This is a genomic window from Acaryochloris sp. CCMEE 5410 (genome assembly GCF_000238775.2).
Classification (GTDB): Bacteria; Cyanobacteriota; Cyanobacteriia; order Thermosynechococcales; family Thermosynechococcaceae; genus Acaryochloris.
Map to the genome: position 1 here is coordinate 57,672 of NZ_AFEJ02000002.1, position 57,671 is coordinate 115,342.

The 57,671-nt window shown below is 45.9% G+C and carries 42 protein-coding genes and 2 pseudogenes (2 of these 44 cut by a window edge); 25 read left to right on the forward strand and 19 right to left on the reverse strand.

Annotation, left to right across the window (positions count from 1 at the left end; translation table 11 throughout):
• On the forward strand, window positions 1–403 hold the 3' portion of the coding sequence (locus ON05_RS21040) for a DUF2062 domain-containing protein (RefSeq protein ID WP_236619089.1). Its footprint begins 158 nt before the window's first position; only the last 403 of its 561 coding nucleotides appear in the window; its start codon lies off the left edge, out of view; its stop codon occupies window positions 401–403.
• Between the two features lie 290 nt (window positions 404–693).
• Complete coding sequence (locus ON05_RS21045) at window positions 694–3,126, forward strand: GAF domain-containing protein (RefSeq protein WP_010477935.1); 2,433 nt, start codon at window positions 694–696, stop codon at window positions 3,124–3,126.
• Window positions 3,127–3,218: 92 nt separating this feature from the next.
• Here the strand turns inward: ON05_RS21045 and ON05_RS21050 are convergent, their stop codons facing one another.
• From ON05_RS21050 to ON05_RS21065, 4 genes are all read right to left on the reverse strand, one after another.
• Complete coding sequence (locus ON05_RS21050) at window positions 3,219–3,983, reverse strand: SDR family oxidoreductase (RefSeq protein WP_010477937.1); 765 nt, start codon at window positions 3,981–3,983, stop codon at window positions 3,219–3,221.
• Between the two features lie 131 nt (window positions 3,984–4,114).
• On the reverse strand, window positions 4,115–4,360 hold the full coding sequence (locus ON05_RS21055; RefSeq protein WP_236619090.1) for an SH3 domain-containing protein: 246 nt from the start codon (window positions 4,358–4,360) through the stop codon (window positions 4,115–4,117).
• A gap of 247 nt (window positions 4,361–4,607) precedes the next feature.
• Entirely contained in the window at window positions 4,608–5,219 is a 612-nt protein-coding gene (locus ON05_RS21060; RefSeq protein WP_236619091.1) for a hypothetical protein, read from the reverse strand.
• Window positions 5,220–5,790: 571 nt separating this feature from the next.
• Window positions 5,791–6,099 carry an SH3 domain-containing protein gene (locus ON05_RS21065; RefSeq protein WP_010477942.1) on the reverse strand — a complete coding sequence of 103 codons (309 nt, stop codon included), beginning with the start codon at window positions 6,097–6,099 and terminating at the stop codon, window positions 5,791–5,793.
• 237 nt (window positions 6,100–6,336) lie between these two features.
• On the opposite strand from ON05_RS21065, the gene ON05_RS21070 reads away from it, so the two are divergent.
• Window positions 6,337–6,846, forward strand: coding sequence for a PH domain-containing protein (locus ON05_RS21070; RefSeq protein WP_010477944.1), 510 nt, complete (start codon window positions 6,337–6,339; stop codon window positions 6,844–6,846).
• Window positions 6,847–6,858: 12 nt separating this feature from the next.
• Here the strand turns inward: ON05_RS21070 and ON05_RS21075 are convergent, their stop codons facing one another.
• The 3 genes from ON05_RS21075 to ON05_RS21085 all read right to left on the reverse strand — a co-directional run bounded on the left by ON05_RS21075 (window position 6,859) and on the right by ON05_RS21085 (window position 9,908).
• Window positions 6,859–8,076, reverse strand: a complete 1,218-nt coding sequence (locus ON05_RS21075; protein WP_010477946.1) for a DUF790 family protein — start codon at window positions 8,074–8,076, stop codon at window positions 6,859–6,861.
• A 3-nt stretch (window positions 8,077–8,079) separates the two neighbouring features.
• On the reverse strand, window positions 8,080–9,303 hold the full coding sequence (locus ON05_RS21080; RefSeq protein ID WP_010477948.1) for a leucine-rich repeat domain-containing protein: 1,224 nt from the start codon (window positions 9,301–9,303) through the stop codon (window positions 8,080–8,082).
• A 62-nt stretch (window positions 9,304–9,365) separates the two neighbouring features.
• Window positions 9,366–9,908, reverse strand: a complete 543-nt coding sequence (locus tag ON05_RS21085) for an SRPBCC family protein (RefSeq protein WP_010477950.1) — start codon at window positions 9,906–9,908, stop codon at window positions 9,366–9,368.
• A gap of 389 nt (window positions 9,909–10,297) precedes the next feature.
• Between ON05_RS21085 and ON05_RS21090 the strand changes: the two genes are divergently transcribed.
• Both ON05_RS21090 and ON05_RS21095 read left to right on the forward strand, forming a co-directional pair.
• On the forward strand, window positions 10,298–10,645 hold the full coding sequence (locus tag ON05_RS21090; RefSeq protein WP_010477952.1) for a hypothetical protein: 348 nt from the start codon (window positions 10,298–10,300) through the stop codon (window positions 10,643–10,645).
• A gap of 89 nt (window positions 10,646–10,734) precedes the next feature.
• Window positions 10,735–11,526, forward strand: a complete 792-nt coding sequence (locus tag ON05_RS21095) for a PD-(D/E)XK nuclease family protein (protein ID WP_010477954.1) — start codon at window positions 10,735–10,737, stop codon at window positions 11,524–11,526.
• 179 nt (window positions 11,527–11,705) lie between these two features.
• Here the strand turns inward: ON05_RS21095 and ON05_RS21100 are convergent, their stop codons facing one another.
• Window positions 11,706–12,647, reverse strand: coding sequence for a glycosyltransferase family 2 protein (locus ON05_RS21100; RefSeq protein ID WP_010477957.1), 942 nt, complete (start codon window positions 12,645–12,647; stop codon window positions 11,706–11,708).
• A 115-nt stretch (window positions 12,648–12,762) separates the two neighbouring features.
• Window positions 12,763–14,556: a translational GTPase TypA gene (typA, locus tag ON05_RS21105; protein ID WP_010477959.1), complete on the reverse strand. Its 1,794-nt coding sequence runs from the start codon at window positions 14,554–14,556 to the stop codon at window positions 12,763–12,765.
• 212 nt (window positions 14,557–14,768) lie between these two features.
• Here typA and ON05_RS21110 point away from each other — a divergent pair, with 212 nt between their 5' ends.
• Window positions 14,769–19,499, forward strand: a complete 4,731-nt coding sequence (locus ON05_RS21110; protein ID WP_010477960.1) for a GAF domain-containing protein — start codon at window positions 14,769–14,771, stop codon at window positions 19,497–19,499.
• Window positions 19,500–19,844: 345 nt separating this feature from the next.
• Entirely contained in the window at window positions 19,845–20,876 is a 1,032-nt protein-coding gene (locus ON05_RS21115; protein WP_010477962.1) for a diguanylate cyclase domain-containing protein, read from the forward strand.
• A 275-nt stretch (window positions 20,877–21,151) separates the two neighbouring features.
• Here the strand turns inward: ON05_RS21115 and ON05_RS21125 are convergent.
• Window positions 21,152–22,391: pseudogene (locus ON05_RS21125) on the reverse strand (ISAs1 family transposase).
• Window positions 22,392–22,411: 20 nt separating this feature from the next.
• On the opposite strand from ON05_RS21125, the gene ON05_RS21130 reads away from it, so the two are divergent.
• Entirely contained in the window at window positions 22,412–22,765 is a 354-nt protein-coding gene (locus tag ON05_RS21130) for a secondary thiamine-phosphate synthase enzyme YjbQ (protein WP_010479161.1), read from the forward strand.
• Between the two features lie 17 nt (window positions 22,766–22,782).
• Here the strand turns inward: ON05_RS21130 and ON05_RS21135 are convergent, their stop codons facing one another.
• The 3 genes from ON05_RS21135 to ON05_RS21145 all read right to left on the reverse strand — a co-directional run bounded on the left by ON05_RS21135 (window position 22,783) and on the right by ON05_RS21145 (window position 31,656).
• Window positions 22,783–23,835: a Fe(3+) ABC transporter substrate-binding protein gene (locus tag ON05_RS21135; RefSeq protein WP_010479163.1), complete on the reverse strand. Its 1,053-nt coding sequence runs from the start codon at window positions 23,833–23,835 to the stop codon at window positions 22,783–22,785.
• A gap of 846 nt (window positions 23,836–24,681) precedes the next feature.
• Entirely contained in the window at window positions 24,682–26,406 is a 1,725-nt protein-coding gene (locus ON05_RS21140) for a mechanosensitive ion channel family protein (protein WP_010479168.1), read from the reverse strand.
• Window positions 26,407–26,445: 39 nt separating this feature from the next.
• Window positions 26,446–31,656, reverse strand: a complete 5,211-nt coding sequence (locus ON05_RS21145) for a translocation/assembly module TamB domain-containing protein (protein ID WP_010479170.1) — start codon at window positions 31,654–31,656, stop codon at window positions 26,446–26,448.
• 560 nt (window positions 31,657–32,216) lie between these two features.
• On the opposite strand from ON05_RS21145, the gene ON05_RS21150 reads away from it, so the two are divergent.
• The 7 genes from ON05_RS21150 (at window position 32,217) to ON05_RS21180 (ending at window position 39,576) form a co-directional block, all read left to right on the forward strand.
• Window positions 32,217–32,789 (forward strand): hypothetical protein, encoded by a 573-nt coding sequence (locus tag ON05_RS21150; RefSeq protein ID WP_029315571.1) that lies wholly within the window; start codon window positions 32,217–32,219, stop codon window positions 32,787–32,789.
• A 210-nt stretch (window positions 32,790–32,999) separates the two neighbouring features.
• Entirely contained in the window at window positions 33,000–33,485 is a 486-nt protein-coding gene (locus tag ON05_RS21155) for a hypothetical protein (RefSeq protein WP_139026084.1), read from the forward strand.
• 241 nt (window positions 33,486–33,726) lie between these two features.
• Window positions 33,727–34,848: a magnesium/cobalt transporter CorA gene (corA, locus tag ON05_RS21160; protein ID WP_010479175.1), complete on the forward strand. Its 1,122-nt coding sequence runs from the start codon at window positions 33,727–33,729 to the stop codon at window positions 34,846–34,848.
• Between the two features lie 102 nt (window positions 34,849–34,950).
• Window positions 34,951–35,790 (forward strand): lipopolysaccharide assembly protein LapA domain-containing protein, encoded by an 840-nt coding sequence (locus ON05_RS21165; protein ID WP_010479177.1) that lies wholly within the window; start codon window positions 34,951–34,953, stop codon window positions 35,788–35,790.
• 327 nt (window positions 35,791–36,117) lie between these two features.
• Window positions 36,118–36,633 (forward strand): tetratricopeptide repeat protein, encoded by a 516-nt coding sequence (locus ON05_RS21170; protein ID WP_139026086.1) that lies wholly within the window; start codon window positions 36,118–36,120, stop codon window positions 36,631–36,633.
• A 23-nt stretch (window positions 36,634–36,656) separates the two neighbouring features.
• The gene (locus ON05_RS21175) at window positions 36,657–37,586 is read left to right on the forward strand and encodes a rhomboid family intramembrane serine protease (protein ID WP_262562234.1); all 930 of its coding nucleotides are present in this window, start codon (window positions 36,657–36,659) and stop codon (window positions 37,584–37,586) included.
• A 433-nt stretch (window positions 37,587–38,019) separates the two neighbouring features.
• Complete coding sequence (locus ON05_RS21180) at window positions 38,020–39,576, forward strand: phosphoglucomutase (RefSeq protein ID WP_010479183.1); 1,557 nt, start codon at window positions 38,020–38,022, stop codon at window positions 39,574–39,576.
• Here ON05_RS21180 and secD read toward each other — a convergent pair.
• Window positions 39,573–40,463: a preprotein translocase subunit SecD gene (secD, locus tag ON05_RS21185; protein ID WP_236619121.1), complete on the reverse strand. Its 891-nt coding sequence runs from the start codon at window positions 40,461–40,463 to the stop codon at window positions 39,573–39,575. The genes ON05_RS21180 and secD overlap by 4 nt on opposite strands.
• 118 nt (window positions 40,464–40,581) lie before the next feature.
• Between secD and ON05_RS21190 the strand changes: the two genes are divergently transcribed.
• Both ON05_RS21190 and ON05_RS21195 read left to right on the forward strand, forming a co-directional pair.
• Window positions 40,582–41,757 (forward strand): alpha/beta hydrolase, encoded by a 1,176-nt coding sequence (locus tag ON05_RS21190; RefSeq protein ID WP_029315573.1) that lies wholly within the window; start codon window positions 40,582–40,584, stop codon window positions 41,755–41,757.
• Between the two features lie 126 nt (window positions 41,758–41,883).
• The gene (locus tag ON05_RS21195; RefSeq protein ID WP_010479189.1) at window positions 41,884–42,351 is read left to right on the forward strand and encodes a HugZ family protein; all 468 of its coding nucleotides are present in this window, start codon (window positions 41,884–41,886) and stop codon (window positions 42,349–42,351) included.
• A gap of 2 nt (window positions 42,352–42,353) precedes the next feature.
• Here ON05_RS21195 and ON05_RS21200 read toward each other — a convergent pair whose 3' ends face one another.
• From ON05_RS21200 to ON05_RS38665, 4 genes are all read right to left on the reverse strand, one after another.
• Entirely contained in the window at window positions 42,354–44,351 is a 1,998-nt protein-coding gene (locus ON05_RS21200) for an amylo-alpha-1,6-glucosidase (protein ID WP_010479191.1), read from the reverse strand.
• Between the two features lie 101 nt (window positions 44,352–44,452).
• Window positions 44,453–45,157 (reverse strand): carbonic anhydrase, encoded by a 705-nt coding sequence (locus ON05_RS21205; RefSeq protein ID WP_139026088.1) that lies wholly within the window; start codon window positions 45,155–45,157, stop codon window positions 44,453–44,455.
• Window positions 45,158–45,536: 379 nt separating this feature from the next.
• Window positions 45,537–46,844 carry an IS4 family transposase gene (locus ON05_RS21210; RefSeq protein ID WP_201767999.1) on the reverse strand — a complete coding sequence of 436 codons (1,308 nt, stop codon included), beginning with the start codon at window positions 46,842–46,844 and terminating at the stop codon, window positions 45,537–45,539.
• Entirely contained in the window at window positions 46,813–46,923 is a 111-nt protein-coding gene (locus ON05_RS38665; protein WP_085945245.1) for a transposase DNA-binding-containing protein, read from the reverse strand. The genes ON05_RS21210 and ON05_RS38665 overlap by 32 nt, the downstream gene beginning before the upstream one ends.
• A gap of 199 nt (window positions 46,924–47,122) precedes the next feature.
• Between ON05_RS38665 and ON05_RS21215 the strand changes: the two genes are divergently transcribed.
• From ON05_RS21215 to ON05_RS21250, 7 genes and pseudogenes are all read left to right on the forward strand, one after another.
• Window positions 47,123–49,330 carry a GAF domain-containing protein gene (locus tag ON05_RS21215; RefSeq protein ID WP_010479197.1) on the forward strand — a complete coding sequence of 736 codons (2,208 nt, stop codon included), beginning with the start codon at window positions 47,123–47,125 and terminating at the stop codon, window positions 49,328–49,330.
• Window positions 49,331–49,333: 3 nt separating this feature from the next.
• A complete protein-coding gene (locus tag ON05_RS21220) occupies window positions 49,334–49,726 on the forward strand; it encodes a response regulator (protein WP_010479198.1) in 393 nt (130 codons plus the stop codon).
• Window positions 49,727–49,729: 3 nt separating this feature from the next.
• A complete protein-coding gene (locus tag ON05_RS21225) occupies window positions 49,730–49,972 on the forward strand; it encodes a hypothetical protein (protein WP_262562236.1) in 243 nt (80 codons plus the stop codon).
• Window positions 49,969–51,359, forward strand: a pseudogene (locus ON05_RS21235) (ISKra4 family transposase). The gene ON05_RS21225 and the pseudogene ON05_RS21235 overlap by 4 nt, the downstream one beginning before the upstream one ends.
• 31 nt (window positions 51,360–51,390) lie before the next feature.
• Window positions 51,391–52,557: a diguanylate cyclase domain-containing protein gene (locus ON05_RS21240; protein ID WP_139025597.1), complete on the forward strand. Its 1,167-nt coding sequence runs from the start codon at window positions 51,391–51,393 to the stop codon at window positions 52,555–52,557.
• 399 nt (window positions 52,558–52,956) lie between these two features.
• On the forward strand, window positions 52,957–55,689 hold the full coding sequence (locus tag ON05_RS21245; RefSeq protein WP_262562238.1) for a CHAT domain-containing protein: 2,733 nt from the start codon (window positions 52,957–52,959) through the stop codon (window positions 55,687–55,689).
• A 295-nt stretch (window positions 55,690–55,984) separates the two neighbouring features.
• On the forward strand, window positions 55,985–56,575 hold the full coding sequence (locus ON05_RS21250; protein ID WP_010469038.1) for a DUF4329 domain-containing protein: 591 nt from the start codon (window positions 55,985–55,987) through the stop codon (window positions 56,573–56,575).
• Between the two features lie 101 nt (window positions 56,576–56,676).
• Here ON05_RS21250 and ON05_RS21255 read toward each other — a convergent pair whose 3' ends face one another.
• Window positions 56,677–57,192: a DUF4330 domain-containing protein gene (locus ON05_RS21255; RefSeq protein WP_010469037.1), complete on the reverse strand. Its 516-nt coding sequence runs from the start codon at window positions 57,190–57,192 to the stop codon at window positions 56,677–56,679.
• A gap of 394 nt (window positions 57,193–57,586) precedes the next feature.
• On the opposite strand from ON05_RS21255, the gene ON05_RS21260 reads away from it, so the two are divergent.
• Window positions 57,587–57,671 carry the 5' end (the start) of a DUF2555 domain-containing protein gene (locus ON05_RS21260; protein WP_010469035.1) on the forward strand. It continues 128 nt past the right edge of the window, so 85 of the gene's 213 nt are visible here — the first part of the coding sequence; its start codon is at window positions 57,587–57,589; the stop codon falls past the right edge of the window.

Below are 57,671 nucleotides of genomic sequence, written 5' to 3' on the forward strand. Positions count from 1 at the left end.
AAGCCCAGATGCGATCGCACGGGGACTATCCGTTGGCGCTTTTGCGGGCATGTTTCCCATTTTTGGATTTCAAATTATTTTTGGCGTATTCCTCGCAGCCTGCGTCCGTGGCAACAAATTAACGGCAGCAGCAGCAACTTGGATTAGTAACCCTTTCACCTATTTACCGCTATTTGCCTTTAACTTCCATCTGGGCCAATGGCTTCTGCAAGCTAACGAATTTGACTTTAATCAGCTCCAAAAGCTGGACTGGCAAGAACTCTTAGTTCTAGGACCTGGATTTATCGTAACTTGGTTTACAGGGTGTTTCGTTATGGGATGTCTGGCCGCAGTCATTGGCTATCTTCTGGGTCTATGGTTGGTTCTACATCTAAGGAAAAAACATCGTTCCCAGCGTAGCTAATCCCTTCTTTCGATAAAATCTTTGAGCTATAAGCAAATAGTAATAATCACAATCTTTTGAGCATGAATGACTAGATTATAGATTCCAGCTATCGTAGAAAAACACCTTATCTGATTGCATTTATTTTCTTTCATCATCATAAAATCTCACGATTACACCACTAGCAACCTACCTAGTGGTGCAGAGGCCTGAGTGGGTTAGAGGGGCACATCATTCAGGTTTGAGAACGAACTGAATCCATAAAATTTTGAAGATAAAAATCTACACCTTTCAACCATGAGGTTTGCACAGTGACGCCGTCATCTCTTCCACCATCCAAACCTGAACAATCCGACCCCGAACAGATAGAATTTTCGTCTTTATCCTCTTCAGAACTCCCTGTCGATCAACCCAATACCAAACATACTACTGCGAAAAAAGAGTATCTAACCTCCATCAAGGCCAGATTAATCGCTTGGGGCATTGCCTTGAGTACATTACCTGTCTTAGCTGTAGGCACAGCAACCTACCTGACAAGTGAAACACTGAACCAGCAGCTCAGCGCCAATCCCGAAATCACCACCAGCTGGGATGAAGCCCAATCCACGCTTCAAAATCGAATTCCCCCTCTATTGGTAGGGACTGGAATCGTGGCAATCCTATCGGGGGGCCTTGCCGTTTGGTTGATCAATCGTGAATTACGTCCCCTTCGTCAAGCAGGTCGGCATTCAAATCAACTCGTTAACCGGTTGTATCGCTTAGAAACAGGTCCTGAAATCGAGAGCGAACCCAAAGATGAGCTTTTGGCGCTGGCCAACAATATCAGCCTTATCGATGCCCAAATCCCCAACCTGATCCATTCTCAAGAACATGAAGCGGCTCGCGCAGAGCTATTGATGCAGTTCATTGGTGAACTCCATGTCGCTTTATCAGAAGAAGATTTATTAAAAACGACCGTCGCCGAAGTGCGCCAAATTTTACAAACCGATCGAGTCACCATCTTTGCCCTCAACCATAACGGTGAGGGTACCTTTGTCGCCGAATCTGTTGCCCCAGGTTATCCCAAGTTACAGTGGTCTACCCTACATGATCCTTGCTTTAACGAAGGCTATCAGGAGCAATATCGTCAGGGACGAGTGAGTGCAATTGACAACATTTACAATTCAGGATTGAACGACTGTCATATCGGTTTGCTAGAGCGATTTGCCGTCAAAGCAAACCTTGTCGCGCCCATTCTCCAAAACGAGAATTTGTATGGTCTGTTAATAGCCCATCAATGTGCAAGACCCAGGGAGTGGAATCAATCTGAAATCGGCCTGTTTAAGCAATTAGCATTGCAAGTAGGCTATGCTTTGGACCGGGCTAGAGTCATGAGCCATCTCGATAGCCAAGTCAATCAATTGCAGCAGTTATTACACTTTACGCAATTAATCCGAGAATCATTACACACAGAAGAAATCCTAACCAATGCGGTTCAAGAGAGTCGCAAGGTTCTTAGAGCGGATCGGGTGATTGTTTATAGTTTCGATGAAAATTGGCAAGGCACTGTTGCAGCAGAAGCAGTCCAACCAGGTATCTCCAAAATGGTGTGGGCCGAAATCTTAGACCCATGCTTTGCAAACAAATATGTTGAGCAATATCGACGGGGACGAGTGCAGGCGATCAGTAATGTTAATGATGCTGGACTGACTGAGTGTCATGTTCAACAGTTGGAAAAATACGGCGTACAAGCTAACTTAGTTGTTCCTATCCTGATGGGAGAAGATTTGTTTGGTTTACTCATTGCCCATCAATGCTCTGGCCCCAGAATATGGCAGTCCTCTGAAATCGATCTCTTTACTCAAATTGGTGTCCAATTGGGCCATGCGTTGGGACAAGCCAACGTTCTCACCCAAACGGAGCAAGAATGGATAGCCAATACCTCTCAAATTGATATAGATAATCAGCAACTCACGAACTTACAGCAGCAACTTTCAGACTATCTACAGGCAAATCGCCCTAGCATTCAATTTTTAGTGGATGGGGTCCATCAACATACTGAAACGGCTCAGTCCGCCTATTCCCATTTACAAGCCATCATGGATTTTGCCCAAGAGGTTAACACCCTTACTCGGCAGATTCAGTCTCAAAATCACCAGATTGTGACTCAAGTCGAAATAGCTCAAAATCATCCCCTCCACCTTCCACCCGCCGCTCAATCCGCCATCACTCAACTTCAAGAACTGGAGAAACCCTTACAGCAGCTTTCTCAAATTCGCATATTAGTCAATCAACTGTCCTCCCAGATGCAGCTACAGGTGATGAATATCACAGCAAAAGCACCTCAGGACTCAGAGGCCTATCCTGAATTATCTGGTTCAGCCCAAAAGATCAGCATTGTCGCTCAAAAGATAGAAGACAATTTGGCCCAAATGAAGCCAATACTAGAGTCTTTGCAACGAGATCTGCAACAAAATACGGCTATTCTAAAGCCCCTAGCCCAACAAACTAGTACCGTTTCTACAGAACGATTTAGATCTGAGCAGCTATCCTCTAATCTAAATACTGAGTTGGCTCAGCTTAATGATCAGATGATGAAACTGACTCAGCTCGTGAGTAGCCATCTGCAAACATCTTCCACCGCAAGTCATCAGATCTTTGAATTGAACCAGTTTCTGCAGCGTCTTGCACCACAAGCCCAATCGATGCAGGCCTCTATACAAAAGATGGAAACAGCGGTAACTCCTGAACAATCTCCAAGTTGATTCAGGAGTGTGTTCAAAGAATCAACTGATTTTGCAGCCTATTGAATGAACTGCCTCTATCAATGGCTCATGCCAAAATATGTCTGCTTCCATCACAATCCAGGGGTGGTTTGGGCAAAAAGGGCGGCAAAATCCGAGGTGGGAGGAGCTTCTTCCTCCTCACGGGTCACCACATCAAACGCTTTATTCTGAGCATTCGATTCGAGTAGAGCCTGCACCACCACTTCAGCCACATCCGCCCGAGGGAGCTTGTGGGGCATATTGCGATCAGGGATAAAGAATGAATCATCTTTCCCCACAATAATTTCACGGCGTCCCCCTGGCTCATCGATTAATCCACCTGCCCGCACAATGGTGTAGGTGATACCAGAATCAATGAGATATTGTTCAGTTCGACGTTTCCAAATTAGGACTTTGCCGTTACCAAGGGTATTGAGGTAGTGGTTTTCATCGGTTCCTCCCATGGAACCCACAATAACGATATGCTTTACGCCTGCCGCCGCTGCCGCATCAATCACATTTCTATGACCGTTATAGTCGACATCTTCGGGGTAGCCTCCTTGAGGAAATTCAAATTCGGGTCTTTGGCCGGGCTGAGGTGGACCTTTCATCACTAGCACTGAACTGGATAGAATCACCAGGGCATCACACCCTGCGATCGCAGAATCAATACTGGCACGATCTGTGACATCTCCAATCACCACACCATCCAAAGAGCCCAGCTTTTCCTGTGCCTTCGCTTCAGAACGGGCAAAGCCAACCACTTCAAATTCATCTGCACGTTCGCGGAGTTTGTGCACCACAATGGATCCGGTCTGTCCCGTTGCCCCTGTGACCAAAACTTTTTTCGTCGCCATAGCTTCTGACTCTATCTATCAAAGAGTGTCCAACTTGTTTCTCCTTGACTTTATCAGAAGCTGATCAACAGATTCGTCTCATTTCTTCACCAAAGGCGAATCTGTATGATCAACACGAAGAAGTTATTCCATTAGTGACCTAGTGGAGAGATAAAGTCTCCTCGAATCCAGCCTTCGGCACCTGAAGCAAATCTGACGTAAAACCAAGCGTATCCATCATCCCCTACGACTTGATTAATAATCCAGACCTGATCACCGACCAATCCATAGTGTGGAGAATAGGTAGCAGTACTAGGTCCAGAACGAACATTCACACGGCTACCTGGTTGAGAACCTGCAAGAACTGCTGGTTCAGCAACGACTGGAGTCGCAGCCATAATGGTCAAGCAAGAAACTGAAATAGTAGAAAGAAGATATCGGGTTAGTTTCATTAATTTAAGTAATAATTTGCATGTGTCTACATACCACTAGGCTAAAGACAAACAGCACTTTTATCGTCAGTATTTATTCTGATTTTCAAGTCAATTATTTAAGTATTAATAGACTAAATTATTTAATCCTAAAAGTATTTCAGCCAATAACAAACACAAGCTGAAATACTTTTAGGATATTTATTTTTCTGATCTATCTCAACTCAGTCGGCATCACTGTAGATATAGCCGCTTCACTGAGCACTAGTGAGGTAACCTCTAGCACACTATTTATATTCTCTTGGGCTTCTACCTGACTCGTCCTTTTAAAAAAGTCGTTGGTATGAGGCCATAGGAATACATTAAACTTTCGATTCCCTAATTTTTGCCGATATTTTAAGGTGCGTTTTGTGGCCAAGCTCGTCACGGCATTTAGCCTATCTGCCAGTCCCATACAACGACGAAGGGTTGTGGGAGTATAGCATTGAACATCAACCTGATAGCAGCCTTGGGCTGGAACTTGCCTAGCTTGAAACGGCTGAATACTACAGTAAATCGGTTTGTCATAAGCTGAGCGCAGTTCAGCAAAATCCTGAGATGAGTAATGCTTAAAGTAATGATCATCTACTTGAAGACCATCCGTATGCTTTGCCTCATTAATGAGCTGTGATACCGATAGCGATCGCAACTGTGGCGACTGAATCCACACCACAGGCTTCAGCTGATTTTCCCGAGCCGCCTGACTGACTTTTTGTTGGACATCATCTGGGACATTTCGATAGTCCAGAAAAACAACTTTATAATTTTGCTTTTTGATCTTGGCCATCGCCTCAGTCAAAGTATTTGAAGAAACGTGGTACCGAATTTGAGGCTGCGAGAGCCATGTACCTGTTGGTGCAGCTTGGGAGACCTTAGGTACTGCTAATAAAAAAGAAGCAAATAGCAAGCTTTTCAAGATTAATTTAAAACTGGACATTAGCTTATAGATATTATATACTTGGTTATTATTATCAGACTTATAAAAAGTTAATTATTTCCTAATTAACTCAATACTTTTTTATTCAAAAATCGATTAGATTTCTGAGTAAACAGCAATCACTAGATCATAGAGATATGCATGTAAAGAGTCACCTAATCTCTTTCCGTAGAGTGGCAAGGCAATTAGGTTTAATCAATTATTTGGAAAAATCTAGAATAGACATTACTGGATATGCCTAGGAATGATTAATCATTCCTATTTTGATTATTATCCCTTTAACCCAATGAGACTTATATGTCTTAACTGAGAATTAAATCATCCAACCATATCCTTTATCTTTGGTCTTCTTGACCTGAACAAGAAAGCAGTAATGATTCAATATAGTATTACCTAAATCGAATCATTGCTGGAAATAAATTTAAAATCTACGGGGTTGTTGTACTTGAACAAAATCACCCCGAATCCAACCTCGGGCACCCGAGGGGAATTCAACGTAGTACCAGTAATAGCCGTCATTACCTGTCGTTGAATTAATAACCTGTACACGATCGCCCACCAATCCATAATGAGGGGAATAGGAAGAGGTGCTAGGAGCAGAACGCACATTAACTCGACTGCCTGGCTGTGCACCCACCAAATAAGCAGGTGCAGCTAATGCTGGAACTGCAGCTAGGATAGACAAGACAGTTATTGAAGCAAAAGAAAGGAGAGATCGGGTAAGTTTCATCTACTTAAGAAAAAGTCTTCATGTGTTCACGTTCTTCTAATTTAATCCTGAGAAAAAAAGACGTCGTCAGTGAGAATGCGTAATTTAGCTATAATCGGAGCAGCTAGTATCTAAGTAGCGAACTTTTATTATTTTCTGGTAGATAAATATTTTTGCGATGTAATTCGTTTAAATATCTAAGTTTTAGGTACTCAATCCTTTCAGGTGGACAAGTTTTTCTAAGTAGAGGTGATAAAGATGGATCTTGCCAGTACAAACTACCCAGCACCCTGGGGCGTTTCCTTAAAAGCCATCTCTGGGGGCATAACGCTATTGCTCATTGGCATCGCAGTTATTGGTCTACTCACAGGACCCAAAAGCAACTGGATTTGGATCCTTAGTATGGTCGTTATCCCTCTCGGTATCGTGTTCATCACTGCCCTATTTACGGTCCGAGGCTATGCCCTGACCCCAGATACCCTATTTGTGAAACACCTCGTTTGGAATACTGAAATACCCTTACAAGGTTTACAATCCATTGAAGCGGATTCTAATGCCATGGAAGGATCGATCAAAACGATGGGCAATGGGGGATTGTTTAGTTTTTCCGGCTCCTTTCGAAACAAACGATTGGGGGCCTACCGCGCCTTGGCAACGGATATGCGACGATGCGTCGTTCTTAAGTTCGATCAAAAGGTGGTTGTCATTACTCCAGACAAACCAATGGATTTCGTCAATCAGGTCAAAGCCTTAAAAGATATGGCATAAGCATGGCTTGGCCTAATCCTCTAAAACTTGCAGTACCGCTTTAGGTGCAAGCTTATCTTTGAACCAGATTAATCGAGCAGGCGTATTATTAAAATTTACGCCCGCTTTATCCAGATTGAGCCGTTCTGAAATCGCTAAAATTAGGTCTGTTCGATCCGCCTGTCGAACCTGAGAAAACTTCTTTTTCAAATACTCTGGTCGCCAATATCCAACTATTTCTAATAAGAACGTCCGACCATCCGGGTGAACAAGACGAAAGTCTGGAATCATCACGCTTCCAGGTATAGGAATCAGATCAATTTCACGCTCCAATTTCCAGTCCGTTTTGGTTTTCTGCCAGCGTTCAGCAAAGCTAGCTTCCAACATACTGTCATAGGGTTTACCCGGTGGATAGTGACTGACTAGACCACATTCAGAATCTAAGGCAAATCGACTGGTTCGCTGTTTTTTTGAATAGGTGTCTTTGCTGGTTAAGGTTGCGGTTAAGCTCCATTTTGTAACATGCAATAACGCGGGTAACAATTTTGCCAAAGCTAGTCCATAACGGGTACTGGCGCTGAATACACTGGCGGGTCCATCAATCTTAAGGGTAAACCCTTGATCCGCATCGCCCTCAATGTAGGCCATCAGGCTAAACAACTTTAGATAGCGAAACAGGAGCTTATATTCTCCCGGGTCATTCCGATGGGCATTGATAATGATTTGAGTCGCTTTGTAGAAAACGCCTTGAACCTGAGACAAGTTATAGCGATGAAGCAACGCCTCCGGGGTAGGGGCATCGAAGGTTGTCAAGATTTGATTGTCGGGTCGATCGGCATACAGCCCTTCTCGGATCTGAATTGCGCTAACATCTCGATCTAACTCCTGACTCAAGTTAACGGCTAGTCGTTCTAGGGTCTGGGTTGTGGCTTGAGGGCTGGGTACAGTCTGGGCGGACAGGGTAAACACCCGTTGCCGCAACATAGGTGGATCGAGAGGGCTAATGACTTCAAAGGTGGAAAAGCCAGTGGATAAGAGATGGGCCAGTCCTCGCTTCACTCGGTAATCCGTTCCGTCCCCTTCCAGATCTTGGAGCCGCTGATTTAATTCACCTCGGGTTTGATTGCAGGCCGATTTGAAGCAGTCGATCGCTTCGGTTGCGATCGCAACATTCCCTGCATTTATTGCCAACCGTTTCGGGACAAGTGCTTCACCCTGATAGCGATGCATCAATAGGTCTGAGGGCAGCATGTCTTACCCCTTCGCGCTATTTTGCAGATAGTTTTTGATGGCGTTAGGTCCCCGTTCCCATAGCACTTCTAGCTCTGATCGAAGGGGGTTGTTGGATAGATTAAGGGTTTTGAGATTATCCAATGTCCCGAGAGAAAGGGGGAGATCAGTCAAATTGTTGTGGCTCACATTCAGACTTTTCAACTGAGTGAGTTCACCGATCCAAGGAGGGAGTGACCTTAACTCACAAGCGACAAACGTCAATTGCTCCAACAGGCGACAACCGCGAAGTGCCGCGGGAAATACCTGCAAAGGAACCGGTTGGTCTGGGTCTAAATTGAATATGAACTGCTTGAGATTTTGTAATTCCCCGATGGATTCTGGAAGCTGACGGATGCGATTGCCAGCAATTCCCAAAGTGGTTAACGCAGCCAAACGCCCCCAGGCTTCAGGAAGATGGGTGAGCTGATTGTTATAGGCCAACAACGACGTCAAATTCACTAAATTACAAATTTGCGGCGGCAGGGATTGAAGTTGATTGGATTGAATATCCAAACTCGTCAGTGGGGTGAGCGAACCCAACGCTGCAGGTAATTCACTCAACTGGTTAAAGGACAGGTCCAAGGAGCGCAAGTCTGTTAATGTCCCTAACCACTCTGGCAGAGTCTTCAAATGGTTAAAAGAGAGATTTAATGACTCCAATCCCTCAAGTGATCTCCAAGCAGGGGGGATTTCATTCAATCCGGTACTGGTAATTTCGAGGGATCGCAACCCCGTCAACAATCCCAACTCCTCTGGCCACTGAGCCATGGAATTGTAGGAAAGCTGCAGTTCTTGGAGGTTCTTCAGCTTCCCGATAGACGAGGGTAGATGTACCAGTTGGTTAGAAGCTAAATTGAGCGATCGCAACTGTGAGAATGCACCTATAAATTCCGGTAGTTCCACCAGGGCATTGCCAGTCAGATCGAGGGATTGCAACTGAGATAAATAGCCTAGAACATCCGTCAGGATAGGAAGTCGGTTACGGGCCAAGTCCAACACTTGGAGCTGAGTCAGTTGCCCCAAAGCCTTGGGCAACCGCATCAGTTCATTTTCAGAGAGATATAGAGATTTCAACTGAGAGAGGGAACCAATCGAGTCTGGTAGATCACTCAAGCCGATATCACTTAAATCTAGTTCCGCTGCCTCTTGCAGGCGAGCAATATTTATCAGCCTTTCGGCTTCTTGATAGGCTGAATTTTTTTCCATTACGTCTGATGTTTAAGCCTTTTTCCCGGAAAAAACACTGCCTCGGAAACATCATCAATAGACTACTGCTCTATTAATGCTTTGAGGTTAGATAACCCTGCTTCATAATCTTGCCCCACAGCACTCTCCAGGACAAACCGAAGGTAGGAACTAACAGGCTTCATAATAGGAGGCACCCCCGCACTCACATCTGTATCTAGTGACCAGTCAACCAGCGTACCATTGTCCTGAGGCGTCAGTTGTAATGCTGCATCAGCCGTTCCCTGTTGCCCAAAATCCAAATGGGTCTGGATATAGCTAGATTCCCCCATGGCGGTGATTTCTTGGGTCCCGGTTCCGACCATCGGGTCCTCACTTTGCCAGTGCATCGTTTGCCCTACGCCATCCCCCTCAACCGTTAAAGCCATATTGGGGTCCATTTTTGCCCAGGGAGACCAAGTAGACCATTTCGATAAATCACTGACAACCGGGAAAATTTCGGCTGGAGAAGCATTGATCAAAATATTTCGTTCAACATGTACATCACTGGGAAGAATGAGGCCACCTATTACCACTAGTAACAACAGCCCAATCAGTCCACTGATCGCATTTCTGAAGATAGCCATAATCAAGGGGTCTCCTAGATTGTCTATTCGCCTTCAGTGTAAAAAGAGAATTCAGATTCGGAAGCAGGATTGAAGGTTGTTTTAAGCCTTAAAGATTACCAATCATTACAAATCATACGCAGAAATAAAATAGAAGGGCATGATTTAGAGTACAGCCCCACTTTGGGTATGACGGTGGGCTAAAACTAGCTAGAGATAGACGATGGAGTGACCACAACAAGAGTGATAAACAACACTATCTCTTGTGACACACATCATATTTTTCATCTAGCGTAAATTATATTCTTAATTTCAGTGAGCCACAGCCCAGGAACAATCTGGTCGAGGCTACGACACAAAACCTAAGCAAACACTAGTTTTTTATCCCCCCTGCATTGAAGGAGACTCCTATGACTCGCCAAATTAAAATGATTGCTGGTTTGCTCGCCACTACAAGCGTCGCTGGATTAGTAGTTGCCGCTTTCCCTCAAATTTCCCTGGCTGGTCAAAAGCACACTTACGACCCCATCTTGGTTCAACGCTATAACTCTGGCTGCGTCGAGAAAGTGACCGGTAAAGGTTATTCTCCTGCCCAAGCTAAGCAAATGTGCAGCTGCTCCATGAGCAATATGCAAAGCCAGCTCACTGAAAACCAAGCCATTAGCCTACTGATTAAGTCTCAGTTCAGCTTTTCCAAGGATAAGGACACTGGACTACCCACTTCCCTTTCTCCTTACTTCGTGGGCTGCAAAGCCTAACCTCAAAGCAAGCTCACCCCTTTTAGCCATGATTCCCGTATACCGCTAAAATATAAGTACATATAAACTATTTAGCGGGTATTGGGGTCATGGCCTACCCACTGTCAGCGACTAAGCTTCAGACCTATCGTCAATGTCCTCAAGCCTATTATTTTAAGCATGAGCGACGGTTAACGGTCCCCACGGCCTTCGGTTCACCCACCTTTGGTAAAGCGATCCATCGGGCTTTGGCCCAAATTTACCAAGACTGGTCCTATACCACTCCCATTCCACCTCTGCAATGGTTTGCCGACTGTTGGCAACAGCATATTAGTGAACTAAAGGAGTCTCAAATTCATGAAGGCTGGCAAGCCCTAGAGACTTACTATCACCAATATGTGGCTCCTCAATCGATGTTGCGAAAACCTTTGGGCATTGAGGGTAAGATTCAAGCCTCTTTTCAGGTCAGTAATATTGAGTTTGCCCTGTCCGGGCGCTATGACCGCTTAGACTGGCTAGACGATGGCCTAGAACTGATTGACTACAAAACCAGTAAAACTGTTAAGCCCCCAGAAGCCATTGATGTGCAGTTGGGGCTTTACTATTTGGCGCTGGAGAAAACCTATCACCATGCCCTTAAACGCTTGAGCTTGATCTATTTACGCAGCAATCAATGCATTTCTTATGAGGTTACTCCCGATCATTTAGACCAAATCAAAGGTTTGATTGGCGACTTAGCATTGAAACTCAGGTCTGACCAAGACTGGCATCCTCATGAAGGGGAACAATGCGATCGCTGTGGGTATCGCCAATACTGCAGCGCCCAAACCCCCAACCCAGAACCGCTTCCACAAACGGCAAAGCCACCCAGAAAAGTTCAACTGGCTTTACCATTGCCTTAAACCTAGATTTCTCACAAGCTCTCAAAAAATTTACTTGTAATCCTCTCTAAAAAAACTAACAGCGGTTTCACACCTTGTAATTTGATTAAACTACAGTATTACTGATAGCAAACACTGAGCATAAAGAGTTGATATTGATTCCAAGAAAAGCGTGTTTGAGTGCTTTGTTTGAGGTAATCTCAGTTTTGCTGAAACAATGCTTTTACTGATCGTCGAAAATCTTGAGGGACTAACCATATTCCAAAATACAAAAACCAATCGAGTAAGCTGGGCTTACCGCCTTGAACTGCTTCCCGAATGAGATAAAAAAAAGCTTTCCACTCATATGATTTAGCTGCTTGGGCACCAATTTCAACCATAACAAATGCAGCATACGCTCTGGGTGTAACTAAATGCTTACTATTTTGAATCCACAACAAAGACTTATCCCATTGAGACCTACTACTTATGGTGGATCGCATTTCCCACACATACCAAACAACTAGAGGGTGCTCGACAAAAGAAATTTTTACATTCGGTAGTTGATGTACTTGCAATAGCCAATCCCAATCTTGATGTTTTGGTAAATCTTCCTTAAAAGGAAAATTTTGTAGTAGTTTTTTCTTAGCGAGAATTGTGGATGTTTGAATTAAACCTTCCCCAAAGGTAAAGCTATTTCTTGCCAGTAAATATTCACTCAAGGGTTCATTAGGAGAGGGAAATCTCCTAGGATAAGTAAACTCACCTTTGGGAGTACGGGCAATTAATGCAGATGAAATAATCGGCCATTCAGCATCACATTGCCGAGCTAGTTGAACTTGCTCTTCCAACTTCGTCGGTAGCCATTCATCATCGTCGTCCAAGAAGGCGATCCAGTCTCCTTGAGCCTGGGATACACCGTAATTTCGTGCACCCGCTCCCCCTTTAGCCACAGACAATTGAAGAACTCGAACTCTTGTGTCATCAATATTTTCAAACTTTCGAGAAGTTTCTGGATCAGCCCCATCAATCACAATCACTACTTCAAGCTGCACCAACGTTTGCGCTAATACACTCGAAACCGCCCTGAGAAGTAAGTCAGGACGATTTCGAGTTGGAATAATGGCAGTGACTAGAACGTCTGAAGAATTATTCAACTGCATAACGTTTAATTATTTAAGGAAGAATTAAATCATAAAGATTATTAGCAGTGACGACATTCAAAACGAGGTTGAACACAACCTTACTAAAATGGATGAAGTTCTCAATCCCAGAACGTTAGCGCTTTGCGAGCTTTTTCTTTTCTAGTTTTCGTAAACGCACCGATTCAGGAGTGACCTCCACCAGTTCATCTGGACCGATATATTCAAGGGCACGCTCCAGGCTCATATCAACCGGAGCCTGCAACTGCACTAACTCATCGCCCGTTGAACTACGGTGGTTGGTGAGGTGCTTCGTTTTGCAAACGTTGAGGTCTAGATTCTGAGGACGGTTATGCTCACCCACAATCATGCCTTTGTAGACTTTGATCCCCGGCTCAATAAAGAAAGAACCCCGATCTTCCGCATTCTTAAGGGCATAGAAGGTAGCCGTTCCTTCCTCAAAGGCAATAATTACCCCATTCCGTCGAGACGAAATATCCCCAGCCATCTCTCGGTACTCCAAGAAGCTGTGGTTCATAATGCCATCGCCTCGGGTTAGGCGCATAAACTCGCCTCTAAAACCAATCAAGCCTCGGGCTGGAATCACAAATTCGAGTTGGGTGCGGCCATTGCTCACCTGCATATCCTGCATCTCACCCCGGCGTTGTCCCAAACGTTCAATACACCCCCCCACAGCTTCTTCAGGAACATCTAGCACCAAATACTCATAGGGTTCACAGGGCTGGCCATTCACTTCCCGATAAATCACCTGAGGCTGGGACACCTGAAACTCATACCCTTCTCGGCGCATGGTTTCAATTAAGATGCCCAAGTGCAGTTCGCCTCGACCGGAAACGGCAAACTGATCCGGGGAGTCCGTTTCTTCCACTCGCAGGGCCACGTTGGTTTCCAGCTCCCGCATCAAGCGATCGCGGATTTGTCTCGAAGTTACAAAGTCTCCTTCCTGGCCCGCGAAGGGAGAGTCATTGACGCAGAAGGTCATTTGCAGGGTGGGTTCGTCCACCTTAATCAGGGGAAGTGCCTGGGGTTCATTGGGGCAGGTAATAGTTTCACCGATATTGGCATTGGCAAACCCTGCGATCGCAACCAGGTTACCGGCAGAAGCAGTCTCTAATTCAACTCTGCTTAATCCTTCAAAGCCCATCAATTTACTGATTTTAGCCTTGACCATCTCGCCATGTTCATTGATTAAGGCGGCCTGCTGCCCCATATTGATCGTGCCGTTATGAATTTTACCAATCACGATCCGGCCTAAATAATCGGAATAGTCCAGGGTGGTAACCTGAAGCTGCAAGGGCTTCTCAGGATCCCCGACTGGGGGTGGAACATGGTGGAGGAAAGACTCGAACAGCGGTTTCATATCCTCGCCAGGGGCGTCTAAATCTTCCTTGGCATAACCATCCAGGCCAGACGCGAATAGGTAAGGGAAATCGCACTGATCATCATCTGCCCCTAGTTCAATAAAGAGATCGAGAACCTTGTCTACTGCACCATGAGGGTCGGCTTGAGGACGGTCAATCTTATTCACGAGCACAATCGGTCGCAAGCCTTTTTCCAAGGCTTTTTTCAACACAAATCGAGTTTGGGGCATGGGGCCTTCGTTGGCATCCACAATCAGCAGACAGCCATCCACCATGCCTAACACCCGTTCCACTTCCCCGCCAAAGTCAGCGTGTCCTGGCGTATCAACAATATTAATCAGGGTCTCTTTGTAGGTAACCGCTGTATTCTTGGACAAAATGGTAATGCCCCGTTCCCGCTCTAAATCGTTAGAGTCCATTACGCAATCGGGAACATCCTCTCCTTCACGGAAGGTGCCGGCTTGCTTCAGTAGGGCATCAACGAGGGTCGTTTTGCCGTGATCAACGTGGGCAATAATGGCGACGTTACGAATCGGAAGGAGCGTCATACTAGGTTCCAAAGATACAGATGTTGGATCAACTTCGGTTTTGCAAATCTGAAAGAATACTTTCGGCCAGACTCGGAAAAACTTTAATTTTATTTAACAATTTTAGACTGATTCTGCCCAAATCAGTGGAGTGATGATCAAGTCACCCCGGCAAATGGCGTTAAAAAAGGCTATGAAGAGGGTAGAAATGGGCAGTCTAGAGGCAGTGAGTGATGGCTATTCGTTCTGTGAATTCTTCAACCACCTCAAGCGTTACCCCTGCCGAACTGACCTTGTTTAATCGGCTGACAACGCCTGTCTGGATCTTTGATATTGAGCAGATGCGGATGTGGTGGGCAAATACAGCTGCCCTAACGTTGTGGAATGCTGACAGTTTAGAAGAACTGCTTAATCGAGATTGGAGTGATTATTCAGAAGCAACCGAGATTCGATTACAGTCCTATCTGGATAAATTTCGACAGGGAGACTCTGTCACGGAGCAGTGGACTTTTTACCCCAAGGGGGGGGCTGCGGTTTCTGTTCGCTGTATTTTTTCAGGCATTGCAATCGAATCTGGCCGCCTGGCAATGCTATCCGAAGGGATCTCTGACGCGCTAGAACAAGTGGATGTCGATAGTCTCTGTTCCTTAGAAGCCTTGCGACATACCACCGTCATGATCTCCCTTTACGATCTGGAGGGGCATGCGATTCTTCAAAATCCTGCGGCCTTGCAATGCTATGGAGATGAAGTCCGCTTTGGATCAGAACAGACGTTCAACCGTCGTTTTAAGGATCCCAACCTTGCCCATCAAGCCCTGTCAGCGGTTAAAGCGGAAGAGGTTTTCAGTGTTGAAGTTCAGGTTCAAACCCTACAGGGGATGGAGTGGCATGGTATTGATGTGCGCGGCACGCAAAATCCACGCACGGGAGAGCTAGCCATTCTCGTTAACGAGCACAATATTAGCGATCGTAAACGGGCAGAAATCGCCCTGAACCAGCTATTACGCCAAGAACAACAGCGAACCTTTGAGCAGCTCCAACAAACCCAAACGGATCTTCATGAGTCTCAGCGTTTGTTGCAATTGATTTTGGATACGATTCCCCAATCTATCTTTTGGAAAGACCGCCAGTCCACCTACCTTGGGTGCAACCTTGCCTTTGCCAAAGATGCAGGGCTATTGGCTCCCCACCAGATTGTGGGATTGACGGATTATGACTTGCCTTGGTTAAAGGAAGAAGCCGATTGGTATCGACAGTGCGATCGCAAGATCATGGAGACAGTTGAGCCAGAAGATCGAATCGTCGAGACCCAGATCCAAGCCGATGGTCGGCAAATTTGGATAGAGACCAGCAAACTCCCCCTTTTAAACAGCACACAAGAAGTCGTTGGCATTCTGGGATTTTACGAAGACATCACAGAACGGGAACAATCCAAAGAAGCCTTACAACTGGTTTTAGAAGGGACAGCCACAAAGGTAGGGGAAGCCTTCTTTCGCACCTGCACCCGAGCCTTAGCTGATACCTTAAATGTCCGCTATGCCATGATTACAGAGCTCATCGGTATTACGAAAGATCGAGTCCGCACCCTAGCCTTCTGGCAGGGGGATATCTTCGGCGAGAATTTCGAATATCCCCTAGAAGAAACGCCCTGTAAAGATGTGATTGCCGGAGAAGCCTGCATCTATAAAGATTCAGTTCAACAGCATTTCCCCAATGACGCGGATCTAGTGATGTTGGAAGCAGAAAGCTATTTTGGCCTGCCAATTTTAAATATGTCAGGGCAAGTTTTGGGCCACATCGCCGTGCTGGATACCACTCCACTCAAAGACATATCCCAGTATGAAATGATCTTGCAGATTTTTGCAGCCCGAGCAGCGGCAGAAATCGAACGCCAGCAAGCACAACAAGCCCTCGAAAGACAGCTCTACCATGCCAATCTCCTGGGCCAAATTACCCGCGACATACGTCAAAGCTTAGATGCCCAAAAGATCCTCGACACCGCCGTCCGTCACATTGGCCAAATATTCAAAGTCAGTCGTTGTCATATTCATATCTATACTCGCAATCCCACCCCTCGACTCAAGGTCGTCGCCGAGTATTTAGCAGCAGACATGCCATCCCTTCTAGGGCAAGATATTCCCGTCCTGAATACCCCCTACATTCAACAACTATTGTCTGTTGATCAAGCACTTCCTTCTACCCATGTGGCCACGGATACGACCCTGCATGAATTGCGGTCGCTCCTTACCGAAGCTGGGTTACTTTCGATCTTGTCGATTCGAACGTCCTACTTAGATGAAGCCAATGGAGTCATTGTCCTCAGCCAATGCGATCGCACGCGAGATTGGACCGCCGAAGAAATCAGCCTACTAGAAACCGTCGCCGGTCAGGTGGGCATCGCCCTGGCTCAAGCGAACTTACTCGAACGGGAAAAACATCAACGGCAACAGTTGATTCTTCATTACCAACAGCTACAGCAGGAAATTAAAGAGCGACAACAGGCAGAACAGGAGCTAGAACTCGCCAAATATAGCCTCGACAAAGCCAAAGATAGTATTTACCTTTTAGATTCCACCGGAAAATTTCTCTATGCCAATGATCGAGCCTGCCATCAATTAGAGTATTCTCCAACCGAAATTTTAACGAAGCGGTTTGGGGATATTGCCCCTTGGATCACCCCCCAGAAGCTTGAGTTGCTTTTGAAAGAAATTAAGGACAATCAATCCATTACGTTAGAGGGGGTTCACAGAACTAAATCAGGTCAGATTATTCCAGTAGAAATTACCTCCACTTACTTTCAATTTCAAGGAGAAGATCGCTTTAGTGCAGTCTCTCGCGATATCACGGAACGAAAACAAGCTGCCCTTGCCTTAGAGCGGCAAATTCAGAGAGAAACCCTGTTAAGGAAGCTAACTGCCGATATTCGTCAAAGTCTCGACACCCAAAAAATCTTCACCACCGCCGTTCAAATGATCGGTGAAGTATTCAATGTCAGTCGCTGCCATATCCATAGCTATACATTGGGTCCTATAGAAGAATTTCCAATTGTCGCTGAATACCTACAGCCAGGGTGTGATTCCATGTGGGGCACCACCATACAGGCCAATCAGCTTGCCCATATCCAACAGATGCTCTCCCAGGAAAAAGCGCTACTGACGCCTAATGTTTATACCGATCCCCTTATTTACCCTTCCCTAGAAAATCGCTCTACTCAGCTCAAATCTATCCTTGCCGTTCGCACCTCCTATCAAGGGCAACCCAATGGCGCAATTGTGCTGCAGCATTGTCAACAGAACTTGAATCGTCAAGACTTTTTGCAACTCCCTATTGCCGAGCAGAATGACATGCTGCGTCAATGGACCACCGATGAAGTTGAACTCATCGAAGCCTTGGCCAACCAAGTGGGCATTGCCTTGGCCCATGCCAAATTATTGGAGCAAGAAAAACAGCAAAGTCACAAGCTATCTGAGCAAAATCATGAATTATTAGTAGCTAAACGAGAAGCCGAATTTGCGAACCAAGCCAAGAGTGAATTCCTCGCTAATATGAGCCATGAACTGCGCACTCCTTTGAATGGCATTTTGGGGTATGCCCAAATTCTACAGCGGTCTGCATCCCTTAGCCCCAAGGACCACAAGGGGATCCAAGTGATGCACCAATGTGGGCAGCATTTGCTAACCCTAATTGAAGATTTATTAGACCTCTCTAAAATTGAAGCGCAACGCATGGAGTTGCATCCTGACTCTTTCCATTTTCATGAGTTTCTGACTGGTATCTCTGAACTCTGCAAAATTAAGGCACAGCAGAAAGGACTTGAGCTGATCACCCAGTTTGCCCCCAACCTCCCCCAAGGCGTTTATGCAGATGAACAACGATTACGACAAATTTTGCTCAACATTCTCGGAAATGCGGTGAAATTCACCGATAGCGGGAATGTAACCTTCAAAGTGGCAATAACCCCCCGTCCCCTTCCATCTATCAGTCAAGAAGATGATCTTCCCCATGGAGAAACCATTCAATCGATTGTTTTCCAAGTCAGTGACACCGGAATTGGCATTGTAGCTCAGGAACTCTCCAAAATATTCCTCCCCTTTGAACAAGCGGGCCATCCGGATCGATACCATCAAGGCACAGGATTAGGTTTAGCGATTAGCCATAACTTGACCGCAATGATGGGCGGCAAATTATCGGTTATCAGCCAACCCAACGAAGGCAGCGTCTTTTCTTTTACCCTCGCTCTGCCAGTAGTGCAACCCTATGCCCTAACTTCGGCATTTGAAACCTATGAAAACATCACAGGCTACTGTGGACAGCCCCGTACCATCTTGATCGTCGACGATCATTTGGATACTTGTGCGGGAATGATTGAGTTACTCAATGACTTAGGTTTTAAGACTTTGACGGCCATTGACGGTCAAGGGGGAATTAAAGTTGCTTTAGATCACCCCCCTGATCTGGTCATTTCTGATCTAATGATGCCCCATATGGATGGCTGTGCTTTGACCGAAGCCCTCCGACAACAGCCGTCTACAGCAGATATTCCCGTGATCATGTCTTCAGCCAGTGCTTATGGACCGGATCAATCCCGTAGTTTAGCTGCAGGTTGCAACGACTTTATTGCCAAGCCCTTACAGATGGATGAGTTAATCCAAAAATTGCAGCATCACTTAAACCTCAAATGGGTGACGACAGATAACGTTCCTGAGAATAAATTATCAACAAAGAGCCCTATTTCGCCTTCCAAGGAACCGAAGGTAGTCTGTCCTCCTCCGGTAGCGTTGAAAACACTATTAACGATGGCAAATAAAGGGAGTGTTTTTGAAATTATTGATGAAATATCCAATATTCAGGCAGCTCATTCACAATACAAAGGTTTTTGCCAGAAAATTATGGATTGGGCTGAAAAATTTGAAATCACTAAAATCCAAGACTTTTTACATCATAAACTGAATAGAATCGATTAGATTCTTGCCTATAATTTTCGAGAATTTTTTCTGGAAGACAGGTTCAGAGCCCACTCAATCTACCTTCAGAAATCATGGACTCTTTAGCCCTCAAGTACTGAGAGAATAACGGGTCAGAGATATACTAGAAATACTCAACAGGTGTAGTAGAAGATTTCTAAAATTCAAAATCAGACACATTGAAATATATTCATTTAAACAGTTAACTGTAAATTTAAGTATTCTTGCGGATTTTGTTCGTTCCATTACCCTTCACAATGGAAAAGTCAAACTATCCTGTTTTTGATATAAATTTATCTGGATGTGCCGTTAGCCTCCACTAGTCCAGTCTTACTTAGCAAGGCGATGCCTGATTCCCCCAAACCTTCAAATATTCTCATCGTCGATGATGTGCCAACGAATCTCACCATTTTGGCTCAGACACTCAGAGATCAGGGGTTTACAGTTTGGGTCGCCACTAGTGGTAATGCTGCCTTAAAGCAGTTAGCTCATGGTTTACCTGACCTAATTCTGTTAGATATCCAAATGCCTGGCATGAATGGCTTGGAAACCTGTGCAAAATTAAAAGCCGATCTTCGTACCCAGGATATTCCCGTTATTTTCATGTCTGCTCTCAGTGAGCAGTCGAATAAAGTTGAGGGATTGTCCTTGGGAGCAGTTGATTACATCACCAAGCCTTTCCAGGAAGCCGAAGTCCTTGCAAGAGTTAAAGTGCATTTGAGCATTCGAGAACTGACGCAAAACCTGCAGCGGGAAATCGAAGAGCGTAAACGAGTTGAAGCAGAACTCGCAAAGGCGAATGCCTCTTTGCATCGCCTGGCCCACATTGATGGCTTAACCCAAGTGGCCAACCGCTATCGGTTTGACCAAGACATGGAACAAGTTTGGCGGCGATTACAGCGTGATCATGAGCCCTTATCGCTCATTTTATGCGATGTTGATTATTTCAAACTGTTTAACGATCACTATGGTCATCAGGTTGGAGATGACTGCTTAAGGCAAGTCGCCCTTGCCATTCAAAAGGCCGTTCATCGCCCGGACGATCTGGTTGCTCGCTATGGGGGCGAAGAGTTTGCAATCGTTTTGCCTTCAACCCATGCCCAAGGCGCAGAACAAGTTGCCCTGGGCATTCTCAGTAAGATTGCAGAGCTCAACATTCCCCATGAGTTTTCCACTGTTAGCCCTCAAATCACCCTAAGTTTAGGAATTGCCACCGTTATTCCTAAATCTGAGCAGTCGTTGGATGACTTAATTGAATTGACAGACAAAGCGCTGTATCGGGCTAAGGAAGAAGGTAGAAATACTTATTGCCACCATGACTGTTCACAATCCCCTCCATTCCTAAGCTGCTCGCCATCTCCCCTATCCCTCCATTAGGGGCAGCATTCTATGAAGGCGAACTTACCGCCAAAAATATGTTCAGATAGGTAAAGCCTAAACCCGGTGCCCAGCAAGGTGTATCTTAGGTGAGATCTTTCTTTTTGCGTTTCATGGTGATTGTGCATGAATTTCTTGATCTTGAAACCGATCAAGGGATTGGCATTTATAATCTTTCCCCTCAAATTCAAGAGTTTATTGCTGCTAGCTCAATTCAAAATGGCCAAGTTTTGATCTGTTCTCGGCATACCACCACCAGGGTAAGCGCAAGAAAATTATGTCTCTGAAAGGCTAGACTGTAAAGGAATAGAAGCGCCTAGAACTTTGAGCATATACGCTTCATCCATGCTCGCCCGTTTTAGTTTTGACGGGTACTTTCTTAAAGGACGTTTCTTGATTCAGGAGGTTGATGCTCCAGCGCTTCAGGATGGCCATGTTTTCCGGCGCATGTCCTGTGCGGATACGGCTGGCATCTTCGCCAAAGGTCACATCTAAGACCCAGTGGAGTTGGTTCTCAATCGACCAATGCTGGCGGATGGCTTTGCCCAACTGCTGAGCAATGGGCGGTAGAGAACTGATGTAAAACATCACCTCATAGGTGGTTTTGTTCCACAAGTGGCGGGTCCGAGCGACCTTGACGATGCTTTGCAAGCCCTTCCACTGCGCCTGCTTGTACAGAGGACCCATTTGTTGAAGGGACACCGCCCAAACTTGTCGTTTCTCGCGACGATGGTGTCCGGCTTCCACCCGCACATCATAGCTGTACTCAATGCCCTTAAACTCATTCGCTTCCGCCGTTTCAAACCATTGCTCAACCTGCTCAAACAGCGTGGGATGATTCTCTTTGAGGGCCAGTACATAGTCTGCGCCTTTGGCCTGAATGCGACAGGCAATCTCGTGCTGAGTCCCCATCGCATCAATGGTGATAATGCACCCGGCAATGTCTAACAGCTCTAAGAGGGCTGGGATCGCCGTAATTTCATTGCTCTTGTCCTCGACTTTGACTTGTCCCAGAAATAACCGATATTCACTGGCCCAAGCACTGACCAGATGCAAGGCGGATTGGTCTTGATTGCGGTCATAGGAGCCCCTGAGTTGTTTGCCATCAATCGGGATCACTTGAGCACCGAGGGTCGTCACGACCTGATCCAACCAGTGATTGAAACTCTGCTCAAAGGCGGTGGGGCAAATACGCTCAAACACCCGTCGATAGGTGTCTGCTGTCGGTATTCCGGACGGTAGGCTCAGAAAACTCGACAACCAATCCTGATGGCTCAGACCATAGGTTTCAATATCTTCCCACCCCTGTGCGCCACCTAAACTTGCCAATAGTCCAATCACGACGATGCTGACAAACGGATGCTGGACACCTTGGCCTCCCCGTGGATCAGTCAACTCCTCAAAACACTCGGTCAGTTGTTGATAAGCCTGATCGCAATCCGTGGTTGGCAGTAGTGACGAGGATGAGTCAGTGGAAGCTGGTGAGGAAGGAGGCTTGCTGAATCCTGTAGCCATGGGGAAACCCTTTTAACAGAATGGAGTTCCATAGCATATTACAGCTTTATTTTTCTTGCGCTGCCCCTGATACCACCACGGCTTTAGCCATTAACGAGTATGAAGAACGATTATTAGAGGACATCAAAGTCTATTTGCATAAGCTGGCTCCAGCGAACCAACGATACCTGCATAATGATCTACATTTGCGGGATGTCCCCGAAGATGAGCCAGAAAATGCCCATTCTCACCTGATGGCGATCACGCTTTCTTCCAGTGAAGTGGTGCCTATTGTCGAGGGCCAATTAGCTTTAGGGACTTATCAATCGGTCCTGTTGCTTGAGCTGGATGGCCCTCGACAAAGAACGGTCTTTCTACAACTATCTGGAGAGTAAGCAGCGAAAAAAAGGGGTTACTGCCATCCTGCTCGATCTGCTATTTTGGTTGCTTCTGGATTATTTCGTCCATAGGCACTGACGTTGATGGTGTCGGATTTAAATTCGCCATACTCTTTCAAGGCGGGTGATTCTTCAACCCCAATCACTGCCGGATATTCGTTATTTGCTTCGGCAAATACTTTCTGAGCTTCGGGAGTGGTGAGGTATTCCATAAATGCGATCGCATTTTCCTTATTAGGTGCATTCGCCACTATGCCAGCCCCGCTGATATTGACATGGGTCCCTCTATCATCCTGGTTAGGGAAAAAGACCCCCACCTTCTCAGTAATAGCTCTATTCTTAGCATTCTTGGATTGAGCTAAACGGGCCACATAATAGTGATTCACAATGGCGACATCACATTGACCGGCTGCCACTGCCTTAATTTGGTCCACATCTCCACCCTTGGGAGGACGAGCAAAATTGGCGACTAGACCTTTCGCCCATTGTTCGGTTTCTGCTTCCCCTTTAGATTCAATAAATGATCCCAGGAGAGATTGATTATAAATATTATTGGAGCTGCGAATACAAACTCTCTTTTGCCAAGCGGGTTCTGCCAACGCTTCATAGGTGGACAGTTCTTCTGGCTTCACCTTAGCTTTGTTGTAAATCAACATCCGCACCCGCTTAGTTAGTCCAAACCACAGGCCATCTGGGTGACGAAGATGTTCCGGGATTTTCTTCTCTAACTGCTTAGAAGAAATTGGTTGCAATAAGTTGGCCTGCTCTGCCCGCCATAATCGACCTGCATCTACGGTAATCAACACATCCGCCTGAGGATTGCTGGCTTCATTCTTAATCCGCTCTAAGAGCTCATTATCTTTACTCTCCAATAGCTTAACTTCAATCCCTGTTTGCTTTGTAAAATCCTTATACAGAGCCTGATCCGTATCATAATGCCGAGCTGAGTATACCCTGACAATTTTTTCCTCACTATCCGTTTGTGTGTTAGCACATCCACCCAAAACCGTAAGAGAGAAAAAACCCACTGAGGAGATCAGGGCGATTTTAGAGAGATTGAAGATCATCTTAAAATTCAACGCTTTAATGAAAACTATTCTTACTTTTGGACCAGTCTTCAAGCTATCTGAGTCGACCAACCTCTGTCAAGCAAACCAACAATGGACTTCATTGGTTGGAACTCAATCTCCATGAACTGACCATTAATTTGGCACTATGACACTATTCTGATGACTAACCAGAATCCTCTAAATTGTCCAGTTTTAATAGCAGGGAAAAGATCAGAAACTCAGCATTTAGAAAGAACAAGGAAAGGAAATATCTTGCAAATCTAGTTGAAAAAAATTTTGTCTGCAATGAATTTTATTTGGCTGAAATTCATCCTCCTATCAAATAGGGCTAAAATTCTGTATTTATACCGAGGTCAATATGCCCATACCAAAAAGTAAGATTATATTAACAATTTAATTGTTATTCACTATATTAACGACCCGTAAGAATGAATAAAAAACTGGCAGTCTTAACAGCAATACTCACGTCTTCTATAACCACATCTGTTTCAGCACAAACTGCTCAAGTATCTAACATTCAGCCTCTGGAAAAGCCTGGCCTATATATGGCTAGAGCTATTTTACAATATTCTGATGGAGATGCTTTACAGGCAGATTTCAGAGTATATTGCCCCACTGCCATGATTCGGCCCACAAATTATCAATTATTCGACCATTTAGGGCATGTTAAAGATCAAGGCTCATGGTGGCAAACGTCTTTTCAACCTCAATATCCATCCGAACGCCAACTCGTTAGGTCGGTCTGCGGTGGCTAATGTATTCAAAGAATCTTCCCCTAGTCAAGGCAATCATGACTAGGGGGACAAGGAGAGAATAGGGTGATATTAATCTAAAAACATTTAATCAGTTAGCCGCCTCATCTTGATGTGAAGAATTTGCATTTTCAGCAGCATGAATTTCCGAGGAGATTCCCTTTGAAGACTGCTGTTGTAACCAGACTTCTAAATTTTGGGTGAGCTGAGTAAAGGAATTCACTAGTTCTTCCGGTAGCTCTAAGGGCAGCTTGCCAGATCGTACGTGTAGATCCCTTTGAGGGAAAGGAATCTCAATTCCTCGATGGCGGAGAATGGTCTCAATGCGAAAATTAAGATCGCTCTTGATAGAAAATTGCTTTTGAGGCTCATCAATCCAAACCAATAGCAAGAAATTCAGAGAATTATCCCCAAACTCAGTGAAAAATACCCGAGGGGGTGGATCTTTGCGAACTGAACTATACTCAGCAACCACATCCATCAAAGCTTCTCGTACTTTTCTGGGGTTGGTCCCATAGGCCACTCCCACTGGAATTTGTAACCGCGAGACAGAAGTGCCATGGTCCCAATTGACAACTTCAGATTCTAGAAACTCTGAATTCGGGACAATAATCGAAACCTGATCTAAAGTGCGTATCTCTGTACTCCGAACATTGATCCGCTCTACTGTGCCCTGATACTCTCCGACCTTCACAAAGTCCCCCACCTTAATGGGTTGCTCAAAAATCAGGACCATACCGCTAATAAAGTTTTTGGCAAATCCTTGCAGTCCTAAGCCAATCCCCACACCAAGGACACTCGCAAATACGGCTAAGGAACTCAGATCAAAACCCCAGAGCTGAAATAGCACCATTGCCCCGATGAACAGCAGAACATAGTTGGCCACAAAGGCAACGGCCTCTTGGGCTCCGCGATTCAGTCCTGTGGCTCCTAATACCCGCGATCGCAACAAATGCTGCACGGTTTTAGCCAGGTTCATTAGCCCTGCTAGTAAAAGCAAGAGCAGAGCAACATCTAAAACAGAGTAGGACTTTCCGCCTGCCGGAATAAATGGAGTGGAGAAGGTTTGAATCAGCGTGTTGATGATTAAATAGATGCCATTGCGGGTCCAGGGAAATAAACCGCAAATAAAGCCAATCGTGCCCACCCATAGGGCGATTCGCAAACAGTAGAAAATGACTTTAAGGAGAAATCTAAGGCTTTGGGGCTGATCTCCCGTGGTTGGATCGACCGTTGCCCGAGGTAAAAGTTTGAATAACTTCTGGCGCCAAAACCACCCTATCCCCCAGTGAGCGATCAGTGCCAACAACAAACATAGAGCGCCAATAGCCACTAATCGCCCAGGATTTGCCCGTTCATCTTGCCCTCGATTAATCGCCTGCTGCAATTTCTTTTGCCAAGTTCTAGCGGTCACTTCTGGAGAAGACAAATCTGCATCCTGACTATTCACGGTCAACAAATACAAAGGTTGTTTCGCACCAACTTCGACTTTCAGCACGGGTAGGTCATTAGAGAAATCAACAATAACCTCTGCCTTGGTCGAGGTATTCACCAGAGTTTGTAAGCTTTGGTTGACCGTTCTAGCTCTGTCTTCAGCCGGGAATTCTTTCGACGAACTTAATTCAAATAACGGAATGCCATCCACTTCCACCGTCTCGGAATCAAGGGTTTGAGCCACAACGACATCCCTACTGGGATGGCTTAAGAGAATTAAGCTTGCCGTAATCAGGGCAAGACAGCACCAACGCCACCAGCGCCGATGAGAAAAATCCCTAATGGCCAAAACTCCCCAGGCGAAGAATCGGTTGATGTTCATAACAGCCGCATCTATTGCAAAGGGTTATTGTAACGAGGATTAGAATTGAATGCGATATTCCAACACCCCGACGGCTTCGCCTTCAGAACTGATGGAGGACCGAGCCCTAATTTGATTGTTGATCTCGTAACTCAAGTTAAATAGAGTCGGTTCATCTACCCCTGTCAATATTTGGAGAACGGAGGCAGAGAAGCGATCCGTAATGTCAAATCCTAATTCAGCTCCAAAGGCCAATACTGCGCTTTGATTATTATTCTGATTGGGGAGCAAAACAGGAAAGGCTCGAAAACTAGCGCGACTTCCCAAAGCATCATTCAGGGCTTGCTGCACACTGGAGAAAGCTGCCGAGCTGGCAATATTGGCGGCAGCTTGAGTCGCTTGCCCATCCTGTAGGGACCGTTCCAGACCACCCCCCAGTAGCGCAATAATTTGGGGATTGGTGCGGCTAGGACGGCTACTTAAGGTCACGACTTTGTCAAAGTTAGCGAGGAGTTCGCTGGCCCGTCCATCCACCGTGGCATTCACCTTCACAGATTGGACTGCTCCAATGGCACTAGAGGGGACTTCAGCAAACTCATTCAAGTCAGTAGTCGTCGCCCGTACCACCTCAGTGACAGTGGTTTTCATACCAATATTGAGGTAGGGATCTAAGCCAAATCGAGAGTCAAATCTGGCATAGTTTTCTCGCCTTGGATCGACACTAAAGAGGGTGGTGGCCAGATTAATGGAGCCTTTACGGAAGCGAACCACACCGTCCGCTAGAGGTTGATCCACTTGTCCATTGATGGTGAGGTCACCGTTCGCAATAAAACTAAGAACTGGCGGTTGAGAGATTTTGACATTATCGCCAATTTGAACCACTAAATTAGTGAATTTAATCGGATTGTCTGCCCCCGACTGAGGCGCGGTTCCAGGGGCAGAACTATCAGCTGCACTCGCATTGGCTAATTTGACCTTGCCATTGCTGAGCTGCAGTTTACCGCTGATCCGAGGTTGTAAAGCACTTCCCTTGACGACAATGGCACCATTCACACCCCCCTGATAGAGTTCCTGCACATTGAGATCTAAATCTTCTAATTTGACGGCTAAGGCCTGTTGGTTCGACCCTTGGGAAATGGGCAGACTTCCGGTGGTTTCTAACTGGCCATCGTCGATCTTGGCCGTTAATCGAGGAATGGTCACTAGGTTACTATCAAATTTGATCAAACCATTTAAATTGGTGAGGGGCTGTTTCAGGGCCGCAGCCTGAAGTTTGGCATCTTGGAATCGGATACTACCGTCTACAATAGGCTGATCAATCGTGCCCTTCACGTTGACATCTAGGGCACCGTTACCGCCTTCCCAGGTGACTTGGTCTGTAAATAAGCTCAGGAGGGATAAGCCATCATCTCGAATACTTGCTGTGAGGGAGACCTGATCCGTAGCTGGCTTTACTGTTGAGAAAACTGGTACAAAGGGAACTTCCCCCTTTAGGACCAAGGGTTGGGAGTTATTAATCCGAGCCTGACTGTCAATCTTGAGGAGCGCTTGTTTATAGCTCAAGGTGGTTTGAGCACTATTAATAACGGCATCGTCCAATCGCCCTTCTACTAACTCGAACTGACCTTCTAGCTGAGGGTCATCCAAGTTTCCAGCCAAATTGAGGGTGCCATTTAATTTGCCGGTAACGGCGACAGGTAAATCCAAGAAGGGGTTGATGGGTTCAATGGAAATATTTTGCAGCCGCAGCTGCCCTGACTGATAGGAACTACCTAGTTGACCTTGAAACGCCAATAGACTCTCGCCCGTTTTGACGCGCAGGGGCTGCAAACTGAGCAGGCCATCTTCCAGTTCGCCTTTGACAACGAGTTGATCGATACCATACAGCCCCAGCTTAAAGTCCTGTCCCCGAATATCGAAATCAGCATTCACCCCCGTTTTGACGGATCCAGCAAAGTTTATCTGTCCGCCAAATTGTCCAGTTAGGCCATCCAAGGCAAACAGGCTTTGCTCCTGTTGATTTGCTTGGATAATGGCTAATTGCTGAATTTCAGAAAAACGGCGCAGTTGAGACAGTAATGGGCCATTTACGCCAACCGGAATGGTTTGCAAATCTGCCGCCGTTCCATAGGTTTTGGGCTGCTGGGGAGATCCGATGTTTGCGAAATCGACAGACTCATACAACGCCACAACATCAGCAATATTGCCTTTCGTAATCGCTAAGTCACCTGAGTATTGAGGGTTGTCACTGGCAATAAATTTCGCATTTAATACATACTGGCTTTCATCTTTGAGCAATGTCCCCTGATCTAAATTAGCGATTCCATCTCGATAACGAATCTTGCCCGTTAGGGTTTTAGCTTGAATCTGGTTAAGGGCCGGTTGATCAACGGCAAAGCTACCCTCTAGGGTTTGCTGTTTCAGGTTGGCTAGGAACTGACCCGATGCTGTCCCAGAGACCGTTCCTAACCCTAAATTAGCGATGGAACCTAAATTCAAGGGTTGTAGGGGAAATTGTTTGACTTCTGCCCGGAGGATATTGCCTTGGGTTGTCCCTTGGGCGATGGCCTGATCTCTGCGAATCAGAAAAGAGTTGGGCAAGAATTGAGAGTTGAGAGAAACATCGATGCGATCGCGGTCTCCTCCCACCTTCATTTCAACCCCTGGACCAAAGGCCAAGTCCCCTTTCATCACCGGTTCAAACCGGAACTGTGACACCGCTAAGTCTTCTAGCTGTAAAGTCGCCACTATATTGGGGGCTTCGGGGGTTCCGGTAATTCGGCCTGTCAAGTCGGCCTGCCCGGTCAAGGGAATAGCAGTGGGTCCCAAGGCTGCTAGGGTTCGTAAATCATAATCATCAGCCTTGATATTCAGATCCATCGCGGTGATCTGGGGACCTTGAGGAGACTGTAAATCAGCATCAATGGTGCCATCGGCTCGAAACCCCTTAGCCGTCGCCGACTGCACTACAATTTGACGCCCTGTCCATCGGAATCGAGCATCTAAGGGTTGCTCCAGCAGGGATAATCCCTGGGAAAAATTAACTTGGCCTTGGGCCCGAAGCGTCTCAGGGCTGAGGGCTGCAATGGGGCCATTGAGAGCAACATTTCCACTCAAAGCGCCTTTTAATTCGGGAGCAAAGGTGGATAGCCCAATGCCCGCCAATCTGACATCAGCTTTGAGATCCGTTTGATCAAAATATCCATCTAGCCGGGCTGTCCCCCCAGCCACTTGGGCCACAACATTATCTAATCGAGTAATCCCCTTGCGTAAGCGCATCTCACCATTGGTGGGATAGGTGGCTCGGGGCGCTTGAAAAGCAATTTGGGTGCGTAGATCTTCGGGTTGCCCCCGAACCTGAGTCTGAGCGTTGATGGGGCCAATCGTTAGCCCCGAGGGTACTTCGTATAGGGTTGCGATCGCATCCCCAGGCAACCCGACAACATCTACATCCGCCGCTAGGTCAGCCCCCGGTAAAAGGTTATAGCGGGCCGTACCCGTGATTTCTCCCCCAGCCTCAGGTACTGCCAAAATACGGCTAACGTTCAGGGATGGATTATCTAAAGTGAATTGAGCCTTAATCGTCTCAAAGGGCACCCGGTCAATCTTTGTACCAGAGGCCATCACAACTTCCCCGGCAATATAGGGGCGATCAATCGGACCCGTAATCCGAATCTCCGGAAGACTCACCTCCCCAGCAATGGGCACCGGCAATGCTGGCACCTCCATGGTGGTCAGAGCCGTATTGACATCCAGTCCAGGGACCTGGGCAGAAAGGTTATAACCCCGATCAATATCAATCGAGCCTTTGGCGGCAACGGGCACTTGATCATATCGAGCCGTCACCCCTTCTAGGGTGGCGGTTAATCCCCGTAAGCGAATAAATCCATTGGCATCATAGAAAGATTTAGGCAGGCCAACCAGTTGAGCATCGATATCCTTCATGCGGGCAGTGCCTCGCATACTGGGCCGTTTAGCTTGATCTAAATAAAGCGTGACGTTGGCATCGACCTGGCCTGAACGTATGGCTACAGGTGTTTGAAAGGCTCGATCAAAAATAGGTGCAGAAACATTCTGGGCCAACACCGAAACTTTAATTTTGCTTAAATCGAGGGTTGTTTCCCCCTTGGTCCGCAGTCGTCCCCCACTGGCAATGGTGCCTCGGGCCTCGAATTGGAGGCGTTCTTCGTCCTTTAGAAATTTTAGGCTGCCATTTGTACGACGCAGTTGCTGACGTTGCGATCGCCCATTTTGAAACAGTAAATTTTCAGGTACATAAAGATCAGCAGAGCGGAACTGGGCTTCTCCCCCTATCTTGGGGAGTTGCTGGTTGGGAGAATACTCAACATCCAACTCTCCCTGAAACTCCTCCGCCTTTACCCAAATATTCTGTTCAGGAACGCGAATATCAGCATCTTTGACTTCTGTCGTTCCAGTCAATTGAATAGGTTCTTGCGGTTGATAGGTTAGCTGGAAATCCCCATCCACTTCTCCCGATCGAATTTGAATGGGAATCTCTGTGGGCACAAACCCCATAAGTGGAGTTATTTGAACCTGTTTGGCCTTGACATCTAGCTTTAGGGATTGACTAGGCTGCAACCACTCCCCTTTCAGCCTCGCTTTACCGCCAGAATCTAAAGTGCCATTCCCTTCAACTTTCAGCTTCTCATTATTGTCATGCAGCGTTAGAACACCCTTTAAATCCCTCAGGGTCCGAGCCTCCGCTCCATAAGGATCAATAACCGCTTCTCCCCCATCCACGCTGAGGGAATCAAGCTGAATCTTGACCAATCCCTCAGAATCTTCCTGAGTTAGAGTGGTTGAGATCCACCCTCCATCCTCTGTTTGGTCGAGATACAATTCTGCATCCACCAAGGTCACATCTAAATTAAGAGTCCGGGTCCAGAGGGTTTTCCAAACATCAAACTGGACATTAACGGCTTGAACCTTGCCTGCATCTTTATCTTCAATGGTGCGACCGTTGCTTGTATAGGTATGAGCAGGTACTGAAGATGGCCCAAATTGTAGTCCCGTCAGGGAATAGCTTTGCACATCGCCCAATAGAACTGGGCGATTCAGGGACTTTGTCAGTTCTTTGGCAATCTGGGGAGCAAGTTCTTCATTAATAAAGCCTAGGATTCGCCAACCGCCCCAAATTAAGATTCCGAGAAGAACAAGGGCTGTACCGATCACTGGTCGACTACATAAAATCAGCCAGAGGCGGCGGGATGGGCGTGGAGCTTGCTCTCCACCAGATGGTTCTTGAGGCATGAGTTATAAGCTGCCGACTAAATCAAAAAGTTACGGTTGCACGACTCAATGGATGTAATGCAGATTACCACCCAGATGGTCTTAGAGGACGAAATCTAAATTACAAATCCCCTCATAGAACTAAAATCATCCTGTTCTTATGAGACTAGGCTGATGGTGAAATTAGTACATCTATCTGAAGAGAGACATTAGGTATTTTATACAAAGTTTAGAAGATATTACTTCTGAATCTTTATATATTTCCTTCTAAACGCATTAGTAACCGTTCAGGATATTTACTAGATATTTCAATTAACTTTCGTTAAAACTTGAACATTATTTTGGTAGTTCGCTGATGAGTCGTTGTAGATGACGACTCAATAGAACAACATCATCCAATGTTTAAGTCAAAAGGTTCTCTTTATTATCTTCATTCTGTTAGAACCCAAGTATTTATAGGTGGGTGAACAGGGCTGTTTCAAGTTCCTGCAAGAAAATCTAAAACTAAGATTCTTGTGTACCCTGATTTCTCATAACAATATTACTGCTCACGAATTTCCAGTACTTTTGAATTACCTCTGGTGAACTTAAAACAGCCCTGCATTGATGCACCAATGGTTGACCCTTCTATTAATGGCAAAGAAGTTCTGGGTCTAACCAAAAACTCTAAACCTACAAAGATGAGTGATATCGTTGTTGACTCAGAAGATGATCGAGAACTAGTGGGAGAGTATGGGCGAACCTCTAGACTAAAAGTATCGGAATATAGAACAATTCCAGTTCAACCGCAGAAAATCGTTAAGGGATGTCGCCCTGGTCAAGCTTTAGGGAATGGACATTTCGTCTATAAAGGCAAAGGTGGACTACCACCAAATCCTTATCAAAACCGCGCTATACCAGCCGTCTGGCAGGATTTACGTCTTCATGATTTGGAATCCAACTCCATTAAAAAGCAAATACATCTATCTCTTCAGATCTCAAAATCAACTAACGATGAAGATATTCAACCTGCCAAAAAAGAAGCGATTGTTAAATCACAAGAAATTGTAGAAGCAAAAGGCTGGATGAGAGATAAAAAAGGACAAATAATTCTGACTTCTTCTCCTGAAAAACATGTCGCCAATGCCAATTATCAGCCGACAGCAACTTGTTAATGCAGAGTTTTCACTTTTTTTGAGGCTTGCCAACAGTTAAGATATGTAAAAACAGGAATAATTGTTGATCCCATCCCTGAAATATCTACAGAATGGCAACTCCACATTCCAGATTTGCATGCTGACCAAGCACCTTAATCCCTTTTACTATCTGAGAATTTTGCTGTTTGCTCCTTCCCCATTGTCCGCAGACCGTAAAGTAGGTAATCTATGAACAAGATAGTTTTGTGCATCCCGGCAGCGTTGGCATGGATGCTAATTCTCTCCCCAGGTCAAGCCCAACAAGCACCTACAAAATCAATCTCCGCGCAACAACAAAACTCTGCCTTAGCCACACACACCAGCAGAACTCAAAAATTACAGGCAAAGAAGAACTGCCAAATAAGACAGCCCGCGGAATACCGTCCCAGCAATCCTATCCGTACCATCCAATCCCCCACACCTCAACAGCAGCGCCCAGTCAGAACTGCTGTTTGGCAAGATTTAAGATCGCCTGGTTCAAATTCATCCACTATTGACCTTCATGAGTCAGAATTATCCAATACTGCAGCTCGGAGCTACCAAACAACCTTACCTAAACGTCCCGTTATTGTAGAAGCCCAAGGTTGGACTCGAGATAAGCAAGGCCGCGTCTTCTTAACTTCAAGGTTCTCTAGATTTAGGAAGTATGGTGCTACCCCACATGGAGACTGTTAACCACAGCAACTTTTTAGGTGTATCAAGGCTAGACAACAAATAGACTTTTCCTGTTTTGGGCCAACCCAGGCAGAAGACCGTATAATCGAGTCTCTGCCTGGGTTTTAGTATGTTTAGTCTTCTTGTCCTAATCAGATGGGTGGTCTCATTAATGTTTGTCAATCAGGACCAGAGAAAGTTCCTGGGTTTGCAGGTAACAAGCAATGCAAACTATAGATGCAGAAACATTCTGGTTTCAGACATGACCAATCCTCTATCAGACCCTTTGCAGCAAGGTTACGTTGATTATTTTTATGACCAAGCAGGTAGCTCTCCTGGAACCCTGACGATTGATAAAGATGCTTCACCCACTCGGATCGTTGTCATCGATTACAACCCACATCAAGCCCGCCGGATCGTCGTTGAACAACCTGAAGATAGTGCAGATTATCTGACCACAGAGACAGTATCTTGGATTGATGTTCAAGGGCTAGGAGATGAAGATATTCTGCGCCGATTAGGACAAACCTTCGATCTGCATCCCTTGGTTTTGGAGGATGTGGTAAATGTACCTCAACGCCAAAAAGTTGAAGATTTTGATGATCAGCTTTTAATCATTGCCCGTATGGTTCTTCCTCACCCAGAAGGCGTCGGATTCGTGAGTGAACAAGTCAGCTTTATTCTGCATCAACAAGCCTTGTTAACGATTCAAGAAGAGCCCTACCATGATTCTTTTGGACCAGTCCGCAAGCGAATTCGATTACAAAAGGGATTGATGCGAAAAATGGGGGCTGACTATCTCGCCTACGCCCTCTTAGATGCCATTATTGATGGTTTCTTCCCAGTGCTAGAACTCTATGGAGAACGGTTAGAAACCCTAGAAGATGAAATACTCGACAATCCCACCCGAGAGACCCTCAACCAAGTTCACTCCCTCAAACGCGAGCTAATGACTTTGCGACGGCTAAGTTGGTCACAACGAGATGCTTTATCTGCCCTCTTAAGAGAAGATAGCCCCCTGATCAGCCAAGAGGTCAAAGTGTATCTACGGGACTGCTACGACCATTCCATCCAGATCTTAGACATGGTTGAAACGTATCGAGACTTTGCAGCCAGTCTGATGGATGTTTATCTCTCTTCTGTGAGCAATAAAATGAACGAGGTGATGAAAGTTCTCACGGTCATCTCAACCATTTTTATTCCCTTGACCTTTATTTCAGGGCTCTATGGCATGAACTTTAACCCTCAAGTTTCCCCTTTTAACATGCCTGAATTGAGCTGGTACTGGGGATATCCTGCGGTCATCGCTGCCATGTTGCTGATTTCAGGAAGTCTAAGCTATTTATTCTGGCGTCGCGGCTGGTTCAGCAAAGTATCGCCTTGAGTACCGCAACAAAGTTCGAAGGGTTACACCGAATGATCCCTTGCAACTTTTCTTTATTGTGAGGCGACGTCTTAATATAGAAGCGATATTTCCTTAATTCAGATGCCTATCTTAGTTGTTCTCGCCCTACTTATCGCCCTGGTTGCTATCCTATTTGCGTTGCAAAATGCTTATTCGGTTCCGGTCAGCTTTTTAATTTGGCGGTTTTACGGCTCTTTGGCGCTGATTCTTCTGCTAACCCTCGCCCTAGGGGTGATTATTGGCTTATTGGTCACGACTCCCACCATCATTAAACGAGGATGGGTTTCTTCACGCCAGAAGCGGCAACTAAGTCAGCTAGAAGAAGACTATCAGGGGCAGGCCCAAGATGCATCTAGCCAGAAGAAAAAGCTTGATTTGATGCATTCGGCCCAGATGCAGTTATTTTCAGCCCTCGGATTAACGGAACCCAAAACTGGACTATTGGAATATCAGCTGTTGGATCAAGTTCTCACTCATGCTTTGAATAACTTGAACCCTGATTCGGCTTGGCATCGCTCGATCTGTTTATTCGTGATGGATATTGAAGATGCCCCTAGTTCGGATGATGGCAATGCTAGAGCAGTTTGGCCGATCATTACTGATCGGATCCAGCGTCAGCTTTCTCCTCGTAGCTGGCTTCATTTTGATGGTGGCCATCGTTTCTATTGCGTCACCCTAGGAATGGCCATTGAAGCAGCGGCTGACTATGGTGAGTTTCTTTCCACAACTTTAGATGCCCCTTTACAGCTCGTGGATGCGTCGGAAGTCTCTGTGAGTTTGAAGATTGGGGGTGCGATCGCAAGAAGTAACACCACCGTTACCAGCCAACAGCTGATTTCCCAAGCCGAGCAAATGCTAGAAAAATCCAGTCTTTGGGGACGGAGTCGCTTTCGCATGGTGGAGGCAGGTGCTTCTTCTTAAGTTAAAAGCCAGTCAGAAAGTTCTAAATTTGTAACCCATTCCCTGCTTTCGTAACACCCTCATTACCCCCATAGCCGCCATCCCCTTCTACGGACAATGGCAAGAATTGTTTCAGTTGAGGGGAACTCCTGTTTTTTTTCTTAGAATAGGAAGCATAAATATTTCCCCAAACATCCTAGTTATAGGTCTTCCAGGTTCCAAGCATTTTGTTTGGGGCAATTTCCTTTAGGTATTTATTCCCATCACTTTAATCGAAAAAGAACCACCTGTCGCTCACAAACAGGGGCAAGTTTTTTGCCCCTAAAATTTAAAAAGTTAGGTTTAATTATGCTTATCTCTTCTCACCGTTCCTGGCTTTTTCCCACTCTATTAATAACCGTTCTTCTATCAGTAGGAAGTAGCCAAGGCAGCTATGCTAAACCCCATACCCATCCATCGCCATTAGAAAATATTGCTCTTTCTAGAGAAGATCGATCGCAAATTTTATTCTCAACAGGAATTCAGAAAGCCTTGAATGGAGATTATGTCCACGCCATTCAAGATTATGACCAAGCCCTACAGCTCGCCCCCAGTAATTCAGAAGTCTATTACAACCGAGGCGTTGCTTATTTCTCCATTAATCGACCTCAAAGCGCCCTTCGTGACTTTAGCCAGGCCATTGCTCTACAGCCCAATATGGCCGAAGCCTATGGCAATCGAGGCTTGATTCGCCAAACCCTGGGGGATCGCAAAGGGGCGATCGCTGATTATCAGCAGGCAAAACAATTATTTCAAAAAAATGGAAACCAGCCCGCAGCTGAGCAAATGGACCATTGGATCGATCAGCAAGGGACGTCTCAATAGTTTGATTGGACCAGGGGCAGTATTTGCACCAGGCTACAGTAGGTCTATCCTGGATTTACTCAACAGCCTTGTCATCACTTATGGCCTTTAAGCTACCTAAACGACAGACTTCGGGTTCTGTCGTCTGTTTTTCTTGTCAAAAACTGGTCTCTATTGAGCAAGAAGAATGTCCACATTGTGGTCAGGTGAATCCCGGCTTATGGGGATATGCACGTCCCATTCGCAGATTAGGGGCCGATTTTGGTTTTATCAAAATTGTGATCATCGGGTGTATCTCCCTTTATCTGATCACATTGCTGTTTGATCTTCCTGGTGTTCGGTCAGAAGGGGTTATGAACCTTTTAATGCCGAGTTCCTATAGCTTGCTGATTTTCGGCTCTACGGGTTCCGTTCCCATCTTTGAATGGGGTCGATGGTGGACAGTACTTAGTTCGGGATGGCTCCACGGGGGGCTATGGCATTTAGGGTTCAATATGGCCTGGTTAAACTATCTTTCACCGATGGTCACCAATGGGTATGGGGCAGGTCGGTTAGTGAGTATCTATACGTTCACAACCCTAAGCAGCTCATTGCTAACCAGTTTTGTCGCTCAGTATTGGACTTCTTTGCCACCATCGTTTAGTGGATCAAACTTCAGTGTCGGTGCTTCTGGCGGCGTTTTTGGTCTCTTGGGCGCATTAGTGATTTATGGTCAACGGGCTCATCAACGACAGGTCTTGCAACAAGCCTTGACCCTAACCATTATTTCGTTTGTACTATCAGCCTTTGTCGGCAGAGTAGACAACTGGGGACACTTAGGCGGATTTATAGGTGGATATCTGATCGGACTAACCCCGTGGTTTAACCCCAATAAACCTCAACGTCTCTACCATCTGGGAATTGCCATTGGTGCATTGGTGGTGACCTTTGTCAGTATCATTCTGTCTCCTGTCCATGCACTGTTGATTGGATAAACCGTTTGCCCCAAAAAATTTAATTCTACAATTACCCTTTTAAAAATATTTTGAAGTTCTAAATTTCTTGTTTAAAGGAAAAAAGTAAAAAATCTGAATTAGCCTAAATCATCTTTTATTTAATAGAGAAATGCATATTTTTTACTAAATTATCTATAGGAATCAATATAGTATTGGATCAGTATAAAGAGCTTAAAAACTCCTCCTTAAAATAAGAAGATATATCCCTTCCTGGTATTGCACAGATAAAAATCTAGGGGTTCAAAACTTCTCAAATCTGGGAATCTTGTTTCATGTAGGTTTTTAAGATCAAACTTGCCTCTCTCTCGCTGCCTAAACCTGCTCGTTCTCGACTATTAATCAAAGCTGTATATTTTACGGAGGATCATTTTCTCGGGGCATGATGGGGGGTGTACTGAACTTGCGATCGCATATGACCCTGACCGCATTTAATTGGCCTCAACTTCAGAATGGTTCAGATATTCGAGGCGTTGCATTAGAGGGGGTTGAAGGGGAAGCCGTGAACCTTACCCCAGAGATCGCCCAGATCTTAGGCATGGCTTTCGTGCATTGGCTCTCCCAAACCCTGAATAAATCTGTCACTGAGCTAACCGTTGGCGTGGGGCGAGACAGCCGTATTTCTGGCCCCACTTTGATGGACGCAGTTCTAGCGGGTATTACCCAAATGGGGAGTAATGGCTATAACTTTGGGTTAGCCTCCACCCCAGCTATGTTCAAAAGCACCGTCACCGATGGGTTTAACTGTGATGGGGCTATTATGCTGACCGCCAGTCATTTGCCCTTCAATCGCAATGGCCTCAAGTTCTTTACCGCCCAAGGTGGCTTAGGCAAAGGCGATATCACCCAAATCCTCAGTCTGGCTGCTGAGCAGACATTTGAAAAAGCTGCTGATCCGGGTCAGGTGTCTGAGCATAACTTTATTGGCGTGTACGCAGCAGAACTCGTCAGCCAGATTCGTACTGCCGTTAATCATCCAGATCAGTTTGAGCAACCCTTGCAAGGGCTCCACATTGTGGTCGATGCCGGCAATGGAGCAGGAGGGTTTTATGCGGAGCAAGTCTTAAAGCCCCTGGGAGCGGATATCACGGGCAGTCAATTCTTAGACCCAGATGGTACGTTTCCCAACCATATTCCGAATCCTGAGAATAAAGAAGCGATGGCGGCCATTTGCCAAGCTGTAACTGAACAGCAGGCTGACTTCGGCATTATTTTCGATACAGATGTTGATCGGGCTGCTGCTGTCGATCATCAAGGCCAGGACTTGAATCGTAATCGACTAATCGCCCTCATCTCTGCAGTGGTTTTGCGGGAGCATCCCGGTTCTACCATTGTTACGGATTCCATTACCTCTGATGGGCTGACCCAATTTATTGGAGATGAGTTAGGTGGTGTCCATCATCGGTTTAAGCGAGGCTACAAGAATGTGATTAATGAGTCCATTCGCTTAAATCAATCTGGGCAGGAATCTTGGTTAGCCATAGAGACCTCCGGTCATGGGGCGATGAAGGAGAACTATTTTCTGGATGATGGGGCTTATTTGATCAGTAAACTACTGGTCGAACTGGCTAAATCTAAGATGGCAGGTCGCAATATCACTGACTTAATTGCCAACCTCACAGAACCTCAGGAAAGTGAAGAATATCGCATTAAGATCCAGGCGGATGATTTTAAAGCCCATGGCAACTCGGTGATTTCTAAGTTAGAAGAATTTGCTGGTCAACAAACAGACTGGCAGATCGTTCCAAATAATTACGAAGGGATTCGGATCGCCTGCAGCTCGCCCTCAGAGCAAGGCTGGTTGTTGCTGCGATTGTCACTCCATGATCCCGTTTTACCCCTAAATATTGAGTCCAATGTAGAGGGAGGTGTGGCCAGCATTGCGGCTAAACTTACTCCCTTTTTCCAAAGTATCGATGGACTGAACTTGCCTTCAGAGCTTATCAGTTCCGAGAAACTAGCAGCTTCCTAGACCTGGGGGGTAGAAGGGCATTGTTCGGTCTTTACAGCCTCTACTTTTGAGACGGTAATGGGCGCAGGTAAGCTACCTTCTTTCAACTGGAAGGCCAAGTTTTTCGCCGTTTCCAAATCAAAGTTGCCAGTAATGACCGCAGCTCCCCCAGAAATCCCTGTTTTAGCAAACTGAGAGGAAACAGTTGCTTCACTTAATAGTTGATCGTCCAGAAAAATGCCGATGGGTCGCTGGGTACCAGCCATTTTTTTCGTGATTTTCTGAAACTGTTCAGCACCTTGTTTATTAAACCGGAGCGTGACATCCCAAAGATGCCCTACAGAAGCAACCTGATACGATGTATCAATCACATTTTTATCGGTCAAAACGGGCGGGCCATATAGTTTTTTGTAGATCTGGGCTAGCTGCTTTTCAATCTGACGGGAATCGGATTGCTTTGCGTCCAATTTAGGTTGAAGCTCTAGCTTTTGAAGTAACAGGGATTCGGTTTGAGGAGTCGTTGGATTGTGTAGACGAAACGTTAACTGAGATCGCTGAGTGATTCGTTGCAAAGCTTGGCGTTGATCTAGCTGACTAGGCAGCTGAACCAAAAATTGATCGGGGGGCAGGGGGATAAAACCAACCGATACCCGTCCCAGATTCACCAATCGCTCCCCTAAAACAGTTTGAACTTGGTCAAAGGCTTGCTCTCGAGATATCTTGTCTTCGTAGACTTCTCCTATTTGAAGCGTAAGTTCAGTGCCTTGAAAGGGGCATAGTTTTGTAGAAGAAACGATTGGAGGGATAGAAATCGGGAATTGAGACCACAAATCAATATCAGCACATTGAGTCGCTGTCGTTAATGCGAGCAATGCTGATGCGATTCCGGACTGCAAGCTATAGGGCATAAGCACTCCCATCTCAATTTATCTCTCCATGCTAAGTCACCCTAAGATCCTTGAACCGATCCCCTTTAGGTAAAGGGTTTTGCCTCCTTTCACTTTTAACCTCATTTCAGAGACACCTATGTTCTATCGATTGTTACAACTTCTCATTGGGATCGGGCTATTTCTTAGTCTCTGGATAGTCGTTCCAGCTCCTACTTTTTCGTTACTTCCTTTGGGAGTAGGAGCTCCTGAGATCAGTCCAGCGTTAATGGTACTAAATGGGATCGCACTCCTGCTCACCCTGTTTTACCGCACCCGCAAGACCGCCTTTCGGATCATGATGGTGGGAGGCCTGTTGGGATTAGTGTTGAGTAGCTTGCCCCTGATTCAACTTCCTAGGGCCATTCAACAAGCGAATGGGGCAATGCAGAGCAACCTAGGCAAAGATTATTTAGCTAAATTATTGCCAACCCAGCAAGCCCTACTCCGCCCCCATCCCTTTAGTCTTCTCGACTTTATTCGCCAAATCCCCCTGGGAGATATCCGTCAAGATTTGGGGATTCCCTTTGCTCAACCCGATGGACAGACCCTAAAACTCAATCTTTACCGCCCTCCCCAGCCAGGGACCTATCCAGCCATTGTTGTGATTTACGGGGGGGCATGGCGGACAGGGAGTCCTGACAGTAACGCTGCCTTCAATCAGTATCTGGCAGCTCGGGGTTATGTCGTGTGGGCCATTTCCTATCGGCATACCCCCCGCTATCAATTTCCAACTCAATTAGAAGATGTGCGAACCGCCCTCACCTTTATCAAAGACCATGCATCGGATTACGATACGGATCCCAACCGAGTCGCAATACTGGGACGTTCGGCGGGTGGGCATCTCGCGACTTTAGCGGCCTATGGAGGAACCGATTTACCGATTCGAGCCGTTGTCAGTTACTACAGTCCAGTCAATCTGGCGAAAGGCTATTATGATCCCCCTGTGCCTGATCCCATTGATGTCAAATCAGTTTTAAAAGCTTTTATTGGCGGAGATCCAAAACAATTTCCTGAGAAATATAAACAAGCATCGCCCATTTATGCGGTCAAACCCAATCTCCCCCCTACTTTGCTGGTTTACGGGGCTCAGGATCACTTAGTAAAAATAAAATTCGGTCGAAATATGCTGAAAAAACTGCGAGATGAGGGAAATACTGCCGTCATGATTGAAATTCCCTGGGCAGAACATGCCTTTGACGCCATATTTAGCGGAGTCAGTAACCAGCTAGCCCTTTACTACACTGAACGGTTTATTGCCTGGGCCTTACTTTGAAGATCTGCTAGATAAGATATTTTCTCAAAAAAACAGTCAATTTTTACAGGTAATCTCTGTACATAGTTATTTACCGCGTTTGTGCCTAAGATGAAGGTTGGATTGCACACAACGGGAGATGGCCCCATGTCTACAGAAGCAACAGCAGTCAAGAAACTCATTGAACAACAAAGCTTTGGTGTCCTGTCTACAACATCAGTAGCTGTGGAAGGTTTTCCCTTTGGATCTGTCACCCCCTATAGCTTGACGGAATCCTATCATCCCCTGATTTTTATCAGCAATTTAGCGCAACACACTAAAAACATCATTAATGATAATCGCGTCTCTCTAATCATCTTGGAAAATTTGCAGGATGGGTCCGAGGATCCACAAAAGCACGGACGGGCCAGTATCCTGGGACGAGCAACACCATTGGAAACAACGGGGGTTGAGAATGAAGCGAAATACCAGCGCTATTTTCAGCGATTTCCTGAATCTGAAGGATATCAGAACACCCATGGCTTTCAGCTCTATGAGATCACGCCTGTGCGGATTCGCTTTATTGGGGGATTTGGCAAGATTTTCTGGTTAGAGCCTGAGCAGTTGGCCGCATAAAATTAGGATTGCTGCTGGGAAATATCCATCCAGGCCCTCAGAATTTCGGCAACGGACCAGGCTTGGGCGAAACAGCCTCGGGGATAAAACGGTGGATCGCCATCAAAAATTTCACTAATACTGCCCAAACCGTGGGCCTGAAGATGGCTGGCAATGGGGTTCAGCAACGATAGGGCTTGTTGCGGATTTTTATAGACTCGGTAATGGGCTTGAACATAGGGGCCTAGAAGCCAGCTCCATACGGTCCCTTGATGATATCGACTATCTCGTTTCACTTGATCCCCCCCATAGGTTCCTTGGTATTGAGGATCGTCTGGGGAGAGGGACCGCAACCCATAAGACGTGAGCAAATAGCGTCCACAGGTCTCAACCACCGCCTTTTGCTGCTCGTCCGTTAGCAACGCTGGATAATCTGACGCTCCTGAAACAAGGGGGAGTGATACGGCAAAAATTTGGTTGGGCCGCAAGGTGAGGTCATCTCCCTCGGGGCCATCAATCACATCAGCACAGTAGCCTTGGGTGGGCTGCCAAAATCCCTGGAATCCTTCCAGCATCAGTTGGGCCATGTCACGATAAACCTGCTGGGGCTGGCCGAGCTGTTGAGCGAACCTTTCCATACTCCGCAGGGCGTTATACCAAAGGGCATTAATTTCAATGGGTTTTCCCGTTCTCGGGGTGACCACCCAATCCCCAATTTTGGCATCCATCCAGGTCAGTTGTGCCCCCTCCTCCCCGGCATAGAGCAGCCCATCTGTATCCACATGGATTTGGTAGCGGGTGCCCTGCCGATGCCAGTCAATCACTCTGACTAAGGCTGGAAATATCTCTTCCAGTAGTTCTTTATCTTGAGTCGCCGCAGTGTAGATGCGGATGGCTTCAAAGTACCAGAGAATCGCATCGACGGTATTGTAATCCGGTAGCTTTCCCACCTCTGGAAAGACATTAGGTAGCATCCCCTGATTTAAATACCGGGCAAAGGTGCGAATGATTGTTCGGGCGATTCGAGGTCTCCCCGTCGAAATCGTCAGACCAGGTAGGCTAATCATGGTATCTCGCCCCCAATCTCCAAACCACGGATAGCCTGCAATTATCGTTTTTCCCTCTGGTTCTTCAGCTAAGGGTCGATTCACAATAAATTGATCGGCAGCGAGGGCCAATTGCTGGATCCATGGGGGCATTGGGGATGCGGGGACATCCAGCTCCCCGCGAATCATTTCCTCATAAAAGCGGCGCTCCAGTAAGGCGGTGGCTCCATCTAAATTGGCCTGAGGTTGGGTACTGGCAACCACCGTCAGACTATCACCGGGGTTAAGAACGACCTCTAAAGTGGTGATATGCAGATGATTATCCTGATCATCTAATCCTCGATATTGCTCAAGCCCCAATTCAAACCCTTGATACCAATGGTGTTGTGTCACTAAGCCCCCCTGGCTGACCAATAGATAAAGGGGAGTTGCCGTATCATTCGCCTTAATTCGAATGCCCTGGGCAACGGACTGGGTTTGCATTTGCCATTGATGGGAATGGGTTTGACTATGGTGATCCCGATAATTAATTAAGGCTTTAACAGATAAGGCTACGGGACCACTACCCCGCTGGAGCTGATAGTAGATATAGGTCGTATTTTCGCCCTGCTGCATCCACACCCTTTTTTCTAACAGAGCATCTGCCAGGGCATAGGACCAACAAGGCACCGTTCCTTCTAACTCAAATTGCTCCAAATAGCGATAGCCTTGGGGGGTCACACTCCCATCTGCCCATTGATTTGTAGAGAGTTCAAACAACTCACCGTTATACAGAGCCGTTTCCTCCAGTTTGGAGAGTAGTAGCGTTCGTTCCAATGGCGGATTCAAAGCTGCAATGAGCAACCCATGATATCGCCGGGTAAGCAGGCCCGCCACAGTTCCAGCGGCATATCCGCCGATCCCATTGGTGACAAGCCATTCCCGGGTGGAGGCGATTTGGAGTTCGCTAGTAATCTCTCGCCCTAACTGGATCATTCTTTGTCCCCCTTTTGAAGCGGTTCATCTTATTACAGAGATGGTGCTTATTGTTCCGTTAGCTTAGGGACATTTCCGTTAGGTTGGTTGAGGATGTTCAATTAACTTAAAGAATCAGAAAACTGAATGGATCGGTTATTAAGGGCTTGAACTGGCCTAGCATTTGCGTGAAACCGGGACTTAAAGGTACTGATTTGCTGGCGAGAAGCTTGAATGGGTTGCTTAAGGATGGCCCAATTGACGGACTCACTACAGGGGGGAGTCGTCAGGGATCCTTGGTAATGGTAAAAACTGTGATCGCGGGGCAGTAGCGAACGAACATCAATTTCTAAATTAGGTGCATTCTCTTCTTCCACCGCAGGCATATTCTCCCAAATCTCATCCAATAAGGGATTAGCAGCCCCTGGCTGAATCATAACCCCCAACACCGCTAGCTCATTGGCCGCATTCTTATGCACCAGATGCATTTCCATCGCACTAGACTTATTGTTAATCCGGTGTTCACTGGGGGCATGAAAATGAAACTGGACTAATTCATAGGTCTGATTATTCACGGTTAGGGTATTCCCAGCGGCATAGTTCACGGTTACCGTGCGTCCATTATTGACTTCATCCAAGGGAGAGGAGTGATAGTCCACATTCAGGGTCTCATGATTGCTGTTGAGATCTTGCGATCGCAAGTTGATCGGTGATTGTGACTGCCCCGTTGCACAGAGGGAATAGTCGGCCTGCAAATCTGACCAATGTCCGGGATCAGATGGGCCTTCATAGCTCCAGATCGGTGTTGCGATCGCAGGTATTGCCAATAGTATCCAAGCTAGACAAATCAAACTGATGAGACGAGGAAAAAACTTGTTGAAGTGGTGCATAGTACGTAGAGGGTAATGCAAGCTTTTTTGACTGTAAATCAATCATTGTCCCTAAAGAATCAAGATTTCTAAACTTCCTGAGTCCTTTTGGAAGAGCGAAGTCGCTCGGTTTGATTTTGGTCCAACCAGTAAATAGTGGGGGTAACTCTAGAACAATTCTGGATATGAACTCAGTAAAGAAGAGTACTTATTTTATTCCAGGCAGGAAAAATATTCTAATCCAACAACTTGAACCAGCAGGATAGATATAAACCCATACTGGTCAATACATCTATGCCTTACCCACAAGTCTTGAAAGTCAGACTATCGAGTATTTTCAATCATGAGCCAGTCTCCAAGTATCCGCGATGTCATGGAGTCTCGTGAGTCCTCTCCACAAGGTTTTCACCCCTGGATTTCCATCGTGCTTGCGAGCGAGGAAACCACCCAACTGTGCAACCCAACGCACCACTTGCTCAAGAGACGGCGGCTTTTTCGGTGGTTTGGGCTGGTGATGGAACCTGCAAAATAGAGCTTGCCACTCAAAGGTCTCAAAAGCGACTTCACAAGACTGCTGAGGATGGACTCGTGCTTCATAAGTGAGCCATAGCAATCGCCAAGCCACGATGGCATAGGTTGCCAGAGCAGGTATGATTCGAGTCGCTGTTTCCAACTGTAGCGATTCAATCTGACAGCCACTTTTGAGGACATAGTGATATCGCTCAATCAGCCAGCGCAGAGCGTACCATTGCACCAACGTACAGGCCTGTTCAAAGCTGTCTATCTCAATATCAGAGATCAATAGCCAATGAATCGCTTTGCAACCTTCAGGAGGATGTTCCTCTTCAACGGAAACAACCGTCATGGGTAAGTCACAAAGCTGGGCTGATTTGGGACGATTTTTGGGAACTTTGAGGGTTAATCTTTGATGGCGAACCGTTAGAGTTGCCTCCCGTTGTCCTTGTCCTTTCCGTTTGGACACTGTCACCGTTAAGGTCCCAGCAATGGGCGCTTGGGCTATGGCCGCTTTGAGTAACTTGCTTGGATGGTCTACCGTGCGATTGCGGCACACTCTCAGAAGGACATGGACCCCTTTGCCTCTCGGCATGGCCATCAGCTCATAAATATCTGATTCTCGGTCAGCTACTGTTACCAATGCGACACCCTCGGGTAGATCTAACTCACTGGCCACTTGAGCTTGGAGCCAGCGTAGGCTCTCTTTGTCTTTTAAGCTTTTGGTCTTTGACTTTTTCGGATGCTTTTTGCCTGACGTTGACTTGGCTGGGTCCCTTGACCAGACCTGTTGATCCAGTACCCCCAACGGCACCCCTTCTCCACTCACACCAAAGGTTGTATGGACCTTCAATCCCCACACGTAAGATTGACTACTGGTCAGGCCAAAACCTGACTCAAAATTTTTACTGCGATGGTGAGTGAAGTTCAGGTCTGTTGTATCTTGAATCGCTAGAACAACCCCCGACTCTAGCATCCGCTCTTGAACCGAGGACCGATGGGCTTCTAATATTCCCGCTGCACTCACCTTCGGATTGTCCCAAAATCGATAGGTTGCTTTGGTCTGAGACCAACTTTCGCTCGCTTGTGGAATACTGGCATTAGGCTGAGCGCTTAGCCTGTCTTGAATCAACAATCTCCACCAAGCGCTTATCGAAACGAGCGTCACCTAGGTTGGATGTTCTCAGTTCCTGAGCGGCCCATGTTTGCATGATATTCGCTTCGCTATGTCAGTGGTCAGGTTACACTTTATCGCATATCCCAAACCTAACCATCACAATACTTGCAAGAGTTGTGGGTAAGGCATAGGTCAATACATTAGTCCTTACTAAGGCTTAGAAACTCCTCAGCACTCAAACAGAACAATTTGGGCACCCTGAGAAGGTCTTCTTATTTGGCGTCAATGCTTAGATGTCTCAGTCAATTCTCCCGGATAAAGATTATAGTGCCCTCAAACAGGCTGCATACCAGCTTTCATCCTGCACTGAGCAGATCTTCCAGGAAATTGAGCAGCAACAAACCTTATCCAGAATTATCGATAAGATCCGTGCCTGCAATGACCTAGATTCTATTTTTAATACCACCGCTACTGAAATCCGAAATCTTCTCAACGCTGATAGAGTTGGAGTATTCCAGTTTGATCAAGACTCCAACTGGAATTCAGGCAGTTTTATGGCAGAGGATGTCTGTGAAGGGTATCCATCTGCATTGAAAGCAAAGGTCGAAGACCATTGTTTTGGGTCACAGTTTGCCCTCTATTATGCTCAAGGACGTGTTCAAGCAGTCTCAGATATTTATGAGGCTGGGTTGAGTGACTGCCACATCAAAATTCTGAGTGACTTTGAAGTTCGTGCCAATTTAATTGTGCCAGTCCTTAAAAATGACTATTTGTGGGGGCTGATTTGCGTCCACCAGTGTGGCCATCCTCGCCGATGGCAACCCTCCGAAATCGAATTTGTTCAGAAAATTTCCACCCATTTTGCAGTTGCTCTGCAACTGTCCGATCAATTTGAACAAGTTAGAGATCAAGCCACCTTACTCGCTAAAATCGAGGCCCAAGAGAAATCTCTACAGCGCCTTTTGTCCCTGGTCAAAATTTCTAATCGAATCCGACAATCTTTTGACTTTGAAGTGATCTGCCAAACAGCAACCCACGAAGCACGAGTAACCCTTAATGTGAGCCGGGTGGCTATCTATCGTTTCAATCCAGATTGGAGTGGAGACTTTTTATTTGAATCCAACGAGCTTCAATGGAACCCTCTTGTGGGGGTGATGCCAACCATCCACGATACCCATTTACAGGAAAATCAAGGCGGGCGTTACGCCCACAACGAAAGCTTTAGTGTGCCTGATATCTATGAAGCTAACCATAGCCCCTGCCATATTGAACTGCTAGAGCAGTTTCAGGCCAGAGCTTATGTGATTGTGCCCATTTTTCAAAGGGAAAAACTATGGGGATTACTAGCAACCTTTCAGAATGATGGACCGCGTCAATGGGAAGAAGATGAAATAGAGCTACTCAATCAAGTGGGTGAACAAATTGGTATTGCGATTAGTCAGTCCCAGGCTGTTCAGAAAATCACAGAACAATCTCAGACCCTACAAGAAACCCTTGAACATCTTCAGCAGTCTCAAGATGAATTAATTCAGAAAGAAAAGATGGCAGCCCTAGGCCAGCTCGTTGCGGGTGTCGCCCATGAAATCAATAATCCTTTAGGAGCGATACAGGCTGCTGCCAACAATACGCAGAAAGCACTACAGGAGGTCACTTCTTCACTTCCACTTTTACATCAGAAGCTAACTTTAGAAGAACAAACGACGCTTTTTCTGCTGATTGAAAGAGCAATTATTTCTGACTCATATATTTCTTCAGTTGAACGCCGAGCAATCAAAAGATCCCTAATAGAAACGTTGCAAAATCAACAGATTAATTCTGCCCGAATGATTGCTGACCTGTTGATGGATATGGGAGTACAGACTAACATTGAAACTTTTCTGCCACTCATCAAAAGCCCTCAAGGCTTGTGGGCATTGCAGTTTGCTTATAACCTAACTAGCGCTTCAGTGAATAATGAAACGATTATTCAGGCAGTCGAACGTTCATCAAAAATTGTCTTTGCACTAAAAAACTATGCCCGGATCGAGCAGAGCACAAAACCACAACTCACCAATATCCAAGAAGGTATAGAGACAACCCTCAAGATCTATCACAATCAAATTAAAAAAAATATTGATGTAATTCGAAACATTGAGTCAGGTCTCCCACGCATTATGGGGTACCCAGATGAGCTAATCCAAGTTTGGACTAATCTAATCCATAATGCGATTCAAGCAATGGAGAATGGAGGAACCTTAACAATCTCAGCTAGAGAAGAAAATGGTGGAATTTTGGTTGGGATCAATGATAATGGGCCAGGTATTTTAGCTGAAAAACTAGATCAAATCTTCAATGCTTTCTATACCACAAAACCTATCGGCAAAGGAAGTGGATTAGGACTATATATCTGCCAAAGAATCGTTGGCAAACATCAAGGAAGGATCAAAGTAGACAGCCATCCAGCAAATACAACTTTTGAAGTTTGGCTCCCCATCGAAATTAGCCAGGAACTTAAGGACTAGAGAATGCCAGAATCAGCTATTGTTTGTGTCGATGATGAGGTCGCAATTCTTCAGGTTATCAAAGAGCAATTTGTAAGACTTTTTGGTAGAGAATATATTTTTGAAACTGCCCAGAGTGCTGAAGAAGCCTGGGAAGTATTGAATGAACTTGATGATGAAAATATTAACGTCTTAATTGTTATTTCGGATTGGCTAATGCCGAATATCCCCGGAGATGAATTTTTAGCCCAGGTGCATACAAAATTTCCCAAAGCGATCAAAATTATGTTGACCGGGCAGGCTGATGATGAAGCGATACAACGTGCAGAAGAACAGGCTAACTTATTCACTTGCATTCAAAAGCCTTGGCAAGAGAGAGAGCTAGAAGCTGTAATCACTGCTGCATTGAAAGGATAACGAATGGAATCTGCCATTATCTGTGTTGATGATGATTGGGATATTCTCAAAAGCCTGGGAGAACAGCTCAAACGGTATTTTGGTGAACATTATCTTGTGGAGCTTTGCCAAAGTGGTGATGAGGCGATCTCTACTTGTTGGGAGCTCTCGGATGACGGGCGTAAGCACAGAATCGGGGATGTATGGCTCAAAGAAAAACGGGTCAAGGACAATAGATCCTGTACCCGAATCAAAAACTTGTCATGAGCCTAACATCGCAATTGCCAACCGTACTAGAGCATCACGAATTTCTAGAACAGGTCGAAGCACTCAAAGAAGCACCCAGCCTGAGTCAGATGGTTTATATCGTTCTGCAAATGGGTTTGTTTTTGGCTCGCTGGCTTCTGGAGGATGAACTCTCACGGCGAGCAAAACAGTATTGGAATGGCCGAGGTGTCCCACTTGCGGAACCCGCTTGCACTCGAAGGGATGGGAATCTCGTCAGATGCAGACACTGGTGGGAAATATTGCCTGAAAGCGACGGGTGGGTCGTTGTCCCCACAGGTGTCCAGGTAGTCTATCCGCTCCTTTGGATCAATCCATTGGGATTACCTCCTATCAGCACAGCAGTGAAGAATTGGTTCGTCTAGGCTGCTTGTTAAGTCTATTTATGCCCTATGAACTGGCCAGTTGGATGCTGAGTCAGTGGAGTGGTTTATCCGTCAGCTCATCAAGCTTGTGGAGTTGGGTGCAAGTCATGGGCAACAAAGCTTATCAGGAGCTAGAGACTCAACTCAAAGCTCAAGCCTCAGGTGACCAGACTCCTTGTGAAGCGATTTCAGAGGTGTTGTCTGCTCTACCTTTGGCCATTGCTGCTGACGGTGTGATGGTGCCCTTTCGCCCCACCCCGAAAACCCCCAAGGGAAAAATCCAGTGGCGAGAAGTCAAAGTTGCTATCTTAGCCCGCCTAGGAACACGGGGCACCCGAGCACAAAAGCGTGTCCCCCAACTACTACGTCGAAGACTGGTGGCAGTATTGGGCGATATCGACCAGTTCATCCCCTTACTGCACCTCGAAGCCCGCAAACAAGACTTTGAATCGGCCCCAAGCGTCATCTGGTTGAGTGATGGGGGGCGAGGCTTCTGGCGAGTCTACCGCACCTTGTTCTCTCACTGTGCTGTGGCAGTTCTCGATTTCTTTCATGCAGCAGGCCATCTTGCACGAGCAACAAAAGCGATGTTTGGGGATGCTCGCTCTGCTCAAGCCCAAGCCTGGTTTCGGCGCTGGCGACACCAATTGCGACATGGGCAACACCTATTAGTATTGCGGTCCTTGACGATGTTGATTCACTCACAATTGTTTACGGGCAAATCTTTTACGACGTTGCTCCAGGTACAGGCTTATTTCCAGCGCTATCTGCGACACATCCAATATCGCCACTTTGAACAACTACAGATACCGCTGGGGTCAGGAATGGTCGAAAGTGCTTGTAAGTGGCTGATTCAACAGCGCTTTAAGGGGGTTGGTATGCGCTGGAGTGAGGATGGTTTCAATCATCTACTCATGCTGCGGCTTGCCTGGGTCAATCAACGGTTTGACTCCCTATTCCCAGGGGTAACCATTCCGAAGTCTAAGGCATCCCCGATCCATTAGCTACGCCCCGGATGACCAGATTCATATTGCAGTGATCATATCTGATCAGAATATGGCGGGTATGGGAGGCGACGAACTTCTCATTCAACTCCACCACAAATATCCTGAAGCTCTGAAAATAATGTTGACGGGAGAAGCGAATGCTGATGCAGTAGGGAATGTTATCAATCGGGGAGCGCTTTACCGTTATATCAGTAAACCTTGGGACCATCATGATCTCTTTATGACCGTTGCAGATGCGTTAAAATGCTTTGAACAAGAGTTAACCATTCAAGCCCAAAAAAAGACCTTAAATTTTACTAGTAATCGCCTAGAAAGCTCTTTAGCGATATTGCTAGCAACGCTAAATGCTACTGCAGACGCCATTCTCGTTTTAGATCATGAGGATAATCTAATTATCTGTAATGAGAAGTTCAAAGAAATTTGGAAGTTACAGCCTGAAGATGAAAATTCTTTCTCTCAAAATCCTCTGGCTTACCTTAATACAAACTTAAAAGCAGGAGAAGGCTTACTTTTTCACAAGTTCAATTTGCCTTCAAACTTACCTTTTGATCTCAATCTCAACGATCATCGAACTGTCGAATGCTATGCCAATTCTCAAAAATTAGACGGGAAGATGGTAGGTGTTGTTTTAAGTTTTCGAGACGTCACATTACAAAGACAATCAGAAGCAATCATGCACCGCAAAGCCTCCTATGATTTTTTGACGGGCTTACCCAACCGGATGCAGTTTAATGAAAAATTGGAATATATCTTCAAGACAAAGGCTGATCAGTATTTTGCACTCATGTTTTTAGATCTTGATAACTTTAAGCAAGTGAACGATACCCATGGACATGCGATGGGTGATTTACTGATTAAAAAGACTGGGGAGAATCTCAGACAATGCATTAGGGAAGTTGATCTTGTTGCTAGATGGGGAGGAGATGAGTTTGCGATCTTAGTATGTGACATCCAGGATCGATCAACTATCGATCATCTAGCAACTTGCTTAATCAAGACACTTCAGAATGAACTGACTGTCAGCAAAAAATTCTCTAAGGTAACCATCAGTTTGGGAATTTCAATTTACCCTCTAGATGGGAACGATAGTTCAACTCTACTTGAGCGTGCAGATCAGGCTTTATATCAGGCGAAGCAAAAAGGGAAAAACAATTATTGTTATTATTCTGAACCAGATTTCATTCGATCAAGTTAAAAAACTGGTTTTAGTTCATAACTGGATAAAGATATGGTTATTTGCTGAATAACATGGTAGTTAAAAATCTATTCTCATAGTTAACCCTGGTGAGTTTTCATCAAGGAAGTCTCCCTCATCTTATATGCTTATATTTCCTTGAATACACCTTTAATCTAAGATTAATATGCGAATCGGTCTAAAGATTTAGATTACTCACTAACTAATTTCACTTATGATTGAATAGCTATTGTTTGGAGTCTAAAATCTCTGCCAATTTTGGTCAATCACTCCTTATAAATACAAGATGTTTAGAAGAATCGGGCATCCTAATTGAACTGGCTAGGGGGATCCGAATCTATGCGTCAATCTTATCGCTGGGCTTATTGGACAAAACTACCTTGTTTATGGGTCATAGGAATGTCATTCTATCCCTTATCAATGGCCACAGCGGCACCCACAAACTCCCAACAATTCGCAGACTGGTGTAATAACAGTACTCAGCTCAAACCCAGTCAGAGAGCAACGATTTCAGCTCTACTCAAACAGCTGAGCACTACAGATTGCCAACAGGCTGAACAACTGCTTAAGGCCAATCCAGGACTGAGTTTGCAAGGTCAAGAAATATCTGACCTCAGTCCATTGATTACCCTACCCCATTTAACCAATCTCAATTTGACGGACAACCAAATCAAAGATCTTAGTCCCTTAAGTCACTTACCCAATCTAAATTTCCTTTTGGCAGGCCGCAATCAAATTGAAGATGTATCCCCCCTAGCGAAGCTCCTCAATCTTAGTTATGTAGTTCTAGATCTAAACCAAATTAAAGATGTGAGCATGTTATCGCCGCTACAGAAGCTCACCTCTCTCAATGTTTTGTCGAATCCGATTCAGAAAAAACTGTGTCCAGTTGCCCCGAGTAGCATCTGCTTGTTTAGTGATGAGGCTCAGGATCAATTTGCAGCTGCTGAACAGCAATACCAACAAGGCAACCTACGATTAGCCTTACAGAGTTTTAAAAACCTACAAAGCACATATCAACAAAATAGCGATCGCCACAAACTAGGGGACACCCTTAACCGCTTAGGTGATATTCATCAGCAGTTGGGCAATTATCCCAAAGCCCTAACAACCTATGAACAAGCCTTTCAACTCCGCCAAGAGATTACCGATGAATCAGGAATCGTTGTTTCCCTAACCAGCCTTGCTTCAGTCTACGAACGATTAGCCCTCTATGCTAAGGCTCAAGATTTACTCCAACAAGCATCAGTTTCCCTGCGTAATCAAAACCCTTTTCGGCTAAATGGGGGAGGTGTATACGAACATGCTAAGGAAGAAGCGTTGCTCTATGGTTGGCAAGCCCGGCTGTTTATTCGTCAAGGACAGCAGGCCAAAGCATTAAAAGCCCTAGATAAAGCTCAAGGTCTGTTCGACAACATTCCACCCGCCTTTCCGAATAAGCGTTTTCATGAACGCCTGATTATGGAAACTCGAGGAGCAGCCTTACTGGGACTTGGGCAAACGAATGCAGCTGTGGCGATGTTGCAGTCAGCCCTAGATGTAGCAACCGAAATTGAGGATCAGGCGGGAGTGGCAACGACTCTCAATCTGTTGGGTAAAGCCTACCGTCAACAGGGAAATGCAAAACAAGCCCTCAAGGTTTTTCGGCAAGCCCTATCGATTCATCAAAGCATTGAGAATCAACCTGGAGTGGGACTGACTCACCACAATATGGGAGAAACTTGGCTCCAATCTAAAGATTATGCCAAAGCCAGTACTGCTTTAGCGAAGGCGGTTGAAATTTGGGAGTCGCTGCGTCCAGGTTTAACGGATGCCAACAAAGTCTCTTTGTTTGAAACTCAGGTGATTACCTATTCCTATCTACAAACTGCGTTAATTGCCTTGGAAAAGCCCGATCAAGCCCTGGAAGTTGCTGAACGAGGCCGTGCCCGGGCCTTTGTTGAGTTACTGGCATCTCGCATTGGCGCTGACTCCTCCAGTCAATTCCAGCAGCCTAACCCTCCTACGATTAATCAAATTCGCAATATTGCTCGCACTCAAAAAGCCACTTTAGTCGAATATTCTCTGCTGCCAGAACAACTCCTAATTTGGGTGATCACTCCTGATGGGTTAGTCTCTTTGCGACCAGTGGATCTGAAGGAGTTATCGGAACAATCCCAGCAATCCCTCCCTCAAATGGTGGCTGAAGCTAGACATGCGATGGAAATGGGGGCTGGCACAGATGTGATGTCTCTTTCATTGGACGGTCTTCCTGTGGCTCAGTCCCCCGATCATTTGAGGCAGCTCCATCAGGTTTTAATTGATCCGATCGCAGACTTGCTACCGAAAAATGCCGATGAGCGAGTCATCTTCATCCCCCATCGTGAACTATTTATGGTGCCCTTCCCTGCCCTTGAAGGAGAAGACGGCCCATTAATCGCCCGACATACGATGCTGACAGTTCCTTCAATCCAACTGTTGCACTATACAAAACAGCGACGACAGCAGTTACAACAGAGTCCTCAAAAAGCACTGGTAGTCGGCAACCCAGATATGCCCCATATCTCACCTGGGGTAGATCTGCCTGCTGAACCACTACTGCCTTTACCGGGGGCAGAGCAGGAAGCAGTTAAGATTGCCTCACTTCTGGACACATCAGCCCTGACTGGATCGGATGCGACTGAGGCATTGGTGACCGAACGGATGGCTAAGGCACCTGTGATTCATCTGGCGACCCACGGTCTTTTAGAGGAACTCAAGCATTTAGGGTTTAGTATCCCAGGTGCGATCGCACTCACCCCTTCTGCCAAAATAAACGACGGTCTCCTCACCACATCAGAAATTCTCAATCTTGATCTCCAAGCAGAACTTGTTGTTCTAAGCGCCTGTAATACCGGAGTGGGGACCATTACTGGAGACGGAGTGATCGGCTTATCTCGAGCATTGATGGCTTCAGGTGCTCCCAGCTTAATCGTATCTCTATGGGCCGTTCCCGATGCTCCAACCGCTAACCTCATGACCGAATTCTATACCCACTGGCAACACAATCCGGATAAAGCCCAAGCCCTTCGCCATGCCATGTTAAAAACCCGTGAACAGCACCCTAACCCTAGAGATTGGGCGGCCTTTTCCCTGATGGGACAAGCTGAATAATCTGCCGAAAGGCTATTTCTCTACGAATGAATAGGGGATACCGCTTGGCCTTCTTCCGAAACTACAATGATTGGGTGTTGATTCAGACCCGTACCTGCCATGAGACACCAATCTAAACCTGAATTACTTCCTAAATAAATCTAAAGTTTTCAGGATTTTTTCTGCCATTTGACTTTGGGATAGTGGGCTTAATCGTGAAGCACACCAATCCAGGCAATCCCGACCTGCAAAACGATGCAAACCAGGAGAGCCAATAAAACCTTAGCTCTATTCCAAGCCAAATAGGAGCAGCACAATGACTCAACAACTAAAACGACGAGCCAAATTTGTAGGACTATTAAGCACAACACTCCTAGTCCTGACCTCACCCATCGCCTCAGTCCAACGCTATCAACCTTCCAACAGTGAGCTAGAAGAACTCCATGAGGTTGCGGCTGATCATTTAGATAGGGTCCAAACCATTTCCATCAGAGAAGGGGTTGAATACTGCGGGTTTTTCGGATTTTACCCAGGTGGACCATTTGCTGGGACTTCCCCCAGACGGGGACGGGCCGATAGTTGCGAACCGAATAATCCACCTCCAGGTTTCACTGTACTTGCCTCATACCATACCCATGGGTCCTATACCATGGATGCCGATACGGAGGTCCCTTCAGTAGAAGACTTACAGGCAGATATCCAAGAACAAATTTATGGATATGTTGCCACACCTGCAGGGCGAGTTTGGTTTAATAACCCCCAACGGCGTGAATCAGTCATATTATTCGGTCCAGGCAGCGTGGCTAGTGATCCAAACTATCGAGAATGTCGGAATTTTGCTCCCAGAGCGCAATATACATTACCTCAACTCAGACAACGAGCTGCAAACGACACAGGAGAGTGTTAACCCACTTCAAATCCAACTATGTTGTTCGATTCTGGGGGGGGTATCGACAGACTGCTCCAGAATTGATTCCTAGTAGCACAGCTATCAGTTTCACAATAACCCTATCCTTCTGGGACTCGGATATCTATCACGCTGGGTTTGAAGTTGTACAGTCCCCCGTCTAACTCCACAGGTAGGCCAACTTTGATTAAGGTACCGCCAAAGACAGGACCATTACTCGTCATTTGGCCCTTTCCTTCCAAGGTGATAATCATATTGGTTGAGAATTTCTCTTCTTCCCGAGGATCGTCAACGGCTTTGACAGACCCATCCGCTTGAGGAGCCAACGTGGTTCTGGGCAGAAATTCTACTTCCTTAATCTTGACCTCACCAATCGGCTGATTACGGATTTTAAAACTCGCCTTCTCTCCCGCCTTGATCATCTTTTTGGGATTTCGAGTTTTCAATCCTAAGACCAACAAATCAACTTCAACATTGGCATCGGAATTGGCCAAGGTGCCAGACGGCCCTGGGAATAAGAATATCCCCCCCAAAACAGACAAAATGATTAGGACAGCCCCAGCATCTAAGAGGTTGACCTTACCGAATAAGCGTCCCTTGGAATCCAATACAGCCATTTGAAAATAAGTCCTAAACGTCTGAAAGTGAAACTAAAGAGCAGTATATAAGCCCACTTAATTTTTAATGCTGACAGACTATCACGTCTTTTAGACTTGTAAGCTAAGAAGTTGATCCAAGAGAGAGCTTCGGTCAACCAAAATACCCAATGGAACCCAGTCTTTACATATCTTGATTGAGAATTTTATAGATAAATCGCTACTAAAGAAAAAGCAGACAGTCTTTTATGGAGAAAGGGTATGATCGGCGTAGGAAATATGAAAGTTTGTTCTTTACACTTTCCATTCTTGGAGAGAATTAGCCAAACAAGTCATTTAAGTCCAAAATGTGACTAGAACAGTTTGTTTGAACGGCATTATCAAAAATGTCTATACCAGAGGTGGGGGTTAGTCGATGAGTGTCACACACAGCGAAAACAAAAGCGTTTCAGGGTTCACCGAAGAGGATGTAGCGCTACTCGCCAAGCGGTTAGAAGAAG

Excerpts from the sequence above, each read along its gene's own strand:
- ON05_RS21050 (WP_010477937.1), bottom strand. The coding sequence starts at position 3,983 with ATGGCGACGAAAAAAGTTTTGGTCACAGGGGCAACGGGACAGACCGGA.
- ON05_RS21055 (WP_236619090.1), bottom strand. The coding sequence starts at position 4,360 with ATGGCTGCGACTCCAGTCGTTGCTGAACCAGCAGTTCTTGCAGGTTCT.
- ON05_RS21060 (WP_236619091.1), bottom strand. The coding sequence starts at position 5,219 with ATGGCCAAGATCAAAAAGCAAAATTATAAAGTTGTTTTTCTGGACTAT.
- ON05_RS21065 (WP_010477942.1), bottom strand. The coding sequence starts at position 6,099 with ATGAAACTTACCCGATCTCTCCTTTCTTTTGCTTCAATAACTGTCTTG.
- ON05_RS21070 (WP_010477944.1), top strand. The coding sequence starts at position 6,337 with ATGGATCTTGCCAGTACAAACTACCCAGCACCCTGGGGCGTTTCCTTA.
- ON05_RS21075 (WP_010477946.1), bottom strand. The coding sequence starts at position 8,076 with ATGCTGCCCTCAGACCTATTGATGCATCGCTATCAGGGTGAAGCACTT.
- ON05_RS21080 (WP_010477948.1), bottom strand. The coding sequence starts at position 9,303 with ATGGAAAAAAATTCAGCCTATCAAGAAGCCGAAAGGCTGATAAATATT.
- ON05_RS21085 (WP_010477950.1), bottom strand. The coding sequence starts at position 9,908 with ATGGCTATCTTCAGAAATGCGATCAGTGGACTGATTGGGCTGTTGTTA.
- ON05_RS21090 (WP_010477952.1), top strand. The coding sequence starts at position 10,298 with ATGACTCGCCAAATTAAAATGATTGCTGGTTTGCTCGCCACTACAAGC.
- ON05_RS21095 (WP_010477954.1), top strand. The coding sequence starts at position 10,735 with ATGGCCTACCCACTGTCAGCGACTAAGCTTCAGACCTATCGTCAATGT.
- ON05_RS21100 (WP_010477957.1), bottom strand. The coding sequence starts at position 12,647 with ATGCAGTTGAATAATTCTTCAGACGTTCTAGTCACTGCCATTATTCCA.
- typA (WP_010477959.1), bottom strand. The coding sequence starts at position 14,556 with ATGACGCTCCTTCCGATTCGTAACGTCGCCATTATTGCCCACGTTGAT.
- ON05_RS21110 (WP_010477960.1), top strand. The coding sequence starts at position 14,769 with ATGGCTATTCGTTCTGTGAATTCTTCAACCACCTCAAGCGTTACCCCT.
- ON05_RS21115 (WP_010477962.1), top strand. The coding sequence starts at position 19,845 with ATGCCTGATTCCCCCAAACCTTCAAATATTCTCATCGTCGATGATGTG.
- ON05_RS21130 (WP_010479161.1), top strand. The coding sequence starts at position 22,412 with ATGGAGTTCCATAGCATATTACAGCTTTATTTTTCTTGCGCTGCCCCT.
- ON05_RS21135 (WP_010479163.1), bottom strand. The coding sequence starts at position 23,835 with ATGATCTTCAATCTCTCTAAAATCGCCCTGATCTCCTCAGTGGGTTTT.
- ON05_RS21140 (WP_010479168.1), bottom strand. The coding sequence starts at position 26,406 with ATGAACATCAACCGATTCTTCGCCTGGGGAGTTTTGGCCATTAGGGAT.
- ON05_RS21145 (WP_010479170.1), bottom strand. The coding sequence starts at position 31,656 with ATGCCTCAAGAACCATCTGGTGGAGAGCAAGCTCCACGCCCATCCCGC.
- ON05_RS21155 (WP_139026084.1), top strand. The coding sequence starts at position 33,000 with ATGAACAAGATAGTTTTGTGCATCCCGGCAGCGTTGGCATGGATGCTA.
- corA (WP_010479175.1), top strand. The coding sequence starts at position 33,727 with ATGACCAATCCTCTATCAGACCCTTTGCAGCAAGGTTACGTTGATTAT.
- ON05_RS21165 (WP_010479177.1), top strand. The coding sequence starts at position 34,951 with ATGCCTATCTTAGTTGTTCTCGCCCTACTTATCGCCCTGGTTGCTATC.
- ON05_RS21170 (WP_139026086.1), top strand. The coding sequence starts at position 36,118 with ATGCTTATCTCTTCTCACCGTTCCTGGCTTTTTCCCACTCTATTAATA.
- ON05_RS21180 (WP_010479183.1), top strand. The coding sequence starts at position 38,020 with ATGACCCTGACCGCATTTAATTGGCCTCAACTTCAGAATGGTTCAGAT.
- secD (WP_236619121.1), bottom strand. The coding sequence starts at position 40,463 with ATGCCCTATAGCTTGCAGTCCGGAATCGCATCAGCATTGCTCGCATTA.
- ON05_RS21190 (WP_029315573.1), top strand. The coding sequence starts at position 40,582 with ATGTTCTATCGATTGTTACAACTTCTCATTGGGATCGGGCTATTTCTT.
- ON05_RS21195 (WP_010479189.1), top strand. The coding sequence starts at position 41,884 with ATGTCTACAGAAGCAACAGCAGTCAAGAAACTCATTGAACAACAAAGC.
- ON05_RS21200 (WP_010479191.1), bottom strand. The coding sequence starts at position 44,351 with ATGATCCAGTTAGGGCGAGAGATTACTAGCGAACTCCAAATCGCCTCC.
- ON05_RS38665 (WP_085945245.1), bottom strand. The coding sequence starts at position 46,923 with ATGCAAACATGGGCCGCTCAGGAACTGAGAACATCCAACCTAGGTGAC.
- ON05_RS21215 (WP_010479197.1), top strand. The coding sequence starts at position 47,123 with ATGTCTCAGTCAATTCTCCCGGATAAAGATTATAGTGCCCTCAAACAG.
- ON05_RS21220 (WP_010479198.1), top strand. The coding sequence starts at position 49,334 with ATGCCAGAATCAGCTATTGTTTGTGTCGATGATGAGGTCGCAATTCTT.
- ON05_RS21225 (WP_262562236.1), top strand. The coding sequence starts at position 49,730 with ATGGAATCTGCCATTATCTGTGTTGATGATGATTGGGATATTCTCAAA.
- ON05_RS21245 (WP_262562238.1), top strand. The coding sequence starts at position 52,957 with ATGTCATTCTATCCCTTATCAATGGCCACAGCGGCACCCACAAACTCC.
- ON05_RS21250 (WP_010469038.1), top strand. The coding sequence starts at position 55,985 with ATGACTCAACAACTAAAACGACGAGCCAAATTTGTAGGACTATTAAGC.
- ON05_RS21255 (WP_010469037.1), bottom strand. The coding sequence starts at position 57,192 with ATGGCTGTATTGGATTCCAAGGGACGCTTATTCGGTAAGGTCAACCTC.